Genomic DNA, 57671 nt, shown 5'->3' with positions numbered 1-57671 from the left:
TGGATGACGCAGTAGTGCGCGAGCACCCACTCAATCAGCGGCTGTGTGATTGCTTCCGGCTGATGTTTCTGGATGAAAAACATGCACCCAATGCTTATTTATTACGATCCATTGAGGCCGACCGTGCGTTAAAGTTATACTATTATGCAAGGCCGCAGGAAATGGCGGCGCGAGCATTTGAAGCCTGCATTCAGGATGCCCCGATTAAAAACGCATTTCTGGTTCAGGGTACAAAAAAAACAACGGAAGCTAGACTTGGTATTTATCCTCGTGATACCTTGCGTAATAAGCTCAACGACGCATTGATGGTGTATTTCTACCAACTGGGCATCGCCCTTACGAGCAAATCATGATGCTTCTCGCATCATGAGAGAATAAGACCAGGTTTTTTCAACAAGTGTCACAGCACCACAGTGTTTGTACAGAATGCTGACGTATTTTGTCCCAGACGGTATACTGTAGTGCCCGAACGTAACAGACAAAAGAAGACGAGATGAAAAGAAAAAAGCATACCTCGGCCGAAGACGAGGCCCAGATTGACATGACCCCCATGTTGGACATTGTGTTCATCATGTTGATTTTCTTCATCGTGACGACGTCGTTCGTGAAAGAGAAAGGGTTGGACGCAAACCGTCCGGAAGACAACCAGACTAAAAATGATCAGCCTTCTAAAGCGTTGTCTATTCGTATCGACGCAGACGGCACTATCGTGATGGGTGGTCGTGAAGTTGATATCCGTCGTGTTGTTGCTAACGCACAGACGTATCTTGCTGAGAACAACACCGACACTGCGGCCATTCAGGCTCATGAAGATACCGAACACGGTACCGTGGTAGAGGTTATGAACCAGGTAAAAATAGCTGGTATTGATAAAGTATCGGTACTGGTTAAAAAATCCTGATCATCAGTTAATTATGAAAAGGCTGCCTCCGGGCAGCCTTTTTTGTATGGTTTTATATACCTAAGTATAACTGGCGCAGGTGAACGCAAAATGTTCAAATAGTAATGTTCGGTGTATCTGGATTACCATGTTGAAAAGTCGGTTCCAGATAACGAAGTCACTGGAGCCTTATATGAAACGTACCCTGTCTGCAGTTGCAGTTCTGTCTGCTGCTGCATCATTTGCCTGTAATGTGCAGGCCAGTCCTATTCAGTTAAACGAAGCGTTTGACTACAACGCCTATATACTTGGCGATATGACCGGTAACCAGTCCGATGTTGAGGGCAGACTGGCTGTTGGTGGCTCACTTACCCTGAATCATTACGATATCGGATTGCTTCTCGAACCCGATCTGCAAAGCAGTGTATTGTATAGCGGCGGGTCAATGACGCTCAGTAACTCGCTGATTAACAACGGTCAAACCACAAGTGGCGGTAGCTTGTCTGCGTCCCAGAGTGAATTTTCTGGTGGCGTGAACGCCGCAGGCAGCGTAGCCATAACGGAAGCCAAAGTGGCACAGGGCGACATTCATGCCGACGGCGATGTTGACCTCTACCGGGCCGAAGTAACCAACGGCAATGTTATCTCCGGCGGCAACGTCAGCCTTACTGAGGCAGGTGTTAAAAATGGCGATGTCAGTGCTTCAGGTTCAGTGTCACCGGCAGTTAATGTTGAAAATGGCACCGTCAGTCAGTACGCCAGTGTCACACCCGATATTGCTCCACTCGACTTTGACGCAATTAACCGCGAAGTGTTTGCGCTATCCAGTTACTTAGGCGGCCTGTCGGCGAACGGCACAACCACGGTACGCTGTCATGGCGGAATCAGCTGTTCAGAGGTGGGCGCCAGTGCTTATGACATCACCTTCACCGGCAGTGATTCTCTGAACATCTTCAATGTCGATGCAGACTGGTTGTCTGATCCTGGTAAGTCGGTCACCTTTGATTTCTCAACCACCAGCTACAACATTATTAATGTCTATGGCGATACGGTATCGCTGTTTGAGACCGGGTTTTACAGCACGGTTCTGGGCGGAAAAATCGAGGACAACTGGAACAGTATCCGCAACGAGGAATACACCCGACATGATGGTACGTACACCAACAACGTCCTGTTCAACTTTGTTGATACCACCGACCTGACGCTTGCGGGGATCGGCTTCAAAGGCAGTATTCTTGCCCCCTTCGCGGACACCAACTTTTACAACGGCCATATCGACGGCAACCTTATTGTAGGCAGCCTGTCATCGCCTGATGGTGAGTATACCGGTCAGGTGAACGACTATCGCTTTGGCGATATTAAGGTCAGCGAGCCTGCCAGTGTCCTGTTATTCGGTGTCGTTGGCGCAATCCTGTTTTCTCGTCGTCGTACCCTGCGTTTACAGCGCAAAGCCTGACAGTCGGGGGGAAGACAGGATAAGTTCATCGCTTGTCACGCCTTCCCCGTTGCCCGGCCGCCACATAAATTGCAAGCCCGCCAGAAATTCCCGGTATTCGACAGCAAAGGCCCGGCTGACAAAGCCAGCGACCACCCAGTTGTCGGTTAACCGCCATTGTGAGTCCAGCGTCACCTGACCGTTTAGCCCTTGGCTGCGGCTGCCCTCAACACGTTCACCCGATGCCGTCAGGGGAAAGCGGTTATAGTCATCCTGCGTAATCCAGCCATACCCCAGGCTTACGCTGAGTTTTGCCTGGCCGCGCGCATATTCGGCTGTCAGCAACTCGGAGTACAGGCCGGCAACCAGAAACTTCTGCGGACTGAAATACCCGCCATGTCCGTAGGTAAATGCGCTCAGGTTTGCATCGTACCGGTCATAGCTGATAAACGGCCCGACACGCCAGTAATCCAGCATCCTGCTATTGCCCGCGATGTCTTTGCTGACATCTCCCCGTATTCCTGCGTGGCTGTTTGCCAGCACGCGTTCGCCGGTGAGGTTTTCATAGCGCAGCGTGGTCGACACTGACCAGGTTGGTGCAACGGGCACCGCAATCAGGGCGCGAACCCCATCGGCCATAACCCGTCCCCAGCTTTCTTCATGGCTGTCATTAAAGGTACCGGTCTGACTGAGCAGACTGTCTGTCTTCCTGTCCCTGTACCAGCTGATGGCGGCGGTCAGTTTATCGCTGTACCAGGCGGCGCCGAGCATACCGGTCAGACGTGTGCTCACCGGCTGGTCAAACAGGCCATATTCAATATTGCCGTAGAGCGTGACCCCTTTGTCCTGGAATTCAACCTCAGCGCGCACCGCTTTGTCCTCAAAACCCGAGATGCCGGCGAACGTGTTGTCGACCTGGCCGCCGGCAAACCAGTCATCCGCTGACGGTTTTCCACTGTAAAGCTGAGCATAGTCGAGGGCTACACCCCATCGCCATGCATCGTGCTGGCGCTGAACCCCGATGTATCCCGTCATCTCGTCAAAATTTCCGAGACCCCGCTGTCCACTTCGGGCCCGGCCTCTCAGACCGCCGGTTACCGTCAGCGCATCCTTGGTCTGGGCGGTTACCACGTTCTCATCTCCCAAATGATAAGCCAGCTGAAACTGTTTGCGTGATTGTGCCTGACTGGCGAAACCATGCATCTGCTGGCTGGCGATTGACGGGAAGCGCGCTGCCAGTTCCTGTTGCAGGGGCAGATCACCGGCAGTAATGGCCTGCAGTGCAGCAGCGATATCATCGCGAGAGTGCTGTTGTTCAAGCACCTCACCTAACGCCTCAACCGCCAGCGTCACATTACCAGCCTGATAGGCGGCCCATCCCTGTAACTCTCGCTGAGGTAACGCCAGCGGTCCGAGCGAGGCAAGCTGGCCGGCAAATATCAGGCTCTGACGAAAGTCTTTCTGCTCATAGGTTGCCAGTTGTTGCGTTTGCAACCAGTTCTGACAAATTTCCAGCAGCGGCGGTTGCCCGGTATGTCCGCAGGCGAGCACCCCGGCATGGCGGTAAAAACCGCGCTTTTGCAGGGATAGCGCCTGTCCCTCGACATGTTGCGTGTATTCAAACAGCTGTTGTGAACGACGATAATCGCCTTTGTCAAAATACGCCCAGGCCAGCGTATTGATAGTATCGCTAACGTCTGTCTCAGAATAACGCTCACTCAATGTATCAAGCGCAGTCCACTGACCCGCGCGTGCGAGTTCAACAGCCTGTGCGTTCACTGCACGGCGCTTTGCTTCGTTCAGCGAAACCTCAGGGCTTATCTGCGTTGCTGCATCGAAATGCCGTAACGCTGTCCCGGGCTGGTTTCGTTCCAGCGCCACCCAGCCCATCAGTTCATGATGGCGGGCGTCGCCAAGCGTAAAAGCCAGAGACGATGCGCGCGCAAACTCGGTGTCGGGAAGCTGCTGACGTTGCGCGCTGGTGAGAACCGCGATGTAGCCAAAAACGGCGTCTTTTCCGGGTTTGGCCGGTGCTTGTTCGCGCGGTGCAGGTTCAGCGACGACCGGATTATTCAACGCGTCGAGCGCCGCACGCAGGTCAGGCGCCGGCTGCCATAGCGGGTAACGCGTTGTCAGTCGTTTAAATTCAGCATTTGCGAGCGCTTTCTGGCCTTGCTGGATGTGAAACCAGACCCCCGTGGTATCGGGCCTTTCTGTATCCTCTGCCGGGACCGCCGGCTGAGGTCCGGTATATTCTGTCGCTACCTGCGCTGACACAGTCACAGACAAACCTGCGCCAAGTACAAGCAGTGCCAGCGAGGATATCCCCGACTTATTCATTGCGATGACTCCGAAACGGCAAGCATGGAAAACAGCACCAGACTGGCTGAGTAGTAATCCAGTTTTCTGTTAAGCGGCACAAAGTCAGCCGGTTGCTCCTGCAAAATAGCCGACACAGCATGTTCAATCGCCTGCATACCGACGGTATAGCTGTAGTCAGCGGGCGCACCTGTGGCCAGGTTATAAGTCGCCGGCACCTGCGGCTGTTGCCACCATCTGAGAAACGGCCGCAGCAGGTCGCGATCGGTTTCGCCCGCCCACACCAGATGCAGCGGGATTCGGCATGCATTGAATCCGTATTCCTGCGACAGGGTATTGGTCAGCGTCAGGCTGTTCTCCTGCCACCTTACCCAGTCAGGTGGCAGATCATAATCGGAAAACCTGGCTTCACGAAGCAGCGTCAGCCCGGTGTTGTAAACGTTTTGCCATAATGTAGCGGACCCGGCCTGCTCAAATGCCCGCAGAGCAGGAAAAATCCAGTACGACAGGTTAAGCTGCAGGTTCGCATCACCCTGCACAAACCCGGCGGCGGCTGGCAGAAGCAGTGCAGCCTGCTGATGCTTTACAATCACATGCGATTCCAGCGCCTGAATGATTGCTTTTGCGGCCTGACGGTATGCGGGGACATCCCAACGCCCAGCCGCCTTTAGCAGGGCCCAGGCAATCAGCATATCGCCGTCGCTGGCATTGTTTGGATCGCTGACACATAAGCGATCGCGGGTCTCACAGGGTGTGTACTGCCAGTGAAACAGGTTGTCATCCCGCTGCAGTGTGGACTGTGTCCACTGCCATAACTGACTGAACGTTTGCTGGTCATCTGCAGCCACCGCAAACAGCAACGCATAGCCCTGACCTTCCGAATGAGAGACATCCTGATTGCCGGTATCAACGATCCGGCCATCCTCATAAAACAAGGCAAGATAACGCTGCCAGGCGAGTTCAAATGCAGAGCGCTCCGGCTGAACGGAACAGCTGCTAAGCAGTACGGCCAGACACAGTGCCCAGCCGCGTAACACCCAAACTACCATGATTGTCTGACTTTCTTATTCCGGCGTCGTAAAAGAAGGTAAGCAACGACGCTAACCACTAAGACGATCAGCAGAAAACCGCCAAGCCAGTACCAGGGGTTATTAGACAGCCATGCCCGTACTTCAAGAGCAACACTACCGGCCTGACCGACTTCAAACTTGTCACTGACCTGCATCACCAGTTCGGGCTCTTTTTGTTGACGCCAGACAAAAAAGTCCCCGGTCAGTTGGCCCCATAATTCCAGACTGACCAGATCCTGTATACGCTGCTGCATCACGTCAGCCGACTGTGCGGCTATCATTACAAGCAGTGACGAGCTGTCAGCGGCCTTATTTTCCTCTGCCACCAGCACGCCCAAATCACCCAGCGCATTTTCCTGAACAGTTTCCCCGTTCACTCGCAGTGGCGTATGTGCTTTCTCTGTCATAAACGCCCTGACACGATTATGCAGCATATTTTGCAGCCGGTAAGGCCAGCGTTTGGTTTTTTCTATCGCACTGGGCAGTTTTGACTGGTTAATCGCAGCCAGTGACTCCGGTGACCCAAGCACAATGGCATGCCCCCCTGACAGCGTATCAACACCGGTTGTGACAGTAAGTGACGGCAGTGGCAGCGAAATGCTTTGCGCCATTTTCCCGGCCAGTGTCAGCGCACTGCTGTACATCCCTGGGTCGGTCACAATAATGGACGACGCTTCAGGCTGTGAAAACGGATAGGCAGTCTCGGCAAACAGCGCAAGATCGGGTTGTACCGCGACACCTCCTGCCGGCGGCAATTCAATAGAGGAAGAACTGTAGAGCTGGAACACCATATGCGACCCCGGGATATCGGCACATGGCATGCCCGCGAGCGGTGCACGCATGGTCACATTAAGGTCAATGTTATTCACCCCGCCTTTGAAATACCGGGCCGGCACATTCAGTTGATAATGTCTGAATGACGCGCCGTTTTCCTCATTCAGGTTCAGGCCGTGGATCAGCTCATCGTTAACCGCAATGTTCATGGCCGAGCCTGGTCCGAAGCCCGCACCATAGGCGAAGTCGAGCAACAATGTCACGGTTGCGCTTTCAGGCACATAGAAATCTGCTGGCAGGCGGAGAGAAATACGCTTGCTGAAGGCATTCGCACCCCGGAACTGCTCGCCCGATACGCCCAGTTCGCTGAACGTATACGTCGAATCAGCGGCAGCGATATCGGCCTGCATTAAGGCTGCTGACGTCAGCGATGGCGGGGTGATTATCCTCGCCTGGTTGTCACGGTTTAACGCGTCGTCCATTACCGCAAGCGTGTTCGCAGCCTCTCTCACCTGTTCATGCGACAGTCCTGAAACAATCAGACGATGGGTTGCGCCAACAACCGTTTTATCATCCACGACGATGGCAGGCGTTGCCTCGATGGCCAGAAACGGACCATTGATAGCCTCACGTGTCCGGTCAGTCAAATACGGACTCAACTCGTCCTGAGTACCCACCAGCACGTGAATGCGATCCCGACCAGAAGCACCGTACCAGGCTGTATTCCGAAGTTGCTGTTGTTGTGCGTCAGTCCAGGCGTCATCGGTCAGCACAGCAGCTGACGACGCCGGAGGCAGTGTTTTGTGTTGTAGTGTTAAAGGCTGATACTGGTTACGCAGTGCCAGTGCCTGCGCGACCATCGGCAGGGTTTGTTCTGACAACAGACTGTTTTCCAGACCCACGGTATACAGCGCGACCTGTCGTTGGCCACCTACCCCCGGGCTGAAGAAGCCAGACAACGACGCCAGCGTCGGGGCTTCGTCTGACAATGCTGTGGTCATCGTGAGCGTTGACTTATACAGATCAAGTTCCGACCATAACTCGGGCACCCGACTGTTCACGCACTGGTTAGAATGATGCTGACTCACGGCAAAGGTCAGTGAGTTAAAGCCACTGCGCCATAATGAGGTGGGTATAGTGACATCTGAGATGAGACTAGGATTGTTCGGATCGTACGCAATTTGTGCAATGGTGGCATTATTGAAACGGACATTCAGAATTGAGCGGTCCTCCATCAGGGCAATAGAGTTCGCTGCGAATATTTTCAGTGTCGCCTCCGTCACCCGGTACGTGCTGGCCAGCGGTATTTGTACGGTTCTTTCATCGTAAAGTCCCTGCAGCCGAACCGGGCTCTCCCCGGCATAAAAATCGGTCAGCCTGAAGCGGTGCTGCTCCGTCGCACTCACCCCTGCAAATGGCTGTGCAAGCACAATCATAAACAGTAATGTTATTATTTTTCTACAGGCTTTCATTTGCACTTTTCCTACGTTTAAAAAAGGTATTCCAGAGTTTGTTTATCAGCAGATAGCTATGGGTCAGTGCGGGTTTTACGCCCACGCTGAACAGATGTTTAACGCCAAACCAGTATGAGATGGCCCGGGTACGGCGGCGCTGAAACGATGTCCAGCGACGACTGTCACATAACGTAAACGCAATCACCTCATTTTTCTCTTCGTCATCGGCGGGCGTAAACATCAGTCGGAAGGTCATGTCTCGCTTATTCACATGCATAACTTTCGCGGACAGCTCAACATTACGCTTGAGTGCTTCGGCCCAGCCCACCAGCCTGACTTCATCGGGCACGTCATACAGGGTTTTCAATACCTTGAGCTTTGCCCCCTGAACCGACAGGTCTATCAGTTCTCCATGCCAGAACTGGTCGTCCTCAGCCACCAGCGTCACCGCGTCTGACGCCGGCAGACGAGAGTGCGTGCGGGTTTGGCGTCGCTCTACCATGACATTCATGACGCACAGCATAAGTAACAGGTTAAAAATATTCCAGAGCAGAACAACGACGGTCAGCTCACGGGTCAGTGATTCGGTAACCAGTTTGTAGATACCGGCCCCGGTTGCCACTACCAGTAACCCGGTCAGCCAGTAAAATACCGTCGACATGGGCGATATAAACGTGTGTTCCAGGCTTTTTCCTTTCGGCGTAACCACAAACGACGGCGCACGCGGTGACATGAACACCTTGACCAGCGCATTGAGCGTAAAGGTACACTGCAACAATTCATAAATTTCAGAGACCAGTGGCCAGCGGGTTCGGCCAAACAGCATGGTTGACAACATGTAGGTCGCAATAACGTGTGGCAGCGTATAGGCCAGAATTTCAAGCAGCGAGGCATGGTAAACCTGAAGACCAAATACCAGATACGCGAGCGGCATCAGCAGAAACACGATGCGGGCAAACGGAAACAGCCAGAACATGATTGAGCTCATATAGCCAACACGCTGATACCAGCTAAGACCTGCTGCCTTGTAGGGCTTTTTCAGTAACAGGATTTGGGTCATGCCCTGGGCCCAGCGCATACGCTGGGTAATAAATGCATCAAACGTTTCAGGTGCCAGGCCACTGACCATAGGGCGATCGACGTAAACCGATTCATAACCCAGCTTATGCAGATCCAGTGCGGTTTCGGCATCCTCGGTAATCGAGTCTCCCGAAATCCCCCCGACCTTCTCAAGATGGGCGCGACGCATCAGCGCTGCCGAACCGCAAAAAAACGAGCTGGACCAGTAATCCAGCCCCTTCTGGATGGTGCCGTAAAACATGTCATTTTCTGACGGCATTCGGGTAAATGCGGAAAAGAAGTTACGCTCTACCGGATCCGGGTTTGCCATAAAGTGCGGCGTCTGAACCAGAAAAACATTGTCATTTTTGAGCATCCACGGCACGGTTCGACTCAGAAAGTCAGACGTAGGGACATGGTCAGCATCAAGAATTACCACCAGCTCACCATGGGTGTTCTGGAAAGCACTGTTCACATTACCGGCTTTTGCATGCTCGTTTCTGGCACGTGTATGGTAAACCGCCCCAAGCCGTTCACAGAGTGCCTGAAGGTCTGCACGACGTTGCCTGGCGGCCTCGGCGGCCGCCACATTTGACTGATTGATTTTCTGATCGGTACCACCATCATCCAGCAAATGAACAATCATCTTTTCCGGTGGATAATCCATCAGCCTGGCCGCACGTATCGTGGTCTCAAGGATCTCTTCATCTTCGTTGTAGCTGGGGATCATGATATCGACCGTAGGCAGTGACGCGGGATCGATATTATCCAGGGTCAGCTGAGGTCGGGTCAGCGGGAAGATATTCACTATACAGCCGAGGACATGGGTGAGACCGGCGTACAGTTCAGCAAGAAACAATAGCCAGACGGCAATCATCGACGCCCAGTCGGCTGAGGTCAGCGTATACATGCCTCGCCACAAAAGATAACGGATGCTTAGTGCCAGCCCCAGCATCAGTGCCAGCACACGGAAGAAACTACGGTAGCGGCTCATTGAGCCCGCTTCATTACTGCACAAACTGATAAGAGCAAGAATGAGGATAGCAGCAAACAACTGGCCGAGCGCATCGACAGGCGCGGCAAGGATCAGACCAAGCAACACGCTGCTGCCCAGCAAAAGCCCTGAAAGGCTAAGAAATGAAGATGTTTTTACACCGTGTTCTGATGTATCAGGTTGTTGTCCCAACTTGGTGATCCATGAAGATCACTTTAGCTACATCCCTATAACTGGCCCTGTCTATCAGGGTCACGCCGTCGTCATTTATCTCGAGTTCGTGACTGCTTTCATAAAACAGCCTGGAGATTGCGTCGCGATGAGACTGACTTTCCGCTCTGACAATCGAAAACAGAATAAATCCAAATAATCCGGTCACCAGCAAGACGGCCATAGCTACCAGCGTCGCCTCGCTCAGTGTGGGAGCAACGTAAAGTGAAAAAGCTAACGTTAACGCAGGCACCAATATAGCGATGCTACTTAGCTTGCGCAAGCGATTCGCCCAGAGCAGACGGCTTTCCGCCGACAAATATGCAGCCATGCGCTGCAACCATCTTTCCTGAGAAACACTCGTATCTAAAACGACAAGCGCAGTCTTGCGTCTCTCGACACGTTCCTCAGTGTGTGGATTTGCCAGCAATAATTGTTGTTTGTGGATCTCAGACGACCACATCCCACAACGACTCCCAAAATACGAACTACTCAGGAGTATAAAAAACCGCCACTTCCTTGTAAGTCAGGGCTTTTATACCTACAGATATAACGTTATACCTTTTAACGTTTTCAGACAATTAGTCTTTAGACTGACCCTGCAGGGCGGCTTCCCGCGCAGAGCGGCGACGCTCTGTCAGTAACTTGGTGATAATGCTGAACAGGTTACTGACATTGAACACGGTGCCGAAAATACTGCCAACGGAAATCGCGTACATCAGTCCAAGTACTTCCGCCAGCAAAAACCACTGACGCAGCTTCATCGCGTCACGCAGCATAATAGAGCCGACCGTAAAAATCAGTGAGGATGCGTAGGCAACAATAATCATGGCGTCATGCTGAAGTACGAACCATTCATACAGGAAAAAGCCGATATTAGCGGCAACAAACAGCGCCAGAATGCGCTTGCCACGGAAACGTAACGCCACGATATTGCGGATGCTGGCCAGGATTGTGCCAATCCCTGCAGCCATCGCGCCCAGCATAAAGAAATGAATGCTGACGCTTAACAATGCAAATGCAGAGACCACCAGGTACCGCTCGACACGGTTTTGCCGGTAACCGATGAAATTAAGTACGACCGCAAGTGCGCCAAACGCTTCTGCCAGCATGTCCATAGTAGCGATTACTTCTCCCGCCTGAGTAAAATACCAACCTCTGTTTTACCGCCATCAAATCAGGGTGAGCAGAGGGCTGCGGATCATACTGCGAGTAGCAACGTTTAGCCAGTAACAATCATGATTAAAAGTTCAGGTAAAAGGGCTGACAAAGCTGCCTGAACGCTGCACTGTACTGGCCATCCAAATCGCGGACAAAAAGTGAATGCTCACTTACATCAGATGCGTTATGAGAAAAATGGAAGACCGTTACATACGGTACGCAGTCTGCACGGTGAGACACCGACAGGGATGATGACAATGCCAGCCCGTTCGCACCGGCCGCTTCAATGATATGTTGCCGGCTATCAGTCGGATACAGGCACACCAGTTCGCCGTCACGGGTAAGCGCCTGACGGGCAAACGCAAACAGCGCAGAGGGTGACAGCCCCGCTTGCTGGCGTGCAGTATGACGCGCTGGTGATTGTTGCTCGTACGCCCGGGTGGCTTTCGCACTGTGCGTGAAATACGGCGGATTGGACACAATCAGCGAATATGGCTTTGTATACTGAAAGTCCTGAACAGCGCCGGGTATAATGCTTATCTTTTCCGGCCACGGCGACTGCCTGACATTTTCGGTAGCCTGCCTGGCCGCATCGACGTCAATTTCTACCGCATCAATGTGTGCGGTGAGAGCGCTTCGCTGCGCCAGCATCAACGCGAGCAGGCCGCATCCGGTTCCCACATCCAGCATACGCTGATGGCCATCGGTCTGCACCCAACTGCCAAGGATCAGACTGTCCGTGCCCACTTTCATAGCACAGCGGTCATCATTCACCACAAATTGCTTACAACGAAACATGCCAGGTCAGACAAACCGCTGGAGCGAGATCATTTTTGCCGCCACGTCTTCAGCGCGGACGGGCCGGTATTTACTCAGGGCTCCCACCATCAGCCTCTTGAACAACGGCGCCAGTCGCTGCCCCCATTGCTCAAGCGGACGACGTTCGTCGCGCTCACCCAACAACAGCGACGGTCGTACTGCTGAGGCATAGTCGAGCTGAGGCATACGCATAATGGCATTTTCCAGCTCGCCTTTGACGCGCAGGTAATAGTTACTGCTTTTCGCATCGGCACCCACTGAAGAAATCCAGACAAAGCTATCACAACGCTGGGCACGGGTGAGCTGTGCGGCAACGTGAATGTATTCAAAGTCGACCCGGCGAAATGCGGCCTTTGACCCGGCTTTTTTCATGGTGGTGCCGAGACAGCAATACACATGATTTACACTGAAGTAACCCTGATAGTCCTGCAGCGCGTCGAAGTCTATGACCACCGGAGCCAGCTTATTATGTGGATCCTGAAATAATCCGGCCGGTAAGGGCTTGCGTATCAGCACCGTGACATTACTGTAACGGTGATCATTGAGTAATTGTTGTACCAGACGTCGTCCGACCAGACCGGTTGCGCCAAGTACCAGCGCTGATTTAAGACTGCTCAACTTGTATCATCCTGTGTAATCTCTACAATCAGACCCACGTTATTAACGCAAAGAAAAAATCAATGAAGAAAATCCTGCTACTCGGAGCCCTTATGCTCAATACAGCCAGTCAGGCCGAATCGCTCAATATTGAACGTATTTTCGCTTCTCCGTCATTAGATGGCAATGCGCCACGCTCACTTGCAGTGTCACCTGACGGTGAACGTGTGACCTTTCTGAAGGGGAAAGACACCGATTACGAACAGCTCGACCTGTGGGAATACCACATCGGTAGCGGCGAAACCCGTATGCTGTTTGATTCTGCCAAGCTCACCGACGGCAAAGAGGAATTGTCTGACGAAGAGAAAGCCCGCCGTGAACGCATGCGTCTGTCGGGAACCGGGATTGTCAGCTACCAATGGTCTGACGATGGTAAAGCGTTACTGTTCCCACTTGGCGGTGACGTCTTCTACTACCGTTTAGGCGACAAGAACGCGCAGCAATTACTCAACACGGATGCCTTCGAAACAGATATTAAGCTGTCACCAAAGGGCAATTACATTTCCTTCATTCGCGATCAGAACCTGTTTATCAAGCATATTGCGTCTGGCGAAGAACGGGCTGTCACTACTGAAGGTGGCGGCACGATAAAATTCGGGATGGCGGAGTTTGTTGCCCAGGAAGAAATGGGGCGGATGACCGGTTACTGGTGGTCACCGGACGAGTCCCACATTGCGTTTACCCGTGTGGATGAGGCACCGGTGGAGGTGATCACGCGCAGTGAAATTTATGCTGATGACATCAAAACCATTACCCAGCGCTATCCTAAGGCAGGCACGCCTAATGTCACCGTTAGCCTGGCGGTACAATCGCTGCTGACAAACGAGCGCACCTGGGTAGATCTCGGTGACGACAAGGACATTTATCTGGCCCGTGGCAACTGGATGCCAGACAGCAAGACTTTTACCTACCAGTGGCAAACACGCAATCAACAAACCCTTGAATTGCGCGCCTTTCACGTTCCCACAGAGCAACAGACCGTGTTGCTCAGAGAAGTCAGTCCGACCTGGGTCAACCTGCATGACGACCTCCACTTTCTGAATAAAGCATCACAGTTTATCTGGGCATCAGAACGTGATGGCTTTAAACACCTTTATTTGTTTAACAATGACGGTTCGCTGGTGCAGCAACTGACCAAAGGTAAATGGGTGGTTGATAATCTGGAAGCTGTCGATGAAGATGCCGGCGTCATTTATTTCTCCGGACGAAAAGACACCGCACTGGAAAGTCATCTCTATCGCGTCGCATTGTCCGGCGGGGAAATCACCCGCATTACACAGCGTGATGGTTTCCATGACATCGCGTTCAGTGACGACGCCTCCATTTACATTGATCGCTTCTCAACCGTGAATACGCCTTATCAGGTTAGCCTGCATAATGCCAAAGGCGAGCAGCTGACCTGGCTGGAAGAAAACAAGGTTGACGCCACACACCCACTCTACCCGTATATGGACAGCTGGACACAACCAGAGTTTGGCGAAATTGAAACGGCTGACGGTGCCACACTGATTTACCGGCTTTATAAACCACAGAATCTGAATAAAAAGCATCCGGTTATCGTTTACCTTTACGGTGGCCCTCACGCCCAGGTTGTCACTAACAGCTGGGGTGGAAACCGCGGCCTGCTGATGCAGCACTGGGTTGATCAGGGCTATGTGGTATTCTCGCTGGATAACCGTGGTTCAAATTACCGCGGTAAGGCGTTTGAAGATCCTATTTACAAGCAGATGGGCAGTATAGAGGTGGATGACCAGGTTGCCGGCGTTAAATTCCTGCGTACGCTGCCTTATGTTGACCCTGAGCGCATTGGTGTGCACGGCCATAGCTACGGTGGTTACATGACACTGATGACCATGTTCAAAGCGGGGGATTACTTCAAGGCGGGCGTGTCGGGTGCGCCGGTCACTGACTGGCGTCTGTATGACACCCATTACACCGAGCGTTACATGGGTAACCCGGTCACCGATGATGCCGCCTATACTGCGTCATCGGTGTTCCCGTATGCGAAGGATCTGAAAGGGTCGTTGCTGATTTACCACGGCATGGCCGATGATAACGTGCTGTTTACTCACAGCACTATGCTGTACAAACACCTGCAGGATCTGGCGATTCCTTTTGAAACCATGGACTACCCGGGTAAAAAACACAGCATCCGCGGCAAACAAACCGGGATCCACTTATATAAAACTATCACCAACTTTTTTAAAAGGAACCTAAACCCTTGATTTAAAAAAGTTTACATAGCACAAAGGGCATAACCGACAGGTTATGCCCTTTTTTATTTCCATCATTAAAAATGATATTTTTGACGACGAAATGATTGTTTCTTGCGATTAGCTGCGCTAGGTTAATGTGTACTGAGCACAAATTGCTCATGAATAAGAAGAAAAAAGGAAGAAAAATAACACATAGGGAGTGTGGTATTACAACAAGTACAAATGAAGAGAAGTAGTATGAAAAAAGTATTCACGCCCACCCTAATCGCGGCCGCCCTGGCCATGGGTGCAGGAAACGCACAGGCAGAAGATTCCCGATACATCATTCAGGTAGATAACGCAGGTAAAGGCATCGTGAAAGCGCTGGCAAAACAGTCAGGTGCACAGATTCACGTTGATGCCGACGGCTTTATTGCGGCAACGTTTGCCGGTAAGTCACTGGAGCAGGTGAAAGGTCTGCTGAATAATCCCCATGTAAAACTGGTCGAGGCGGATCAGAAACGTTACCCGATGGCACTGTATAACGACGACGCGGGTAACCCTGAAACCATGCAGATCACCCCGTATGCGGTATACCAGGCACAGGCAGATCAGGTCACGTTCGACCCCAATGCAGGCATGAAAGTCTGTGTTATCGATTCAGGTCTGGATGCGACTAACCCTGACTTTGAATGGTCAAAGATCACGGGGGATAACGATCCGGGCACCGGTAACTGGTTTGATAACGGTGGCCCTCACGGCACGCACGTAGCAGGTACCATTGGCGCAGCTGACAACAGTTATGGCGTTGTGGGCATGGCACCGGGTGTCGATATGCACATTATCAAGGTATTTAACGCCGCGGGCTGGGGCTACTCGTCAGATCTTGCCCAGGCTGCGCAGCTGTGTTCACAGGCCGGCGCCAATATTATCAATATGAGTCTTGGCGGCGGCGGTGCAAACAGCACCGAAGAGAATGCGTTTGACGCGTTTGTCGCCAGCGGCGGTTTTGTCGTAGCGGCAGCCGGTAACGATGGCAACAGCGTGCGCTCTTACCCTGCCGGCTATTCGTCAGTCATGATGATTGGCGCAAACGACGCAGACGACAACATTGCCGATTTCTCTCAGTATCCTTCATGCACCAGCGGTCGTGGCCGCAACGTGACATCAGATGAAACGATCTGTGTGGAAGTGACTGCGGGCGGCGTCGATACACTGTCAACCTATCCGGCAGGTGGTGCCTCATTGGCAACGCTGGCGGCTGACGGTCAGGGTGTGGCGTCTTCTGCCATGGAAAATACCGGCAGTGCCTCAGCAGCTACCTATTTCATGGGACTGGGTGATGCCGTTGACACCGGCGCTGCTGGTAAAATCTGTGTGATCGACCGCGGCAGCGTCTCGTTTTACGACAAGGTGAATAACTGTGAGAACTCCGGCGGTGTTGGCGCGGTTATTATCAATAACGAAGCGGGCATGCTGTATGGCACGCTGGGCACCACCAACGACACGTCTATCCCTGCGGTCGGCGCAGCACTGGAAGACCGTGCCACCCTGCTGAGCGCGGCAACAATCGACATCAGCATTGGTGCCAGCGACTATGGGTACATGAGCGGAACTTCCATGGCAACACCGGCGGTGGCAGGTGTTGCGGCACTGGTTTGGTCTAATCATCCAACCTGTACCGGCAGTGAGATCCGTGAAGCGCTGAAAGCGACGGCACGTGACGCCGGCGCACCAGGAAAAGACGACTTCTTTGGTTACGGTATTGTGCAGGCAGCTGACGCAAGCGCCTACCTGACCACCAACGGGTGTGAAGGTGGCAACGGCGGTGGCGGCGGCACCGATCCAGGCCCGGGTGGTGATCTGTCACTGTCTGCCGTTGGTTACAAAAACAAAGGCACACAAGTGGTTGACCTGACCTGGTCAGGCGCAACCGGTGCGAGTGTTGATGTGTACCGCAACGGCGGCGTTATCACTACCACGGCCAATGATGGCGCCTATACCGATAACCTGAATGTAAAAGGTGGCGGTGTGTACGACTATCAGATCTGTGAAGCCGGCACCACAACCTGTTCAGCAACCGTGACGGTCGTGTTCTAACGTCCTCACGCTGTTAACAGGCTAAAGCGCGGCACTTGCCGCGCTTTTTTATGCGCGGTTCCAATTGACAAGCTTTACGTAAATCGTAAAGGTAGGCATTCCAATTTGTCCGCTAACAGGAACTGTGTTTTACATGCCGAACCAATCTACGCCCAGTCTGCCCACATTTACTGATGTCGCAGAGGCAGCAAGACGTATTGCACCGTTGATTAAAAAGACGCCACTCATTGAGTCTTCCCTCCTGAACCAATGGTTTGGTCACCGTATCGTGTTTAAAGCAGAGTGTTTTCAGACGACCGGCGCATTCAAGTTACGTGGCGCCACCAATGTTCTGGCTCAGCTACATGAACAGGACATGCTGCCTGACCGTGTCGTGGCGAACAGTTCCGGCAACCATGCGCAGGCCGTGGCCTGCGCCGCCAGCCGGTTCTCATTACCGGTGACGATTTACGCAGGCAATACTATCTCGCCGATAAAAGCGGCCGCCACGCGCGCCTATGGTGCTGAACTTAAATTGTTCGCCACCCGTAATGAGGCCGACGACGCAGTTCGGGAAGCGGCCCGGGAGCCAGGCACATTATGGATCCCCCCCTACAATCATCCGGCAATCATCGCCGGGCAGGGAACGGCCGCACTCGAAGCACTCGAAGAGCTTGGCAGCGCAGACGCTGTGTTCGCCCCGTGTGGCGGTGGCGGGCTGCTGAGTGGCACCCTGCTGGCGACCCGTGAGCTTTGCCCTGATGCCAGTGTCATTGGCGCCGAACCGCACGCTGCAAATGACGCAGCCCAATCTCTGCAGCGTGGCGAAATTGTGCGTTTGTCGTCACCACCAAAAACACTGGCAGATGGTGCTGCCACACCCAGCGTAGGCGAGTTTACGTTTCCGTTTTTACAACAACTTGATGACTTCTACGAGGTTGATGAGCAGCAAATTTGTTACTGGACGCAGTGGCTTCATCATCTGACAAAATTGCATATTGAGCCGACCTGCGCGATGACAATGGCTGCGGTGGCGGCCTGGGCGGTCAACACGCCCCCGGGCAAAACGGCACTGGTGATTTTATCTGGCGGTAATATCAGTGCAGCCAGTATGCAGGCGCTGTGGGAACAGGATTATCTGTCGCAGCCTCCAATAATTGCAGAACAGGGGATACAGGAATGACAATCAAAAAATGGCTGACACTGACCGCACTGTGTATTATCAGCGCAGGCACGCTCGCACAAACGCTGGTTCATAATGTCACCGGCTATACCATGGATAACGATGGAAAACTCGTTACGTTCTCTTCACTACTGATCGACGACGGCAGAGTTATTGCGCTGAACCCGGATAAGAATACCACGGCCACGACCACCATAGACGGAAAAGGCCGCATCATGCTGCCGGGCCTGATTGATGCGCACGGCCACTTACTGGGTCTTGGCGCTAACCTGCTTGAAGTGAATCTGCGTGAGGCGCAAAGCGCGCGCGCGGCGGCAGACGAGGTCGCAGCCTACGCGCTGGGCCATCGTGATCAGCCCTGGGTGATTGGCCGCGGCTGGAATCAGGAACTGTGGCCGGATCGCGCCTTCCCTACCGCTGCCACCCTGGATGAAAAGGTGTCTGATCGCCCGGTCTGGCTGACGCGGGTAGACGGCCATGCAGGCTGGGCGAACACCAAGGCACTGGAAATTGCCGGAATCACGGCGGATACTCCCGATCCGACTGGTGGCCAGATCCTGCGTGATGCCGATGGCAACCCTACCGGGGTGTTGATTGACAATGCCACGGCGCTGGTTGAGCGCCATATTCCTCAGGAATCCAGCGCGCAGTTAAAAGCAAGGCTGGATGCCGCCGGTCAGCATCTGCTGGCGAATGGCATTACCGCCATGCATGATGCCGGCATCAGCCATGCCGTTTACGACTTTTATATGGCGCAGACGCTGACAGGTGACATGCCGATCAGGGTATATGCCATGCTGAGCGCCACAGATCCTACGCTGGATGCCATGCTGGATAACGGCATCATTCGCAGTAATGACGATTTTCTGTATATTCGCTCGGTGAAAGCCTATGGCGACGGTGCGCTCGGCAGCCGCGGTGCGGCGCTGCTGGCGCCCTATTCTGACGCTCCCTCACAGCACGGTTTGCTGCTTACCCAGCCAGAAGACATGGACGCGCTGTTTACCAACGTACTCAGTCAGGGCTTCCAGCTTAATTACCATGCGATTGGCGACAAAGCCAACCGGCTGGCACTGGATGCGTTTGAACGAGCATTTAAACACACTGACGGTCAGTCGCTTCGTAATCGTATTGAACATGCGCAGGTCATTGCGCCTGACGACCTGATGCGTTTTTCCTCCCTGAAGGTATTGCCTTCCATGCAGCCGACCCACGCCACCAGCGACATGAACATGGCAGAAGATCGCTTGGGCAGTCGCCGTATCAAAGGTGCCTATGCGTGGAAAACCCTGCTTGAGTCAGGCATTCCCCTGCCGCTGGGCTCTGATTTCCCGGTTGAGCTGGCCAATCCTTTCTATGGCTTGCACGCTGCAGTGACCCGCCAGGACAGAAATAATCAGCCGGTTGAAGGCTGGTATCCTCATGAGGCGCTGACTATTGAACAAGCGTTTAAAGGGTTTACCCTTGATGCCGCTTACGCGGCCCACATGGAAGACTCTCTGGGAGGCCTGACACCAGGCAAGTGGGCAGACTTTATTATGGTTGACCGTGACATCTTTACCATCCCGGCTCAGGACCTCTGGAAAACCAGGGTACTGGCGACGTACGTTGCCGGTAACAAGGTCTTTGAGGCCAGATAACCTATGGTCTCACTGCGTCAGGGCATCGGGCTGATTGCCGCCTCGTTTCTGGTACTTAACGGGCTCATTGGTGCCGGTATATTTGCACTCCCGGCACGAATGGCAGCCCAGGCAGGCGCTTTCAGTCCATGGATTTTTCTTATTTTTGGCGCCCTGATGCTCAGCGTCGTCTGGTGTTTTGGTCAACTGGCGGCACGCTTTGAACAAACCGGCGGTCCGGTTGTTTATGCGCGTGAAAGCTACGGCGACTTTATTGGGTTTCAGACCGGCTGGCTGTACTACCTGGCCCGGGCCACCGCCATTGCGGCTAACATGCATGTCTTGCTGCTGTACGCGGGTTTCCTGCTGCCGGACGTGAATCAGGGAGCCGGCCAGATTGCCGCCATTCTGGTCCTCAGCCTGTTGCTCGTCGGCGTCAACGTCGTGGGTATTCGCCAGGCAGTACGTGCGCTCGATGCTGTCACCGTGATCAAGCTGGTCCCCTTTCTGGTTCTGCTCGGCGTCGGCCTGAGTACCATTGACCTGCCGACCATGCCAGCCAGTATGCCGGAAATGGATCTTATCAGTTCCGGGGCGTTACTGACCCTGTATGCCTTTATTGGCTTTGAAACGGTGGTGGTGACATCGGGTGAAACCAGTCATCCATCCAGAACCATTCCTCGTGCCCTGATGCTGACGGTGATCGCGATTGCGGTATTTTATTTTCTGGTGCAACTGGTTTACTGGCGTGTGCTGGGCAATCAGTCCTCTGACCGTGCGCCGCTGATTGAACTTGCCGATACACTGATGGGGAGCTGGGGTGCCTGGATGATAACCCTGACCGCTGTTTTTTCGGTTGCCGGCAATCTGCTGGCCAACATGATTTCCACGTCGCGGCTTACCTACGCCATGGCGGGGGAACGTAATCTGCCGGGCATTTTCGGGCAACTCAATGAACGTTATGCCACACCGGCATTTTCTATTGTTTTTCTGGGTGTGCTCGCCGCCATCATGGCGCTCACCGGTAGTTTCGTTTATCTGGCCGTTGCCAGCGTGCTGTCACGGCTTGTTGTCTACGCAATTTGTATAGGTGCGCTGATGAGGTTTCAGCGTCAGGATCCCTTCTCATTGATAAGACAGTGGATGATACCGGTGACTGCGCTGCTGGTGTGTGGCTGGGCGCTATTTCAGTCATCACCATCAGAGTGGAAGCTGCTGTTAGCGGAAGGGATAATTGGCACCGTCATATTTTTACTGTGGCGTAGGTATGCTGGCCGGTAACCGGTAGCCGGCCACCGATACGTTGTGGTGGGCAACGCCCACCACCAGGCTATCAGGCTGACGGATAGAGTGTTTTAATCCAACGCTCCTCATTAATGAACGCCCAGCTCCACGACGCCCATTTTGGTTCTAACCCTGTCTCAACGACCTGCTCAACGCTCATGCCTTTCGCCTTCATGGCTTTGACTTCGGCATAGGTGGCTTCGATCATCGCGAGAAAGTCCTGATACGCCGCTTTGTCGCCAAGCGGTCCATGACCGGGAATAATAACCGTATCCTCGTCCACTTTACCCAGCAGCGTTTTCACAGAAGCGATATAGCCGTCCACACTCCCACCTGAACTGAGGTCGATATACGGAAAGCGCTCGTTGAAAAACAGGTCACCGGTATGCAGCACATCCGGCTCCTCGAACCACACCACGCTGTCACCGTCGGTGTGCCCGGTTGGCAGGTGCATCACGTGCAGGGTTTCGTTGTTGAAGTGCAGTTTTATGCCATCCTGATAGGTAACGACCGGCAGACCCGCCTCACTGAAGTTTTCGTCCCCTGCGAGTCGAATACGCACATTTTCATGCGCAAAAATAGTCGCACCTTTGTGCTCATGGAAGAATGCATTTGAGCCTGTGTGATCCCCGTGATAGTGGGTATTGATCACGTAACGTGGTTTATCTGTGCCAAGATCACCTAACGCCGCGGCAATTTTCTCTGCCATGGGCGCATATTGATCATCAATGATGAGGACCCCATCATCACCGGCAGATACGCCAACATTGCCGCCCGCCCCGGTCAGCATATGCACGGCGCCGCGCAGTGCAGTCGATTCAATCTGCACATCTGCAAACCGGTCATCTTCCGCTATTACCGGTACCGACGCTGACAATAATACCGGCAACACCCATCTGGAAATCTGCTTTCGAAACATCGTTTTGACTACCTTCACTGTGAATAACACCAAAAGGTATATGACACCCACGGTCTATCAGATCACTCCGATGACGGTGTTTCTCCAACATACGCGAATCGGGGAACCGCGTGTCCGTCTACGTCGACCATTTCGGTGAACATGGTCAGCGGCCTGACCCACAACGCACGCTCCCCATAGCATGGCCGATAGACAACCAGCCGGCTTTCGTCCTCTGAATGGGTAGCAACCCCAATGACATCGTAATCATTCCCTTTATAGTGCCGGTAGCGCCCCGCTTTGATGTTTTCGCTGCTCATGGTCTTACTTCCTCCAGTGGCAATCGTAATTGTAAATCTGTGGCAGGGGCAGCCAGGCCAATATGCACCCCCACTAACCTTATTCCACGACCGTTTGCTCGCAGCCAGGCTTCTTCCAATAATCTATCAAAGCCTTCCGGGGAGACGGTCACACCGCGGTGCTCAACGGTGGTAAGCTGAAAGTCCGCAAACTTCAGTTTAACGCCCAGTGTTTTTACCGCAATGGTCTTGCCGGTGCGCTTCTCGTGCTGAGTGATGCGGGCGGTTAGCTTTTCAAGTAATACAGGCAGTATGCTCTGACATTCCTCCAGCGTATGGATATCATCACTGAGTGTTCGCTCGACACCGATGGATTTGCGAGTACGACTTACCGACAGTGGCCGGTCATCGACGCCGTGTGCCCGCTCCCACAGCACACTGCCAAACTTTCCGAATTCTTTTTGTATACGTTCAAACGGATAGCGCCTGACATCTTCACAGGTAGCCAGTCCAAGCCGCTGAAGCTTTTGCATGGTTTTCTCACCGACCCCCGGTATTTTCTTGAGGGGCAGCGTTCTCACGAAACTATCCAGCTTATCCGGCGTAATCACGCAAATGCCATCGGGCTTATTCTCGTCGCTGGCGATCTTGGCGACAAATTTACAGGGCGCAACACCGGCAGACGCTGTCAGGCCAAGCTCCTGTTTGATACGTCTGCGAATATCCTGTGCTATCAGTGTGGCACTGCCGCCAAACAGCGTCGTGTTTGTGACATCAAGGTACGCTTCGTCCAGTGAAAGCGGCTCTATCAAATCGGTGTAATCTTCAAAAATCGCCCGTATCTTTCGCGATTCTGCGGCATACAATTCCATTCGTCCCTTAACCAGCTTCAGGTCGGGACACAAGCGCAGGGCATAGGCAGTTGCCATGGCCGAACGCACGCCATATTTGCGGGCTGGATAGTTACAGGTAGAGATAACGCCCCGGCGGTCGGCGCTACCGCCAATGGCAATAGGGATATTCGTGAGCGACGGATCTTCACGCATTTCTACTGCGGCATAAAAGCAATCCATATCAATATGGATAATTTTACGCATTTTGCCCCCTACCACTGTATATCTATACAGAATTATACGGTGTCTGACTGCAACAGACCAGTGTCGGGACGGGCGCGCTGTGTCAGGTTATCAGCGACAATAAAAAAACCGGGCTGGATGCCCGGTTTTCACTGAATCAGAGGATTTGGTTTTCCTGCCATTCTTTAAGCTTTTTCTCTCTGGCCTCTGCTTTTTCCATCCGCGCTTTTTTACGGTCGCACGGCTCAGGGCAATCACAGGCTTTCTCAATACCGAGCGCGCCAAGACCACCGCAGCTTCCCGAGATAGACTTGCGCTGTAATAAATAGCCAATCGCCATGGCGACTACCATCACCAGGAAAAAGGCAAACGCAAGAAGAAATGTAGACATGAGATCACCCCTTAATTGTGAACGTCGACAAGTTTATCAAATTTTGACGACGCATACTCTTCAAATCCATCGTCGGTGCGACGAATAAGAAACACCGCCAGATCTTCTTTCTCAGCCAGTGTTTTGGCCTGCTCCCAGCCCATAACATTAAAGGCAGTTGCCAGGCCATCAGCCGTCATCGATGACGGATGTACCACCGTTACTGACACCAGGTTATGGTTAATCGGTTTGCCCGTTCGCGGATCAATAAGGTGCGAATACCGTACACCATCTTCTTCATAATAATTGCGGTAATCCCCCGAGGTCGCGATTGCATTGGTACCAATTGAGACAATTTTCTGCGCCGCGCGTTCGTTACTGACCGGCTTTTCAATTGCTATCAGCCATGGGTCTCCATCACCCCGCTGACCTTTCACCCGCATCTCGCCACCAATTTCAATCAGATAATTATCAATAGCCAATTGCTCAAACAGTTCAGCGATAGCGTCTACCCCATAGCCCTTAGCAATGGTTGAAAGGTCAACATACAGCATTGGGTGGGCCTTTCTTAATCCATCAGCCGTTACCGCTAACTTATCCAGACCTACATAATCCCGTACTGCAGCGATGGCGTCGTCGCTCGGGATCTTCTCAGGCCGTTTGGTGGGGCCAAACCCCCAGAGATTCACCAGCGGCCCGACGGTTACATCCAGTACGCCGTGGCTCAGTTGCCCTAACCGCAGCGCCTCTTCGACAACCAGTCGCGTTTCTTCTGATACAGCAAAACTGTCGGTATAACGATATTGGTTAAAGCGTGACAGTTCAGAGGTGGTGTCATACGTCGACATCAGTTTGTTGATGTGAGCCAGGCGTTCGTCCACCTTCTGCTGTAATCCGGGAAACTGCTGTTCATCCACCTTCACATATTTGATGTTGTATGTCGTTCCCATGGTTTCGCCATACAGGTGGACAACCGGTAATGGTTTGTCGGCACACCCAGCCAGCACTATCAGCAGCAGTAAAGAAAATAGAATACGCATAAGCGTTGATTTGCTCCGTTGTTTACATAAAAAAGGGGGCTAAAGCCCCCTTTTCATTCAACTTAATGGTTAACCACCGAAGTCGTCCAACATGATGTTGTCGTCTTCAACACCCAGGTCTTTAAGCATGTTAATGACCGCGGCGTTCATCATAGGTGGCCCACACATGTAGAACTCACAGTCCTCAGGTGCAGGGTGATCCTTCAGGTAATTCTCGAGCAGTACCTGGTGAATGAAGCCGGTATAGCCTTCCCAGTTATCTTCCGGTTGTGGATCTGACAGGGCAACATACCAGTTAAAGTTCTCATTCTCGGCAGCCAGTTCGTCAAAATCTTCTACATAGAACATTTCACGCAGTGAACGGGCACCGTACCAGAAACTGATCTTACGCTTGGTCTTAATACGGCGAAGCTGGTCAAAAATGTGTGAACGCATTGGCGCCATACCAGCACCACCACCAACGAACACCATCTCTGCGTCGGTATCTTTTGCAAAGAATTCACCAAACGGACCAGAAATCGTTGCTTTATCCCCTTCCTTAAGGCTCCAGATGTACGAGGACATTTTACCGGCAGGCAGACTCAGGTTATTAGGCGGCGGCGTAGCAATACGCACGTTCAGCATAATAATGCCTTCCTCTTCCGGATAGTTCGCCATTGAGTAAGCACGGATCGTTTCTTCGTCTACCTTTGACTCAATATCAAAGAAGCCGAAACGCTCCCAGTCACCACGGTACTCTTCCGGAATATCAAAGTCTTTGTACTTCACATGGTGTGGCGGCGCCTCAATCTGGATATAACCACCAGCACGGAAAGGCACGCTCTCGCCATTAGGGATTTTCAGCTTCAGTTCTTTGATGAATGTCGCTTTGCTGTCATTGGAAATAACTTCGCAATCCCACTTTTTGATACCGAAGACTTCTTCAGGCAGCTCAATATCCATGTCCTGCTTAACAGCAACCTGACAGGACAGACGGCAGCCTTCACGCGCTTCACGCTTGGTAATGTGGTCCAGTTCCGTTGGTAGGATTTCACCACCACCGGATTTTACGTCAACGCGACACTGACCACATGAACCGCCACCACCACAGGCAGACGATACGAAAATACCCGCGTCGGCCAGCGCGCCAAGCAGTTTACCGCCCGGCGCCGTTTTGATCGCTTTGTCAGGATCGTTATTAATTGTAATGGTTACATCACCACTGGGTACCAGTTTGGACTTGGCAAACATGATGATGAATACCAGCGCCAGTACAATGGCAATGAACATGCCGACGCCAAGAAAAATCTCAATTTGATTCATTTGCTGCTCCCAAGCTTGTTATAGCTGAATACCAGTGAACGACTGGAAGCCCAGCGCCATCAGGCCTGCAATCATGAAGACTGCACCGAGGCCACGAACACCGTCAGGCATATCAGCGTATTTCAGCTTCTCACGAACTGCAGCCAGCAATACAATTGCCAGCGCCCAGCCCAGACCACTACCTACACCGTAAACCAGGCTTTCTGCATAGTTGTATTCACGCTGAACCGCAAACGCAACACCACCGAAGATGGCACAGTTAACGGTAATCAGCGGCAGGAAAATACCCAGCGCGTTATACAGTGCAGGGAAGAACTTATCCAGACTCATTTCCAGGATCTGCACCAGCGCTGCAATAACACCAATGAAAGTCAGGAAGTTCAGGAAGCTCAGGTCTGCATCCGGGAAACCAGCCCATGCTAGCGCGCCCGGCGCAAGAATGTTGACGTAGATGATTTGGTTAACCGGTACTGAAATACCCAGTACAACCACAACCGCTACACCCAGACCCATGGCTGTTTTTACTTTTTTGGACACTGCCAGAAATGTACACATTCCCAGGAACAGTGACAGCGCCATGTTCTCAACGAAGATTGAGCGAACAAATAACGACAAATAATGTTCCACGACGCTTACTCCTTAGGCTCAACTTGCTCAGGACGGATGGTACGGATAAACCAAATCATACCGCCAATTAAGAAGAATGAACTGAACGGCAGGATCAGCAGACCGTTACCCTGATACCAGCCACCATTCTGTACCAGTGGCAGGATTTCGAAACCAAGGATAGTGCCGAACCCAAACAGTTCTTTAATCGTACCAATAACAATCAGGATAAATGAATAACCCAGACCGTTACCGATACCGTCGAGGAAACTCATCAGCGGTGGGCTCTTCATCGCATACGCTTCTGCGCGGCCCATTACGATACAGTTAGTAATAATAAGACCAACAAATACCGACAGCTGTTTCGAAATCTCATACGAGTACGCTTTCAGGATCTGGTCAACGACGATTACCAGTGACGCAATAATGGTCATCTGAATAATAATCCGCACGCTTGACGGGATCTGATTACGAATCAGTGAAATAAATAGGTTAGAGAACGCAACAACGCTGGTCAGCGCCAGTGACATTACCAGGGCTGTTTCCAGCTTGGTGGTAATCGCCAGCGCAGAACAAATACCCAGAACCTGCAGGGCAATAGGGTTGTTGTCCAGAATCGGCCCAAAGAGAGCCTTTTTCATTTCTTTTGTATCTGCCATGAAACTCCCCTTATGAACGCCATGCCTGTTTCTTCAGGAACGGGCCAAAGCCCTGCTCACCTACCCAGTAACGAACGGTGTTTTCTACACCGTTACTGGTCAGGGTCGCACCTGAAAGCGCATCGACAGAGTGTGGATTAGTTGCAGATGCGTTTTTCTTAACACGGATTGCAACATCGCCGTTTTCATACAGCTTTTTACCATCCCACTTCGCCTGCCAGCTTGGGTTTTGCACTTCGCCACCCAGCCCAGGTGTTTCTTTTTGCTGATAGTAAATCAGTTCACGTACTGTCTGACCGTCAGCGTCAACCGCCAGGAAGCCGTACATCAGGTCCCACAGACCGCTGCCATGCACAGGCAGGATCACGCGGCTGACGTCGCCGCTGTCGTCACGTACCAGATAAACACTGGCAACGTTTGGACGACGCTGGAAACCCACGTTACTGTTTTCTACTTTGGTCGACGTTGCTTCGACTTTAGCGGCTTTATACATGTCGTAGTCAGCCGATGGCGCGTCTACAAACTCGCCGGTGTCCAGGTCAACGAAACGCGGTTCAACACGCTCTTCATAAGTAGATTCGACATCTTTTCGGCTCATGCCTGTTTCATACAGACCTGCAGCCGTCAGGATGTTGGTTCTCTCATCCAGTTTTGCATTCGCCTGCTGCAGCGAGCGCAGGCCAACAGCCGCGCCCGATACAACGATAGAACACACCAGACAGACGGCAACAACGATGCCGACGGTTTTCCCTAAAGATTCTTTCTTAGCCGACACGAGCTACCCTCCGCTTAATATTGCTTTGCGCGACAAAATAGTCGAACAGTGGCGCCCACAGGTTGGCAAACAGAATTGCCAGCATAACCCCTTCCGGGAAGGCCGGGTTCAGGACGCGAATCAGAACTGTCATAAACCCGATAAAGATACCGTATGCCCATTTACCCTGGTTGGTAAATGACGCGGATACCGGGTCTGTCGCCATAAAGAACATACCGAATGCCAGACCACCTACAACGAAGTGCCAGTGCGCGGGCATAGCGAACATTGGGTTAGTGTCACTGCCAATCATGTTCAGCAGGGTAGCGAAGAAAGCCACACCGATTGCCACACCGGCAACGATGCGCCAGCTTGCAATCCGCATATACATGATAAACAGACCGCCAATGATGATAGCCAGGGTTGATACTTCACCCGCAGACCCCTGAATGAAACCGTAGAAGCTGTTCATCCACTGGTCCATGTTGTTGTAGTCCAGTGTGCCTGATGCAGCCTGGCTCAGTGACGTTGCACCTGAATAACCGTCCGCAGCCACCCATACGCTGTCACCTGAGATTTGTGCAGGGTAAGCGAAGTACAGGAACGCACGGCCAGACAGTGCAGGGTTCAGGAAGTTACGGCCGGTTCCGCCAAAGACTTCTTTTGCGATAACCACACCGAACGTAATACCCAGAGCAACCTGCCACAGCGGAATAGTTGCTGGCAGCGTCAGGGCAAACAGTACTGAGGTGACAAAGAAACCTTCGTTCACTTCGTGTTTGCGCACAGAGGCAAACAGCACTTCCCAGAAACCGCCTACAACAAAGGTTGTGGCATAAATTGGTAGCCAGAAACAGGCACCATAGAAGAACAGACCCAGCGCACCGGCGCCTTCCAGGTTACCACCCAGGCCCATAAATAATGCGGCCTGCCAGGTGTCAGCAACGCTGCCACCTGCAGCCAGCGCGTCCTGCGCCTGCAGACCAATGTTATACATACCAAAGAACATGGCCGGGAATGTTGCCATCCAGACCATGATCATGATGCGTTTCAGGTCGATGCTGTCACGCACGTGCGTGTTGGCTTTATTGACCTTACCCGGGGTGTAAAAAATGGTCGCCGCTGCTTCATACAGTGCATACCATTTTTCGTACTTACCACCTGGCTCGAAGTTTGGTTCGATTTTCTCTAAATACGCTTTCAAACCCATGACTTAACCCTCTTTCTCGATCGTGGCCAGTGCGCCGCGCAGGATTGGACCGTAGTTGTATTTGCCGGGGCATACGTAAGTACACAACGCCAAATCTTCCTCGTCCAGCTCCAGGCAACCCAGCGCCTGTGCACTGTCGGTGTCACCAGAGATCAAATCACGCAGTAACAGCGTGGGAATGATATCCAGCGGCATAACACGTTCGTAGTTACCAATTGGCACCATAGAGCGCTCAGAGCCATTGGTTGTTGTTGTCATATCGAAACGTTTGCTGCTCAGGTGTCCCAGGTAAGCACGGGTAACCGAATGCTTGTCTGAGCCTGGCGTCAGCCAGCCAAAGAATTTCTTCTCACGGCCTTCTTTCAGAAGCGAAACCTGGGTGTGGAAACGCCCCAGGAAACCATGGACGCCCTGCGCTGTGGTTCCATTCAGCACAGAACCAGAGACCACACGAATGTCGCCATCGGCCATTTCGCCGGCGGTCAGTTCAGCAAGGTCTGCACCGATAACAGTACGTACCAGGCGAGGGTTCTTCGCCGCCGGACCGGCCAGAGAAATAACACGACGGTTATCCAGTTGTCCGGTTGTCAGCAGTGCACCAATCGCCATTACGTCCTGGTAATTGATATGCCAGACGGTCTTCTTATTACCGACTGGATCGAGGTAATGGATATGTGTTCCCGCAAGACCTGCAGGGTGAGGGCCACCAAACTCTTCAACGTCTACAGCCGCATTACCGGTTGCAACAGACGCGCCAGGAGCCTTACACACAAACACTTTACCACCGCTCAGCTGCGTCAGCGCTTTCAGACCATTGACGAAGTCATCTTCACGCTCGGCAATGACCACTGTCGGGTCTGCTGCCAGTGGATTGGTGTCCATTGCAGTAACAAAAATAGAACTGGGAACAGAGTCCAGTGCTGGCGTCTTGCTGAACGGACGCGTACGGAACGCAGTCCACAGCCCGGATGCAACCAGCGTGTTCTGGAGTTGTTCGCGAGGCGCAGTGGCAATGTTATCAGCGCTGATTTTGTCAAACTCAACAGCATCATCACCGTCAACTTTGATCACAACAGACTGAAGGACACGTTTAGCACCCCGGTTTACCTCTACCACTTCACCCGCAGCTGGCGCAGTAAAGTTAACGCCAGGATTCTTTTTGTCTTCAAAAAGAAGCTGACCTTTCTTTACCTTATCGCCGACCTGAACGTGCATGGTAGGGCGCATACCCACATATTCTTCTCCCAGAATGGCAACGCGCGACACAGCAGTTCCTTCAGAGATCTGCTGAGAAGGCGCTCCCTCAATTGGGAGGTCGAGACCTTTCTTGATTTTTATCATATGTAATCGCACTACTCTAATAGAAATACCCTTTTGCATGACCGCAGTTAACCCCTGCTGCCAACATGCAAAAGCGTACTCAGAACAGGTAATAAAACCGTGTTGCTGTACAAACAACTTTTGTTTTTACCACTCTCCGACAACAGACTGTTGTCAGTGTGTAAGATTGCGTTCCCGACCGTAATAATGCGTAACCAGAATTCGGTAGGTTATTGTTATTATTGAAGTTTGAGCATTTCCGACCGCATCAGTTATCACCTGCTGCCGATCCTGCCCCACTTAACTTCGGGATTTTAGCATTAACCTAGGCAGTTATGCCACGTTAATCACAGATAAACCTCAGATTTTCTGAAGCTGTCAATCTGACGTTACGCTTTCAATTAGCCGAGCTTATGTCTTCGCAGAGGGTGTAAAGGGTTGTGAGGGGAGACGTTGACTACAGAGCCCTCTGCCGCAGGGATGCGGCAGCGGAGCGCCCATGGATGGGTTCACCGCGTGTTCTGAGGTCAACGTCTCCCCCCGCGAGCCTTTACCGAAAAGCTTACCAGCTCACCTGAGGATCAACATCTTCGTCGTAATCGACAGTATCAATATCAAAGCCAAACAGTTTCAGGAATTCGTGATGATAGCCAGCGTAATCACTCAGCTCATGGAAGTTGTCCTGGGTCACCTTATCCCATAGCGCTTTGATTTTTGCCTGGGTTGCATCGTTGGTTTCTTTACCGTCCATACGATATCGGTTGGCTTCATCAAGGGTAGGCGTGTCTCCATACAGACATTCTGTAAACAGGCCACGAATTTGTTCGATACAGCCTTCGTGCGTCCCTTCTTCCTTCATCACCCGATAAAGTAATGAGATATACAGCGGCATCACCGGAATCGCAGAACTCGCCTGCGTTACCAGCGCTTTCAGCGAACTGACATTGGCTTCTACATTCAGGTCGGCATGTTTACCAATGATGGCAGCAGCTGCACGGTCAAGGTCTTCTTTGGCTTTACCAATGGTAGCCTGCCCGTAGATTGGCCACGTCAGCTCCTTGCCAATGTAGGTGTATGCTGTTGTTTTACAGCCCTCGGCCAGTACACCTGCTTCAGCCAGCGCGTCCAGCCACAGCTCCCAGTCTTCGCCGCCCATGACTTTGATGGTATTGAGTATCTCGTCATCGTTGGCAGGCTCAAGCGAAACGTCATGCACCAAATCCTTGTCGGTGTCATAGGTTTTCGTTGTGTAGGCCTGGCCCACAGGCTTAAGGGTTGACTTGTACGTCACGCCGCTGACCGGATCGGTACGACGTGGAGAAGCCAGACTGTAAACCACCAAATCAACCTTGCCGAGATCCTGCTTAATGGTGTTGATCACGTCCTGTTTCATTTCATTGGAGAAGGCATCGCCATTTAACGTTTTAGCGTAAACACCCGCTTTTTCCGCTTCCTGATGAAATGCCGCCGTGTTATACCAGCCGGCCGTGCCGGTCTTGCGCTCGCTGGGTTCTTTTTCAAAGCAGACACCCAGAGTGTCAGCACCATAGCCAAATGCCGAGGTGATCCGTGACGCCAGCCCGTAACCGGTAGAACAGCCAATCACCAGTACCTTTTTCGGACCATCGGTGTACGGCCCCTGCTCTTTTATGTAGGCAATCTGCTCTTTCACTGCCTCTGCACACCCTTTGGGATGCGCATTCGTGCAAATAAAGCCTCTGACTTTTGGTTTGATAACCATAGGTTCCTTTCCTTTTAAGAATGTACGCGCCATTGTAAGCATGCCACGGGGGATAACAACTCTGAGCAGCTAAAAATCAAGAGGCAGAAATGACTCGCAGGTCTGGAAGAGAAGGAAGCCTGAGCAACGCTGGGGAGCGGGGAGGCCCCTGAAAGCAGCTCCCCGCTCCGCTTTTACGTCTCTAACTAACCGAGTGCTTTAATTTGGCACTATCTGTTATTGTAATAGGCCTTTTCGGAGAGCGCATGGTACTCAGAGACATCTTTATAGAATGCCTGATAGGCACGGTAGATTCGGGCGAAATCAGCATCTTCCTGAGATTTTCGCTGCATGACCCGTTGTGAGGCCGCTTTAAGTGCCTGAAGCACATCTTCTGGTAACGGTTTGACCTTTACGCCGTGTTCTTTAATCAGGGTTTGCATGGCTTTGTTATTGCGTGCGGTGTATTCATCCAGCATATCCTGATTCACCGCCCGGGTTGCCACTTCAACAACTTTTTGCAGGTCAGCAGGCAGCGACGCGTAAGCATCTTTATTCACAATAAATTCCAGCGCGGTACCGGGCTCATGCCAACCCGAGTGATAATAATAATCGGCGGCACGATACAGGCCGAACGCCAGGTCATTGTACGGGCCTACCCACTCGGTAGCATCAATGGCACCGGTTTGCAGGGCAACGAAGATCTCACCACCAGTAAGGGCAACCGGTACGCCACCGACTTCTTTCAGCACTTCTCCCCCAAGGCCGGGGATGCGCATTTTCAGCCCCTGGAAATCCTCCAGGCTGGTAATTTCCTTTTTAAACCAGCCTGCCATCTGCACACCGGTATTGCCACCGGCAAACGGAATGACATTAAACGGGGCATATAATTCGCGCCACAGTTCCATACCACCACCATAGTGCAACCAGGCATTCATCTCGGTAACATTCATGCCAAAAGGTATGGCTGAGAATATCGGTGCGGCAGGAATTTTGCCTTTCCAATAGTATGCACCGGCATGCCCCATTTGCGCGGTACCCTGCGAAACCGCATCAAACACTTCAAAGCCGGGAACCAGTTCCCCTGCCCCGTATACGGTGACTTTCAGCCGGCCACCGGACATCTCCCCGACATAGTCAGCAAACGTTTCCGGCGCACGTCCCAGACCGGGAAAGTTCTTCGGCCACGCGGTGACCAGCTTCCATTCAAAGGTTTGGGTTGATGTATCCGCGTCACTTTTCTGGTTAGTGGCATTGTCCGAACAGGCAAACAGCACACTTCCCAGCATAACCACAAGCATGAGTTTTATTGTTTTATACATGGGTTAACTCCCTGATTGATAAATGCGGTCTGGCAGCCAGGTGGCCAGTTCGGGCCAGATTGCCAGTGCTATGAGTAAAAGTAGCTGTAATCCGATAAAAGGCACTACGCCGCGGTAAATTGCGCTGGTTTTAACGGTTTCAGGCGCGACACCCCGCAGATAAAACAAGGCAAAACCAAACGGCGGTGTTAAAAATGATGTCTGTAAGTTTACTGCCAGCATAATGCCCAGCCAGACCGGATCGATATTCATCGTCAGCAGCACCGGGGCAACAATCGGCACGACCACAAAGGTAATTTCGATAAAATCGAGAATAAAGCCCAGCACAAACACCAGCAGCATCACCACCAGCATGGCGCTAAACACCCCGCCTGGCAGCGAGTTGAGAAATTCATGTACCAGTTGTTCGCCGCCAAAGCCCCGGAATACCAACGAAAATACTGAGGCACCGATCAGAATAAGAAACACCATCGCCGTCACGGTGGCGGTCTCACGCATTACACTGGTGAGGATAGACAGCGTGAGTTTACGCTGTAACGTTGCCAGAATTAATGCACCCGCGGCGCCAACTCCGGCAGCCTCGGTGGGCGTCGCGTAGCCAGTCAGAATTGAGCCCAGCACAAGCACTATCAGTATCAGTGGCGACACCAGTGCGGCAACCACACCGGTATTGACAGTGGGACTTGCATCCTCTTCTGAAACCGAATGCAGGGGTGTTTCAGACGTTCTTAATGCAAAAAGCACATAAAGTAAGTAAAGGCCAACTAACAACAAACCCGGAATGATCGCGCCAACAAACAAATCACCCACCGACACAGAGTCGGGCGAAAAAATCCCCATCGAAAGCTGCGCTTTCTGGTAGGCGCTGGACAGAACATCACCGAGCAGAACCAGCGCTATCGATGGCGGGATAATCTGACCAAGGGTGCCCGTGGCGCAAATCGTGCCGCTGGCAAACGCTGGCGAATACCCGCGTTTCAGCATTGCCGGCAACGACAGCAGGCCCATTGTTACTACTGTCGCGCCAACAATACCGGTACTGGCGGCCAGCAGCATCCCCACCAGGATCACGGAGACCGCCATCCCCGCTGGCGAGCGTTTCATGACGGATGACATCGATACCAGCAAATTTTCAGCAATTTTGCTTTTTTCCAGCACCATACCCATAAAAATGAACAGCGGTACCGCGATCAGCGTCTGATTGGTTATGATGCCGTACAAACGGCTTGGTAACGCGTTCAGGTAAGACACATCGAACGAGCCGGTCAGCACACCCAGCCCGGCAAAAATCAGCGCGGTTCCGGCCAGCGAAAACGCAACCGGAAACCCGAGCAGCAGAACACCGCAGACACAAAGAAACAGAAGTATTGCCATATATTCCATCAGCTACCCCTGCGCGAGATCGTGACGGCATGACGCACAATATCGCTCACGCCCTGAAGCATCAGCAATACCGCACTTAATGGAATTAACGACTTGAGAAGAAACACCAGAGGCAATCCGCCTGCCTCCATTGATGATTCCAGCAAACGCCAGCTTTCAGCGACATATGTCCAGCTGTAACCCACAATAATGAAACAGGTAGGAAACAGCAACAGCAAGGTTCCCAGCATGCCAACCCAGGCCTGCTGAAGCGGGGAAAAGCGGCGGTAAAACACATCTACGCGTACGTGTCCGTCAGCACGCAGGGTATACGGTATCGCCAGCATAAAGACAGCGGCATGCAGGTACATTACCGATTCCTGCATGGCAATCCAGCCTGTATTAAACCCGTAACGCAGAACAACGATGAGAAAAGTCAGTGCAACCATCATCAGCGTGGCAATGCTGACAATGTGACAAAGTTGGCGGTTAACGCCGTCGACGAAACGACAAAGCGCAGGCAGAGACGGTATGTCCGTCCCGTGCTGCAGAGGAGCTCCCATCCCACACCCCGGTTAACAGGCTATTTACATTTCATCAGGTTAATGATTTTTAAATTAAAATGCTACTGTGAGAAGCGAAGAATAACGGCAGGAAAGCGCTTGCCGGCGACACGTTTGCGTTACCGACAAGCAACCAGAGCCTGTTGACCATTGCTGTATAGTTTCGCAAAGGTCAACAGGCTCTAATACGTAGATCAGCTCAGTACATCAAGCAATTCAATGTCGAACACCAGCGTGCTGTACGGCGGAATCGCACCACCGGCGCCCTGTTCACCGTAAGCAAGGTGATGAGGAATATAGAGGCGCCATTTCGCACCTTCCTTCATATTCTGCAGAGCTTCAGTCCAGCCTTTGATTACGCCGTTAACCGGGAACTCTGCCGGCTGGCCGCGATCATAGGAGCTGTCAAACACGTTGCCGTCAATAAAGGTACCGTGATAATGCGTGCGAACCGTGCTGTCTGCCTGTGGCGTCGCGCCTTCGCCCTCAACAATAATTTCATACTGCAGGCCAGAATCCGTCACAATCACACCGTCGCGTGCTGCGTTTTCTTTAAGAAAGTTCTCACCCGCCTCGATCACCGCTTTCGCCTGCTCTTCCTTTTCGGCCTGCATGCGCGAGTGAATTTCGCCAAACGCGGCACGCAGAGTGTTGTTGTCTACCTGCTGTGATTCGCCACCAAACGCATCGGTCAGGCCTGCCACTACGGCATCAATGCTCATTCCCTCGAAAGGGTTTGATTTAAGCTGTTCACCCATTTGATAGCCAATTCCATAACTGGCCTGTTTTTCTACGGTGTTAAATGTCTCAGACACGTGCACTCCTGAAATTTTATTACACAAACAGCTCACTTTTTAGCCATGCCGTCTGTCGTGATGAAATAAGAAAATGTTACGTCTGGCAGTTTATCACATTGGCAATTTGCTTGCCTGACGCAATTTCCCGAAGGGTGTGAACCATATCCCCGAATATTGGTTATAACCATAAGTAGTTAGACAATAACGCCTCGACACAGTAAGGTGAAGAGCATGAAAGCAGGAGGATGCCATGCAATCACACTATGATGCAGAACTGAAGGATACCGTTCGGTATCTGGGTAAAGTGCTGGGAGAAACGATCAAAAACCAGCTCGGTCAGGAGTGGCTTGACCGTATCGAAACCATCAGAAAAGAGGGGCGTTCGTCTTACCAGGGCGATGCAGATTGCAGCGAAAATCTGAAAGAAACTTTCAAAAAAATGACCGACAGCGATTTACTGACGGTTGGTCGTGCGTTTGCACAGTTCCTCAATCTGGGAAATATCGCCGAGCAGGAATTCAACAGCGCCATGAATGTCGATGCGTCGCTGGATGCCCTGTTTGCTCATCTCGACAAAGCTGAGCTCACTGCCGATGCGGTCAGTGACGCGGTCAGCAAACTGAATATTGATTTGGTACTGACGGCACACCCGACCGAGGTGACCCGTCGTACCCTTATCCACAAACACAAGGAACTGGCGCGCTGCCTGCAGTCGATTCATCAGGAATCGTTGTCAGAAAGCGAACGTCGCCGGCTCGAAACGCGCATGGCAGACCTGATCAGTCAGGCCTGGCATACCGAAGAAATCCGCTCGGTCCGTCCTACGCCGGTTGATGAAGCGCGCTGGGGCTTTTCGGTTATCGAAAATTCCCTGTGGGAGGCGGTTCCTGAGTTCTTGCGCGAGATGGATGAGCGTTTGCAGGAAGATTATAAGGTATCGCTGCCGCTTGACGCTGCACCGGTCAGTTTCAGCTCGTGGATGGGCGGTGACCGCGACGGCAACCCGTTTGTTACGTCCAAAGTAACCCATGAAGTTTTACTGCTTGCGCGCAAGCGTGCGGCGAAACTCTTTGCCATTGATCTTGATCGTCTGCAGGTTGAGCTGTCGATGTACGACTGTAATGACGCGCTGCGCGCGAAGGTCGGCGACGAGGCAAACGAACCCTACCGTGCACTTTTACGCCCGCTGGTGCGCCGCTTTGAGAAGACCCGCGACGGGATCGCCGAGTACCTTGCCGGCGGCCACCCTGATCAGGACGACTGGGTAAGCCATAACGACGAACTGCTCGACGTACTGATGCTCTGCTATGAGTCACTGTGTGACTGCGGCATGAGCGTGGTTGCCAATGGGCTACTGCTCGACACGATTCGCCGCGCGCGATGCTTTGGAATTCATTTGCTGCGTTTGGACGTTCGTCAGGATTCCGAGCGACACGCCCAGGTCTTCAGTGAAATAACCCGTTATCTTGGGCTGGGTGACTACGCGCAGTGGAGTGAGGAAGATAAGCAGGCGTTTTTGCTGCGCGAACTAAGCTCAAAACGACCGCTATTCCCACCCCACTGGGATGCCTCTGGCGATGTTAAGGAAGTACTGGATACGTGCAAAGTGATTGCGCAGAACAGTGAACACGGTTTTGGTATTTATATTATATCCATGGCCAGTGAGCCGTCGGATGTAATGGCAGTCCAACTGCTGCTGAAAGAAGCCGGCGTCAGCTGGCCGATGCCGGTGGCGCCGCTGTTCGAAACACTCGATGATTTGAATAACTCACCTGACGTCATGCGCAAGCTACTGTCTGTCGACTGGTACCGCGGGTATATCAATGGCCAGCAGTATGTGATGATTGGTTATTCAGATTCTGCCAAAGACGCAGGCGCACTGGCTGCTGGCTGGGCGCAATATGAATCGCAGGAGGCCCTGGTAGCACTCGCTGAGGAATTTAACCTGCGTCTGACACTGTTTCATGGTCGTGGTGGAACGATTGGCCGGGGTGGTCTGCCTGCCCATGCCGCCATTCATTCTCAGCCTCCCGGCTCACTCGACGGCGGTTTCCGCGTTACCGAGCAGGGTGAAACCATCCGCTATAAATTTGGTATGCCAAAACTGGCTAAACGCAGCCTGGGTATTTATGCCAGCGCCATCATTGAAGCCATGTTGTTCCCGCCCCCTGCGCCTAAGCAGGAATGGCGTGAGCTGATCACGAAAATGGCTGCACTGGGGCGCGACAATTATCGCGGTACGGTCAGACAGGACGAAGACTTTGTGCCTTATTTCCGGGTGGCAACGCCTGAACAGGAATTGGGTAAACTGCCGCTGGGCAGCCGACCGTCAAAGCGTAAACCCTCGGGCGGCATCGAAAGCCTGCGGGCGATTCCATGGATTTTCGCCTGGGCGCAAACCCGTCTGGTACTGCCGTCATGGCTGGGTGTGATGCGCGCTATTGATAGGGTAAAAGAAGAGAGTGACGAGCAGGTCGTCAATGAGATGTTCTCAGAATGGCCGTTTTACCGTTCTCGTCTGTCCATGCTGGACATGGTGTTCCATAAGGCCGATCCACGTATCAGCGAGGCTTATGATGCACGTCTGGTACCGGATGAGCTTAAGCACTTTGGCGAGGCATTGCGCGATGAGCTGAAGTACAGCATTTCGTCATTGCTCAAACTGACCGGACAGAAGGAGATTATGGAGCAGGACCCTCAGGGTCGTGAGTCGATGGAGATTCGGGCTGCCTACCTGCAACCCCTGCATTACCTGCAGATTGAGTTGCTCGACCGTATCCGTAAGGCCGGGGATGACGCCCATAATTCGGCGCTTGAACAAGCGATGATGGTTACCATTGCCGGCATCGCCATTGGTATGCGAAATACCGGTTAAGCGAAGGCGCAGACAACAAAAAGCCGCTGATTGGTCAGACTAATCAGCGGCTTTTTTCATTTCGGGCATTAATACAAAAACCAGCCCGGGAAGAATTGACGGTAACGTTGGGGCGACAGTCTGGTCGCAGACTCTCCACCGCAGGGATGCGGTGGCGAAGCCCTCAGGGACGGGTTCACGGCGTGTCTGTAACCAGACTGCCGCGCCCGACGAGATTACCGTTGATATTAACCGTTAACGAAGTCGACACCCAGTTTGATGTCACCACGCAGGCCTTCCAGCATATCCTGTTTGGCTTTCTCTTCGAAGTCGCTCAGATCGCCGTATGGCAGGATCTCTTCGACACCGTTTGCACCCAGGCGCACCGGGTGAGCGAAGAACGCGGCATCATCACTGCCGTCAGTCTGTACATAAGTGTACTCAACCACATTTTCACCCTGCATCGCTGCAATCAGAGACAGGCAGAAGCGCGCTGCGGCCTGACCCATAGACAGTGTTGCAGAACCGCCACCGGCTTTCGCTTCTACCACTTCGGTACCTGCGTTCTGGATACGGGTGGTCAGGCTGGCAATTTCATCATCAGAGAACGTAACACCTTCAACCTGTGACAGCAGAGGCAGAATCGTTGTACCTGAGTGTCCACCGATTACCGGAACGTGTACCGCTGACGGATCCAGATCTTTCAGCTCAGCAACGAAGGTCTCTGCACGGATAACATCAAGCGTAGTCACACCGAACAGCTTGTTTTTGTCGTAAACACCTTTCGCTTTCAGTGTTTCTGCAGCAATCGCGACGGTAGTGTTAACCGGGTTGGTGATAATACCGATACAGGCATTCGGACAATGCTCTGCACAGCCCTCAACCAGCGCTTTAACGATGCCGGCATTGGTGTTAAACAGATCAGAACGGTCCATACCCGGCTTACGAGGTACGCCCGCAGGAATCAGCACGATGTCAGCGTCTTTCAGCGCTACGCCAAGATCGTCTTTACCGTGACCGGTTACTTTTACCGCTGTAGGGATGTGGCTAAGATCAACCGCAACGCCCGGAACAACTGGCGCAACGTCATATAACGCCAGGCTTGAACCTGCTGGCATTTGTGTTTTCAACAACAAAGACAGCGCCTGACCAATACCACCGGCAGCACCTAACACGGCTACTTTCATACCATTTCTCCTATGGGATTACTCAACTAATTTCGGGTCGTCACACTAATGCAACGACGGGGAAAACTCAATCATCTGATCGTCGTAGACGACATTATACCCGACAATCTGACAATATTCAGGAACGTGAATGATTATGCATTTAAATTGAAGAAAGTTCACCTGTACGGCACAATATCCCGACATTCATCACAGTAGTAACGGCAACATGGCGAATCAAAAGCAAGAACAACTTATTAAAGCCTTTAAAGAAATTCTCAAACAGGAAAGTGCCGGCTCGCAGGGCGACATCGTGTCTGCATTAAAAAGTCAGGGTTTTGATAATATCAGCCAGTCAAAAGTCTCACGTATGCTAAGCAAATATGGCGCAGTGCGTACCCGTAATGCACGTGGCGACATGGTCTACTGCCTGCCCCCTGAACTTGGCATGCCGACGGCTAAAAGCCCGCTGAAACAACTGGTTCTGGATATTGTACACAACAATGTCATGGTGATTATTCGCACCAGCCCTGGCGCAGCACAACTGATTGCCCGACTGCTTGACTCATTAAGTCAGAAGGACGGCGTACTTGGAACCATCGCGGGCGACGACACTATTTTCATTGCACCCGCCGATGTCAGCCGCATTGAAGAAGTCAGACAGCGCGTTGAGAACTTATTCGAGAGCGTCTGAATTATTTTTTATCTTTTTCTCGCATAAAAAAACCCGCCGAAGCGGGTTTTTTTATTGCAAGGTTGTCAGCTTGCTTAGAAGCTGTATTCAACACCTACACGTACTTCCCACAGCGACGCGTCACCGCGACGTGTTTCTGGGTTAGACGTGTCAAAGTCAGCTGTATTGAATGGAACGCGCTCGGCGATACCCCAGTCGTCGTTCAGGAAGTTTGTGAAGTTGTCGAACACCACAAACGCACTTGCACGATGACCATCCATCAGGCCAGGCAGTTGCTGCGTGATACGCAGGTCAACCTTGTTCCACCACGAACCGTCTTCACCGTTACGCTCGTAACCTGGAGGCAGTACGTTGTTGCTGTCCAGATACGGGTTGAAGTTGTAGATGTCGTTCACGTCAGTGCCGTTGTCATCAGAACGCGGGTATGTGCGGCTGAATGGCTTACCAGACTGAATCATACCGAACGCACCAAAGGTGGTTGGGAATCCATCAAACAGTTCAACAGTGTACGTCAGTGACGCAGTCAGACGGTGCTCAATGTTGTAATCAGACAGAGAGGCAACCTGCTCCTGCGGGTCAAAGAACGCACGGTTCTGGTAGTTAGAGAACGCGACAGAACTGGTCATTGGCTGAATATCTTCAGCATGGTTGTAAGCATAACCTGCAATCAGGCTGATGCCGTTATCCCAGTCTTTAGACACACCGAATGACACAGTGTAAGACATCGCATCTTCGTCAGAGTTAGTCAGCACAAATGATGGCATACGAACACTGTCATAGATTGGATAACCATCTGCGTTCGTGCCAACCTGCTCTAAGTCACCACGCAGAACGATAGCCTGGTCACGTGTCTGAGACACCAACAGATCTGCCTGCACGAAGTAACCTTCTTCGGTTTCATGCGTCATGCCGAATGCAAACTTCAGTTCAGACGGAATGTCGAAGCTTGGATCCAGGTAGTTAATTTCGAAGTTAGCGCCCTGACCAGCGGCAACTGCATCATACAGTTCACCAGGGATACCATAACCGGGTCCTGCCGGTGCACCGTCTTCCACGCCTTTCCATACGATATCGTCGTCAAACAGACTGCGTGAACCGTCGGTGTAACCGAAGTTACGGCCACGCTGACCGAACTGCAGTACATTGTTGTTTGAGAAGTTGTTAGACAACCATACGTTCGGGTTACCGCCAGAGAACAGACCCAGACCACCGTGTAGCTCAGTGCTGTCGTTCAGGTAGTAGTTGAAGCCGATACGTGGCTGGATCAGACCTTCGCCGTCCAGGTTTGCAGAGTTAGAAAAACCATATTCTGCTACAAACTCTGCATTCTCAGTAGGACGATCGCTTGACGTGTACCAGTCATAACGCAGGCCCACTTTCAGTGTCAGATCATCATTGAAGTTGAACTGATCCTGGATGTATGCCGCGTGGGTTTCATAGCCCCAGTCAGCGGCGGCATCTTCAGGGTTACCAGAAGGTGCGTTGTTGTAGTAAATCGCGCCTGGCAGACCGGCTTCAAACGCTTCAATGCTGCCGAAACGAATTTCTGTTTCAGTGTGCTGTACGAATACATTGAACACGTTCAGTGCTTCACGCTCGTAACCGAACGTCAGGTCGTGACCGTTATCTGTTGCGTAGTAACCGCGCAGGATCAGGCCGTCTACGTCGTAGTTCAGGTCGTTTGCCTGACGGCTGTCGTCACCACCGATGTAAACGGTTGTTCTTTCACCCGACACTGGTTCAACCACGTTGATCTGCATTTCACCAAAAGTGATACCACCAACCTGGCCGGTGCTGTTTTCCAGAGAAAGCTGACGGTTGTCCAGCTCAAGGCGAGAAACACGCAGCTCGGTAGAGAACTTATCAGTCCAGTCAGAGTACAGAGACACAACGTGTGAATTCAGCTCAGCACCCACTTCATACAGGTGATTTTCCAGCTCGAATTCGTTCGCGTCACCGTCAGACGTGTTAATGAAATAACCATCGTTGTAGTTATAGGTATAGCTCAGACGATGGTTTTCATTGATGTTCCAGTCGAGTTTAACCAGAAGCTTTTCATCTTCTTCGTCCATGCTGGTAGGAACCGGGCCTGGATCATACTGGTATTTTTCGTTTGCAATGCGCACGATTTCATCCAGGTCTTGCTGACGCAGGAAGACTTCGTTGATTGCTCCTGAACCCAGTGCACCGCGGGTGAACAGGCTCTTACCTTCATACTTTTCGTAAGACACGAAACCAAACAGCGTGTCTTTCAGCAGAGGTACACCCAGTGTGAAGCCGTAACGCTTGTCGCTGTAATCAGGCGCAACAACATCGTCACCTTCCAGAGAGTCGCCCTGCAGGTCATTTGAACCGTAGTCGTAGAAGAAGCCACCGTGGATTTCGTTGGTACCAGACTTAGTTACCGCGTTGATGTTACAGCCAGTGAAACCTGAGTACTGTACGTCGAACGGCGCAATCTCAACAGTAACCTGATCGATAGCGTCATAAGAGAAAGGCATACGAACGGTTGGGTAACCATTTGAACCCAGACCGAAAGAGTCGTTCATTTTAACACCGTCAACAGTCAGGCTGTTGAAACGGTTAGATTTACCCACACACTGTACCGGGTTCGCGTCACCGCTTGTCTCGTCAACGTAAACACGCGGGTCGATACGGATGATATCGGTGATGTTACGGTTGATAGCAGGTGCATTTTCAAGACGCTGCAGGTCGAAAGAAGCAGAAGGCCCCATCTGACCGAACATTGACACACTCATTGCAGACGCAGAAATTTCGATAACTTCAATGTCTGACTCAGCTGCCAGTGCGTAGTTGAAATCCAGTGGCTCACCCAGAGTCAGGTAAACGTCAGACACTTTAGTGTCATCGAATGTATCTGAATCCAGCGTAATTTCATACGGACCACCAACACGCAGACCACTCAGTGAAAACTGACCGCTAGAGTTGGTTGTTACCGTCTTGATCGCACCAGTTGGTACGTGCTTAACAGTAACCACTGTACCAGGAGCAGGGTTACCCTGTGGTCCAGTGATGTTGCCTCGGATGGCAGATGATGTTTCCTGCGCCATAGCAGCAGTGGATAGTCCAACGGACAATGCCACAGCTACCGCAACGCGGCTTAGCTTGGATGAAGTAATCATGTGTGTTTCCCTTAATGTTGTGCGGGGCTTTATTATTAATATTCCCGCCGAATGCAGCATATTATTTATACTACATATGACACTTTTGTGACAAAAAAGGTGTTTCGCCTTTGAATTGTCAAATTCTTTCCTGTCTGTGTTACCGAACCAGCACACCAGAACCAGCAGTCTGCGCCATCGATCCCGGCCAGAAAGCCTCACCGACGCTGACCGTTTCGTCCTGAAACAAAAGACGCTTCGATTAACCGGCGACAAAGTGTGCGTGTTGATTATTGCAACTTCATGACACCGGGTAATAAAAATCCGCGTTTAACACGTTGTTTTTAAAACTCTTTAAAAAACAAAAACTAACCACTTGGTCAGCAATTTTATTTAATTGTCAGGTTCGCACACCTGGTTCATTTATCCCGTCAAGTCTGACGAGTTGGCGCACTAATAAACAGCGTTTAAGCAGATTCAAATTTATTTATACAAAACCAAATAAAAACAACACGTTAACATCAACAGGTAAACTTACCGGTTGATTTAAATAAGTTTAACTGGTGAAATCTGGTTATTAAATAAAGTAATTTTCTTAGTCTGGGATGTTGTGTCACATATTATCCGTCGGTTAACAGGGCTTTTACTGGCACTGGGCATGGCCTTGTGTGCCGGCATTGCAATGCAGGAGTATCTGTCGCCACTCGCCCCTTTGCCTGCCGCTGCCGGAGAAACAGTTCATTGCCGGCAGTCGCTGTCGACTAACAGCGAATCGCTGACAGTGTATATGACCGACGCCACACTTACCTCATCACTCACCGAGGCATTGTGCGATAACCCTGTGGTAAAGCGTCAGTTTGGTGATGTCTCGGTATTTATTGGCCAAAACGACTACGATACCTTTCGCTATATTAACCATGGCATTGCAGATCTGGCGCTAATCAAAGGTAATATCCTGCGAGCCTTTGAAGCAGATGCAATCTATGGCTACGAGCGCATTGCCAGCTACCCTGACTACAGCGCATACCTTATCTCTCTGCGGGAAAAGCCAACGTTAAGTAAAGAATATTTGTTAGGTAAGATTATTGGTCTGTTAGATTACCCGAGCAGTCGGTCAGGACACAGCGTTCCCAAAAAGGTGTTAACGAGACTCGGGCTGACAGATAACAGCGTTAACCTGCAATATTACAATTCCCATCAGGAACTGCGCCGCGCACTGCTGGCCGGCGAGGTTGATATTATTTCTTCGTACTGGGGTGCGGGAGATGATGCCATTCTTTCAAAAAACTACATTACTCCGCTTACTACTGATGTCAGCGGCATGGAATGGTATTTGAAATTGCCATCCCGCAATACCGACCTGACCTGCGCCATCCAGGCAATATTGTCGGATATTGCCGCGCAGCACCCTAATTCGTATTACCAGAATGTCAGTTTCAGCAAGGAGTGCCGGGATGGGCAATAACGATTCCGGTCAGTTTCAGTGGACCACCAATGAGGGTTTTAAGCTGCTCATTCGGCTTGTCATACTATGGCTGCTACTTGAGTTCTCCTCTGTCCTCGGTCAGCTTGCCGGCGGCTGGTATCAGACCCATCGGGCTCTGGACAATATCGAAAAACGTGTCAGTCTGGACCAGGCATTTATTGACGTCGGTAATGCATCACTCAATACGCCGGTTAATCAGCCCGCGGTTACACGCTACCTCGAACAGCTCAACCGCGACATTGAAGCCAGAAATTATCCGGTACGAGTACGCTCAATCCAGGGCGTGGTGAGCGAGGATCCGCTTTATGCTTTCCCGGTAAGAGAAACGATAAGACTGAACACGCCTGAGCAAACCATCACCATTGTGACAGTCGCGCGGCCGCTGTCAGATTTTACCGGTATCACTCTGCCTCCCGTTATCCTCACTGCACTGGCGACGCCGCTGGTCATCATTGCTTTTGTTCGACGCAGAAAACGTGCGACCAGACTGCGGGATATTTCCGAACCGGCTACCCCGAAACTGGTTATTAATCTGAATGACAAAACCATTGGAAACGGCGTGGATGATGTGAAGGTGACACTTCAGAATAAACCTCTGTGTTTCTACACCGCGCTCATTCGTTACTGCATTGAAAACCCGGGCATGCCCCTCCAGCACCACAAAGATGTACCGGAACCCCTGATTACCCTGGCCAACAGAGTGTTTGCCCGGCTTATTGAGCTGGGTCATACCAAACGCAAGCGCCCCGACTTTAACGCAAATCTGGATAAAACACTGAGTGAAGTGCGCGCCGCACTTGATGAGGTGTTTTTCGCATGGAATGACTGTAAAGAGCGTTATTATCCGCCACGTGCGCAAGGTGAGGGCTCGCGATCGAAGCAGCATTCTTATGCGCTGCCTGAGATCTGTGAAGAGGATGTCGAAATTATCGGTAAATAACATCCGCTGTCGCTGATTACATTCCCACCATTTTGCTGCGGGAACACGCTGAAATCGCCTGTTTTAGGATGTTAAGATTGATCCTGAAACGGCAAACGCGTATCTTTGCACCAGGAAAATCAGACGTCATTCACTATGCAATCGCCTTTAATTATTGCGATATCCGGCGCATCAGGGTCCGGCAAGTCGCTTTTTACCCAAAATTTATTTGATGCTTTTTCTTCACAGGGTAAGCCTGTACAGGTTTTGCGTGAAGATCATTATTACCGTGCGCAGGATCACCTGCCTATGGAAGTGCGCGAAAAGAATAATTACGATCACCCTAACGCGTTTGAACACGAGTTGCTCAAGGCCCATCTTCAGGCTCTGAGAAAAGGTGAACCTATCGATTATCCTCAGTACTGCTTTAAAACCCATACGCGGCTGCCAGAAACAGAACGTCTGAACCCGGCACCGGTAATCATTCTTGAAGGTATCATGCTGCTGGCGCGCCCTGAATTGCTACCCAGCTACGATGTGAAAATCTTTATCGATACGCCGCTGGATATCTGCCTGATGCGTCGCATGATGCGGGACGTTAAAGAACGCGGACGGACACTGGACTCTGTTGCCAAGCAGTATGAACAAACTGTCAAGCCGATGTACCACCAGTTCATTGAACCCAGTCGTTTTACTGCGGATGTGGTGGTAACGCAGGGCGGAAAAAACCAAATTGCGTTGGATGTGATCAAGTCACATATACAGCAGGCACTAAATTAAAGGAAAGAAGTTATGGGAAGTCTGATAGGCATTGCGCTGCTGCTGTTTATTGCCTGGGCAATGTCATCATCACGGTCAGGGATCAACTGGCGGACGGTTGGCGGCGCGTTCGCGCTCCAGGCAACGATTGGGGCGCTGATCCTGTATTTTGAGCCCGGCAAACAGGCGTTATTACAACTCACCCGTTTTGTTGCCAATATCATTGACTACAGTCAGCAGGGGATTAACTTTCTGTTTGGTCCTGTCGGTGACAAGTCAATTGGCTTTATCTTCGCCTTCAATGTACTTCCGGTCATTATCTTCTTCTCATCACTGATTGCCGTGCTGTATCACCTCAAGATCATGGGCGTCATTATTCGGCTTATTGGCGGTTTTCTGCAAAAAGTGCTGGGGACGTCGCGGCCTGAGTCTATGTCATCGGCGGCCAATATTTTTGTCGGTCAAACTGAAGCGCCGCTGGTCGTCAGACCGTTTATTCCTCATATGACCAGTTCGGAACTGTTTGCCATCATGGTCGGTGGGCTGGCCTCAATTGCCGGCTCGGTGATGGCGGGCTATGCGGGTATGGGGGTTGAGCTAAAATACCTGCTTGCAGCCAGTTTTATGGCAGCGCCAGGCGGTCTTCTGATGGCGAAAATCATGTTGCCGGAGTCTCAGAAAGCCAATGATGAACTGGAGCAGGTTGACGCTGAAGACACCGGTTATGCCAATGTATTCGACGCAGCAGCCAGTGGTGCCGCGGCGGGTTTGCAACTGGCACTGAATGTCGGCGCGATGCTGCTGGCGTTTATCGCACTGATTGCTATGTTCAACGGACTGGTTGGCTGGACAGGCGGGCTGCTGGGTTACGAGAACGTCACATTCGAGGGTATCCTGGGTTACCTGCTTCAACCGCTGGCCTGGGCAATTGGTGTGCCGTGGGAAGAAGCGGCACTGGCGGGAAGTTTCATTGGTCAGAAAGTCGTGGTTAACGAATTCGTCGCCTACCTGAGCTTCCTGGAGAGCCGTGAAGCCCTGTCTGACGTATCTCAGGCTATCATCACCTTTGCATTGTGTGGTTTTGCTAACTTTTCGTCTATCGCCATTCTTATGGGCGGTATTGGGGCGATGGCGCCTACACGTCGCAAGGAAATTGCCAAACTCGGGCTGAAAGCGGTCTTTGCGGCTACGCTGTCCAATCTCATGAGTGCCTCACTGGCAGGGTTTTATCTTTCGCTCGGATAATTCCTTCCCAAAAAACTAGACTAAATGGTCAGGTTTGTATACATTACCCTCGTTTTTAGGGGCCGGTGATGCCGGCCTCTGTTACTTTTTTTACCAGCCGGTCTATGATTAAGAACCCGCGGTGAACTCAAACAGGATTATGTTATGCAATTAGTTGCTGTAGATTATCAGGCTGACAACGCCGCCGAACTGTTCGTTGAGTCGCTCAGAGAAACAGGCTTCGGTGTACTGAAAAACCACCCTATCAAGCAGTCGATGGTGTCTGACATCTACGCCACCTGGCAGAACTTTTTCGACAGCGAAGAAAAAAACCAGTATCTCTACAACAAAGGCACGCAGGATGGCTTCTTCCCACAGAGCGTGTCTGAGGTTGCCAAAGGTTTTACCAAAAAAGACATTAAGGAATATTTCCACTTTTATCCGTGGGGACAATGTCCTGAATCACTGAGACCACAACTGGCAACTTACTACAATGAAGCCACCAGCCTGGCCAGTGAGCTGCTCAGCTGGGTTGAGGCACACTCGCCGGAAGATGTGGCAAGTCACTACAGCCAGCCACTGTCTGACATGATCAAAGACAGCGATCAGACACTGCTGCGCGTTCTGCATTATCCGCCGCTCAAGGGTGACGAAGAGCCGGATGCCATTCGCGCCGCCGCGCACGAGGACATTAACCTGTTGACCATTCTGCCGGCAGCCAATGAGCCTGGCCTGCAGGTTAAAGCTAAAGACGGCAGCTGGCTGGATGTACCGTGTGATTTCGGCAACCTGATTGTGAACATTGGTGATATGCTGCAGGAAGCATCAGGTGGTTACTTTCCTTCAACCACGCACCGCGTGATCAACCCGGAAAATGCAGACATGACAAAGTCACGTATCTCACTGCCTTTGTTCCTGCACCCCCGACCGGATGTGGTGCTGTCAGAGCGTCACACCGCGAAGAGTTACCTACAGGAACGTCTGAAAGAACTGGGTGTTATCTGACACGTTAAAACATCGAAAATCCCTGCCAGTGCGCAGGGATTTTTTTACAGGCTGGACTGGAGCACCGCAAGTTTGCTGTGGTACCGCTTCTCATCCTGCTGGCTTTGGGCGAACCGCTCAGCCATTTCAAGATAGCGCCTGGCTTTTGATATATCCCCAAGACCGTAATAGGCCTTAACCAGTCCAAACATGATTTCATGGCGCTGACTGTTCAGGCGCATTGCGCGTTGATAGTGCGTCAGCGCTTCGGCATACGCTTCGTTTTCAACCGCTTTCTCACCCAGAATAAAGTGATAAAACGGGTTGTCACGGCGTTTTGACTCAACCTTTGCCATAATCGCATCGGCATCGTCGTGATTGCCCTGATGACGGTACAGTAACGACAGATTTTCCCACGCTGTCAGGTTGTTATCGTCATTAGCCAGGACGTACCGGTAGGTTCGTTCGGCATCATCCAGCGCCCACGCAAAACGGTACAATACACCCAGGTTGGTCCAGGTCTGTGCAAGTTCCGGCGCGGTTATCGCAGCAGCGCGAAAATACGCGTAGGCCTTATCAAAATCTTTATCAATCAGCGCGTCAGCCCCCTTGTTGTTGTAGAACATGGCTACCACTCTGGCCTTATTTATTGCGATACGAGGAAAATACTGCCGGATAGTCTGGGGATCGAAATCCACATCGACAAAGTCATCCTTAAACCGGGTCACATCGTTATACGCCGGACTGACAATACGCAAATTAACATGACCGTTGATCAGGCTAAAACCCTGTTGGCGGGTCCAGTATTCGGGGATATCAACCTCGAAAAACGTTGCCTGATAGCCAGCGTATCTGGCCATCGCGTACGTCATAATAGAGAGTGAAAGGCAATTGGCTGCCCGATTGGCAAACGTGTCGCTGGCAACGGTATTGGCATCGCCCTGATAAATCAGCCCCATATCTGCATGGTCAAAAATCGCATACATCAGGTTGCGTATGTTCACTTCCTCGTCGAGTTCATCTGTGGTTCGTTGCTTAACAAAGGTTTTGGCCTCGTCGCTCAGTGCAAAAATCTCATCTTCTGATTCAACAGACACATCACGATAACCGATGAAGAGACTATCATTGAGAAGCTCTGCGGGGTTATAAACCTGCGAGGGCCCGGTCGTCGCACAGCCAGCTAACCCCGCGCAAACGAAAATAAATAAACTGTGCAGGATGTATTTCATACCGCCGTCTCCAACAACCTGATTGTTAGTTAGAGTATAGAAGAGCGCAAAATGTTCACTAAATAAACACGGCCATACGCACAAATATCGCGCCGGGCGATAACCAGAGGTTACCCGTCAGGTTGACACTACACCGTCTCAGAACACTTGCTGCAGCACTTCGACGATAAGGATATAGCTTCCCAGGCCAAGCAGAATAAGTGCCGCCAGTCGCTGCTGAGCCACCAGCCAGACTTGTTCACCATCCCCCTTCCTGTTCAACAGCGTTGCCAGTTGCCCCGACAGGGACACCACCAGCAGGTCGCAGCACAATGCTATCAGTGCATAGAAAAGCCCGAGCAATATCAGTTGCCCTGCCATGTTACCTGCCTGCGGACTGGCAAACTGAGGCAGAAAAGCAATAAAAAACAACCCTGTTTTCGGGTTTGTCAGCTCCACAATGATACTCTGACGCAACACACTTCTGGCACCGCGCTCCCTGACCGGGGTATCCGCATGCACAGGGGTCACCTTCATACTCTTTAACCCTAGAAAGATCAGATAGCCCGCACCACAGAGCTTTAACAGAATGAATGCGAGCGGGGACAGGAGGATAAGCGACGCCAGTCCAAAGGCCACCAGCAGCGTATACGTCAGGCTGCCAACAGCCATCCCCCCTGCCGCCGCCACGCCAGCTACGCGACCGCCACTTAGCGTACAGGCCATGATATAAAGATTTGAGGGGCCGGGTGACAAGCTCAGTAAGAGCACCGATAAGCCAAACCCGGTAAGCACATCCAGTGACACGACAACAACATCTGCGCAGAACAACAGAGGCTTAGCATAGTCATCCGCCCTGTCAGGTGCAACCCGGCTACGTTACATCACACCGGTTGTGTTAATGCAGCCTGGTGCGCTTGTCGCTCTGGCGCCTGCGGGATGTTAAAGACGGTAAACAGCAGAAAACAACTGTAGGTTGCGCCCAGTAAAAACACCCATGCCGCACTGCTTTTCAGTACCAGGCACACCACCATCAAAAAGGACAATGGAGTAAAAGACAACAAAACCAGTGGATTCAGCATCAACCGTACCCAGATCTGCTCCCCCTGCTCGCGTGAAATGGTCAGTCCACGACAAAAATGTGCAAGGACATACGGCAGGATCTGCGCTACAGCAATAAGCCCTGTCGCAAGCCCGGCGATCATCCACGTCATCGTATCCAGAGAAGCCGGCGGTGGTGATGAGACAGTCGTCGCGCCATCAGCACCCAGCCATTGTGCAACGGCGAACCCAAGCAGGCTTAGCACCATGATCAGCAGCACCGCCGGTACGAGCAACCCCATCTGAAACCGCAATTCCGTCAGAACGCCCCGCCAGCTTCCCCGGCGATACAGTGTGGTAATGACCACAGTAAGCAGTGTCATGGCCGCGGCATAAGCCGCCATTTTTGCCGGAAACACCGCATCCGGAATGACGTCAAGCAAAGACGCGAGCGCAACGATGAGCACCACAACCAAAGGTCTGGCAAACAGCATCGTCACCATTGCCTTATAGGCATCCTGTATATGCGACAGTGTCAGTTGAGTATTGATGTTCATCGAATTCTGGATAGCCCGTATCAAGCAACTACAGGGTTACCATAGTAATAAGGGCAGAATAACTCGCAATGAGGGGGTTAATACCGGCGAATACGGCGTGATACCTAAGGCAGGGAGTCAGCAATTATGAGAGAGGCAGACAGGGAGCGCGTCACTCCCTGAAACAGGTTTAGCAACTTCTTTTACGAAGACGTGAACCAGTAGATGCCTCACATGCATCTGACACCTCAGTGCGGGCGTCTGTGCTTTGTGCAGTATCATTGCTGGATGAAGTGGACTGACAGCCACCAAGTGCAACCAGACCGAATAAAATAAGAGCGGTTAATTTACGCACGCCAATCTCCTTGTCTAAAGGGCGAAAAATAAGGAACGAAGTGCCTTTCACTTTACGAAACGCACAGAGAACAAAACAAAAGCCATCCTTGCTTGCGGGATATTTTTGCGTTGTGAGCGCCGGCCTGGCCAGCAATACTGCCGTCTATTTGAATCTAAACGACTGAAACAGCAGTCTTTCATGAGTAAGACAGAACGTCTATGGCATTTAACGCAAAACAGGTTAAGACGATGTTGGAATTTGTATCACTTTGTAACCGCGCCGTATTTCAGGCACAAAAAAACCGACTTTCGTCGGTCTTAGAGTGGTGCCCAGGGGCGGACTTGAACCGTAGGGCAGTTTCCCTTTGTCTTTCAAAGTCTTATGCAGACTCAACCCTTGTTTTGAGGTGTTAGTCCAGATCCGCCAGTTTACGCCTGTAGATGGTCACATTGTGGTCACAGACCTTTTCGACTAAAAGCGCAATATTCCATTCGATAGACATGCTCTACGGCAATAGAACCACTTATCAATAATTCAGAACAAACCTGCGCAGTACATATAACTTCAGACATAAAGTAGCATTCATCAAGAAAGCGAAGCGATGAACGGAATGACACTGATTGTGCTTAGTGAAACAGTCTATTACGATAAGTCATACGTCAAGGAAAGACCAACAGATAGCAAAATAATCCCATAAGTTACTCCCTGTGAGAGCCAATACTGATTCTCACTTAGCGCATCAGACTGAAACTATCGTTTCTGTTTAATGGGCTTTAGCTTTTTTACATGGCACCTTTTTCGATGTGTACAGAGTTACGACGACAAATAATAGCTGTTGGCTCGTTAAACCTAGGATACGGAAAACAGGTAAAAAGGAATACGGAATGAGTGTAGAAATCGTCGAAGAAAAAATAGTCAAGTTTCTAAAGTCTGCCCACCCTGAAGTTCTTTCCATCGTCGGCAAGTGGGGGATAGGAAAGACATTCGAATGGGAGAGAATTACAAAAAAATATAAGGAGGACTTTGCGTTAGGGTCTTACGCATACGTGTCCCTGTTTGGTTTAAACTCACTCGCCGAAATCAAAGAGGCTGTTTTTTTAAACGCTGTAAATACTTCTAAAATAGGTGAAAAGCCAGATATCAAAGGGTATTCAAAGCGACTTGCAGAACTAGTAAAAGACACGAAGATACCCTATATCACCCGCTATGTTGGTGGTATCGGAGGCCTGATCAGCTCGATTTCTAAATTGTCTTTAGCTGAAACTGTGATTTGTTTTGATGACATTGAGCGCAGAAGTGATGGTGTAGAAATTAAGGATTTCATGGGACTAGTTTCGTTTCTAAAGGAGCAGAAAAAATGCAAAGTTGTTTTGCTACTTAACGAAGATGCCGGCGGGAAAACTTTTAGTGACTATGCCACATATAAAGAGAAAGTAGTCGACACACAGATTCAGTTCTCTCCGACTCCAGAATACTGTTTCGATACCACCTTTCCGTACGAATTTCCTTTTAAACAATTTATCCGAGAACACTGTATTTCACTCCAAGTCGTAAATCGGCGTGTTTTGCTGAGGATGCAAATGCATATTAACGACCACTTAACGATGGTTAGTCATTATGACGAACAAATACAGGAGCAAATTGTACTCGGTATCGTGGTGCTCAGTTGGTGTTATTACTGCCATGGGTCTGATGAAGAAAGAATTCCATCTCTTGACTATGCGCTTGATGACAAAGCGGATTATTTGAAAGCATTGCCTGACTCTGATGATAAAACAGACAAGGAAGTACAATGGGATGCCAAACTCGGCATCTTTGATTATGGGTATCCACGACCACTTCTTTCCATTTTAGGTAAAAGTATTAAGGACGGATTTGCGACACCTGAAAATCTATTGACACTCTGTGACACACTTCAGCAAGCAATTGACGTAGAGAAGAGAAGTCTGGAACTATCCAAAGCCTGGAAACTCTTCCATTCCTCATTTAAGAGTAATGAAAAGGAGGTAGCTGAAGCGTTCGATGCAGGCTTAAGACAAGTAGCCTCTGATGCTTCATTATATCAGTACAGCCAGGGGATTAACGTTTTAAGGATCTTGGATAAGAATGACCTGGCTAATGAACTTATTGACCTGTTTATCGAAGCGAATAAGAGCAACCCTGACAAGTTAAGGTCAATAACCGACGGCGCATTCCAAGTCAAGGATGAAGAAATGATCAAGCGAGTGGAGTTTGCTTTGAAAGAGATTGATCCACCACCGACGGTAGACGAAATATTGGAAAGACGGCGAGGGACGAACTCTTATAATCAAAAGGAAGCAGATATTCTTGCTCAACTGACAGAAGACGAAATATATGACCTGTTCTTATCTTTCGATGGGCCGGAGCATTCGGCCAATATCCAAGTATTCATTTTACTTTCTGGAAGCAACGCAGAACTGAGAGGGAAAATTCAAAACGTATTTCAGAAAATCGCAGATGCCAGCCCTTTGAATAAACACCGTCTTGTAAAGTTCACCAGTTAGAGTGACTTAAAAAATACTTCTAGAATATCTTTATAATATTCAGGTAATAGCAAAGGGCTGAAGATTTGATGTTGGCGTCCAATGCTAAATAAAGTTTCGGATGCTACTGGGTTTAAATCAACTTTCGAACAAGTGTAACCATGAGCTATTAAACTTCAGAAGTGCTACCGAATGGGACGAAGAAAGCCAACATAGCAGTTCTCCTGCTCACCTTTGGCTACAATATTAGGGAATGGATATTACAGCCGCATCAACAATTACATAATGTAAGCGCCTGGAACTCTTTGCTTGGATGTCTGATTATTTGAATAATATTCTGAACGCTTATATCTCTTATGCTAAACCCTTCATGTTCCGTACTGTTTTCGATTTGGTGACCTTTCTTTGATAGAAATGTTCTTATCATGGGACTATCTGGATAGTAGCTTTCTATAAGGTCAATAACCGGTACCTTAGCTTTAATGACACAAGGAGTTCCGATCTCTCTAAGGATTTGACCGGTTTTCGGATTATGTTCATGCAAGTTATAAAGAGCCTCACCACCCCAAGAACGAAAGAGTCGTTTAATCCCATCAGGATCAAGCAACGGCTCGAAGAAACAAAACCACAACTTATTCTTTCGACAAACATCATCAGCCTGATTTCTCTCAATCAGTAACTCCGCAATATCAGCTGTTATTACGCGATCACTTTTAAGGGATAATATTCTTTCTTTAAGCGACTCTGCGTTTTGTAACTGCATCCCCTTTTGTTCGATATGTGTTATTTCTTTCTTGGTTAGTTTTGTGCAGTGATATCCGATTAATGTGTGGTTTCTCAACAAATCCCGAAGCTTTTTTATTGCTGCATCATATTCGTGCGACGAAGTTTTGTTTATGCATCTACATTCCCAGCCCAGGAAATATCTATAATGTGACTCAAAAAAATCAGTCACATCCGTCGGCCATGAAGTTGGGTCATTTATTGTGATAAGAATAGTTTTCCTCCTCTAACTATAGAAGTCCCAGTTACGAAATAAGCAACTACACATTATGCCTTGCTGTAATGCTCTCTGTGGTAGTTAACATAGTCTATGCATATTAGATGTCTTGTGCTAACTCGGAGCTTTCCTGGCTCTCCCATAAGCGACAAGTCTTCATTTAATGACAAAGCTCCGTTATCAAACATAACGTGATGGTTGGGGCATAAACAGAGAAGGTTATCCAATGTATCAGGCCCGTTGTGAGGTTGTCCTAGGGGCTTAATGTGAGCCGCTTCAGCATACAGGCCAGCACTGGTTTTGATTGCTACTCCACACACCTGGCACTCATAGTTATAGATATCCTTAACTTTCTGAGCCAGCGAAGAGTTTCTGACAAGTCGATTAATCAAAGATGGTCTTCTATCGACTTTACCTTCCCCGGCACCTTTATCGTTCTCACCAGTACCTGATAAAGCATCAAGTGCAACCAACCTGTAACGCCATACCACATAGCCGGATTTCCCGATCTCTGACCAATAATCTTCAACCTCATACAAACCTGCATACACGTAACCTTTCTGTGGGCTAAGTTCATGCTTGTGCTCATGTCCCCTGATAACACGTACAGGTAGTCTTAGAAGTTTACTTTTCGCCAGAGCCAGATTGGTTCGGGTGAGCTCCTGATGTGCGACCTGGATACGTTTGTCGGCGTCTTGACCTCCGGCCCCCGTATAAACGATCACATCACCAAGGTCTTCATCATCTTCATATCCGCCAGAAAGGACAATAGAATCAGCTCCTTCATTCTGAGAACCAGAAATACCTGCCTGCAAAGGCGAATGTACCCCAGCTTTAGCCAGTTCTTTGCGGTTCGCGAACCACTCTCCTGGTTCTACCCCTTTAATATGACCAAATGTACGCATACCTTGTTTCACTCCCCTTGAAGGTATCTGTCTACACTTACTACCCAGCTATTAAAAAGAACCAAAACTATACTGAGAGTCAGCTTCTTGTCTTTTGGTTTTGTAATACCGTATTACACCTAAATCAATTATGAAACCAAACAATATGATTACTCGCGAAGAACTCAAAGCCCTGATGACATCCAGTGCACACCTTCCAGAGAATGCATATTTCACTTACTGTAATGATGAAATAATTGAATTCAGATTAGACAAACCATACTCAATCGAGTTGATAGATGGGATATTAATTCACCTACCCGACGTGCAAAGGCAAATGATTTTGTAAACCTCCCCTAAACTAGTGACATACCTTTTTAGAGTTCTTCGGCGTACACTGAGCCAAGAAGGAGAACTCCTGATGAAAAAGTCCCGATACACAGAAACACAGATCGTTAAGATC

47 protein-coding genes (1 of these 47 running past the window's edge) are annotated in these 57671 nt (G+C 51.0%); 16 read left to right on the top strand and 31 right to left on the bottom strand.

Annotation, left to right across the window (positions count from 1 at the left end; genetic code table 11):
- From AB1N33_RS14750 to AB1N33_RS14740, 3 genes are all read left to right on the top strand, one after another.
- Positions 1–353, top strand: partial view of an LPD1 domain-containing protein gene (locus tag AB1N33_RS14750; protein ID WP_411272333.1) — the 3' portion only. 187 nt of this gene lie to the left of the window's left edge; 353 of the gene's 540 nt are visible here — the last part of the coding sequence; its start codon lies beyond the left edge, outside the window; the stop codon is at positions 351–353.
- 140 nt (positions 354–493) lie between these two features.
- Entirely contained in the window at positions 494–901 is a 408-nt protein-coding gene (locus tag AB1N33_RS14745) for an ExbD/TolR family protein (RefSeq protein WP_411272332.1), read from the top strand.
- A 172-nt stretch (positions 902–1073) separates the two neighbouring features.
- Positions 1074–2336, top strand: a complete 1263-nt coding sequence (locus AB1N33_RS14740; RefSeq protein ID WP_411272331.1) for a choice-of-anchor A family protein — start codon at positions 1074–1076, stop codon at positions 2334–2336.
- Here the strand turns inward: AB1N33_RS14740 and AB1N33_RS14735 are convergent.
- The 8 genes from AB1N33_RS14735 to AB1N33_RS14700 all read right to left on the bottom strand — a co-directional run bounded on the left by AB1N33_RS14735 (position 2319) and on the right by AB1N33_RS14700 (position 12793).
- Entirely contained in the window at positions 2319–4655 is a 2337-nt protein-coding gene (locus AB1N33_RS14735) for a cellulose synthase subunit BcsC-related outer membrane protein (protein WP_411272330.1), read from the bottom strand. The two genes, AB1N33_RS14740 and AB1N33_RS14735, sit on opposite strands and share 18 nt — an antisense overlap.
- The gene (locus tag AB1N33_RS14730) at positions 4652–5683 is read right to left on the bottom strand and encodes a family 8 glycosyl hydrolase (RefSeq protein WP_411272329.1); all 1032 of its coding nucleotides are present in this window, start codon (positions 5681–5683) and stop codon (positions 4652–4654) included. Before AB1N33_RS14730 ends, AB1N33_RS14735 begins: the two co-directional genes overlap by 4 nt.
- Positions 5677–7950: a cellulose biosynthesis cyclic di-GMP-binding regulatory protein BcsB gene (locus AB1N33_RS14725; RefSeq protein ID WP_411272328.1), complete on the bottom strand. Its 2274-nt coding sequence runs from the start codon at positions 7948–7950 to the stop codon at positions 5677–5679. Before AB1N33_RS14725 ends, AB1N33_RS14730 begins: the two co-directional genes overlap by 7 nt.
- The gene (gene bcsA, locus AB1N33_RS14720) at positions 7937–10177 is read right to left on the bottom strand and encodes a UDP-forming cellulose synthase catalytic subunit (protein WP_411272327.1); all 2241 of its coding nucleotides are present in this window, start codon (positions 10175–10177) and stop codon (positions 7937–7939) included. The genes AB1N33_RS14725 and bcsA overlap by 14 nt, the downstream gene beginning before the upstream one ends.
- Positions 10161–10658: a hypothetical protein gene (locus AB1N33_RS14715; protein WP_411272326.1), complete on the bottom strand. Its 498-nt coding sequence runs from the start codon at positions 10656–10658 to the stop codon at positions 10161–10163. The genes bcsA and AB1N33_RS14715 overlap by 17 nt, the downstream gene beginning before the upstream one ends.
- Positions 10659–10776: 118 nt before the next feature.
- Positions 10777–11313, bottom strand: a complete 537-nt coding sequence (locus AB1N33_RS14710; protein ID WP_411272325.1) for a YgjV family protein — start codon at positions 11311–11313, stop codon at positions 10777–10779.
- Positions 11314–11437: 124 nt separating this feature from the next.
- Positions 11438–12109, bottom strand: a complete 672-nt coding sequence (locus tag AB1N33_RS14705) for a tRNA1(Val) (adenine(37)-N6)-methyltransferase (RefSeq protein ID WP_411272324.1) — start codon at positions 12107–12109, stop codon at positions 11438–11440.
- Positions 12110–12160: 51 nt separating this feature from the next.
- Positions 12161–12793 (bottom strand): NAD(P)H-binding protein, encoded by a 633-nt coding sequence (locus tag AB1N33_RS14700; RefSeq protein WP_411272323.1) that lies wholly within the window; start codon positions 12791–12793, stop codon positions 12161–12163.
- 62 nt (positions 12794–12855) lie between these two features.
- Between AB1N33_RS14700 and AB1N33_RS14695 the strand changes: the two genes are divergently transcribed.
- The 5 genes from AB1N33_RS14695 to AB1N33_RS14675 all read left to right on the top strand — a co-directional run bounded on the left by AB1N33_RS14695 (position 12856) and on the right by AB1N33_RS14675 (position 21189).
- Complete coding sequence (locus tag AB1N33_RS14695; RefSeq protein WP_411272322.1) at positions 12856–15057, top strand: S9 family peptidase; 2202 nt, start codon at positions 12856–12858, stop codon at positions 15055–15057.
- A gap of 228 nt (positions 15058–15285) precedes the next feature.
- Positions 15286–17127, top strand: a complete 1842-nt coding sequence (locus AB1N33_RS14690; RefSeq protein ID WP_411272321.1) for a S8 family serine peptidase — start codon at positions 15286–15288, stop codon at positions 17125–17127.
- 133 nt (positions 17128–17260) lie between these two features.
- Positions 17261–18289 carry a serine/threonine dehydratase gene (locus tag AB1N33_RS14685; RefSeq protein ID WP_411272320.1) on the top strand — a complete coding sequence of 343 codons (1029 nt, stop codon included), beginning with the start codon at positions 17261–17263 and terminating at the stop codon, positions 18287–18289.
- Positions 18286–19929: an amidohydrolase gene (locus AB1N33_RS14680; protein WP_411272319.1), complete on the top strand. Its 1644-nt coding sequence runs from the start codon at positions 18286–18288 to the stop codon at positions 19927–19929. The genes AB1N33_RS14685 and AB1N33_RS14680 overlap by 4 nt, the downstream gene beginning before the upstream one ends.
- Before the next feature lie 3 nt (positions 19930–19932).
- On the top strand, positions 19933–21189 hold the full coding sequence (locus AB1N33_RS14675) for an APC family permease (RefSeq protein ID WP_411272318.1): 1257 nt from the start codon (positions 19933–19935) through the stop codon (positions 21187–21189).
- Positions 21190–21241: 52 nt separating this feature from the next.
- On the opposite strand, the gene AB1N33_RS14670 is transcribed toward AB1N33_RS14675, so the two are convergent.
- From AB1N33_RS14670 to bamJ, 16 genes are all read right to left on the bottom strand, one after another.
- Entirely contained in the window at positions 21242–22111 is an 870-nt protein-coding gene (locus AB1N33_RS14670) for an MBL fold metallo-hydrolase (RefSeq protein ID WP_411272317.1), read from the bottom strand.
- Between the two features lie 62 nt (positions 22112–22173).
- Positions 22174–22410 carry a DUF1653 domain-containing protein gene (locus AB1N33_RS14665; protein ID WP_411272316.1) on the bottom strand — a complete coding sequence of 79 codons (237 nt, stop codon included), beginning with the start codon at positions 22408–22410 and terminating at the stop codon, positions 22174–22176.
- Entirely contained in the window at positions 22407–23486 is a 1080-nt protein-coding gene (dinB, locus tag AB1N33_RS14660; RefSeq protein ID WP_411272315.1) for a DNA polymerase IV, read from the bottom strand. Before dinB ends, AB1N33_RS14665 begins: the two co-directional genes overlap by 4 nt.
- 136 nt (positions 23487–23622) lie before the next feature.
- A complete protein-coding gene (gene nqrM / locus AB1N33_RS14655) occupies positions 23623–23856 on the bottom strand; it encodes a (Na+)-NQR maturation NqrM (RefSeq protein WP_411272314.1) in 234 nt (77 codons plus the stop codon).
- Between the two features lie 11 nt (positions 23857–23867).
- Positions 23868–24875, bottom strand: a complete 1008-nt coding sequence (locus AB1N33_RS14650) for an FAD:protein FMN transferase (protein ID WP_411272313.1) — start codon at positions 24873–24875, stop codon at positions 23868–23870.
- 69 nt (positions 24876–24944) lie between these two features.
- Positions 24945–26177, bottom strand: coding sequence for an NADH:ubiquinone reductase (Na(+)-transporting) subunit F (gene nqrF / locus AB1N33_RS14645; RefSeq protein WP_411272312.1), 1233 nt, complete (start codon positions 26175–26177; stop codon positions 24945–24947).
- A gap of 18 nt (positions 26178–26195) precedes the next feature.
- Positions 26196–26804: an NADH:ubiquinone reductase (Na(+)-transporting) subunit E gene (gene nqrE, locus AB1N33_RS14640; protein ID WP_411272311.1), complete on the bottom strand. Its 609-nt coding sequence runs from the start codon at positions 26802–26804 to the stop codon at positions 26196–26198.
- Positions 26805–26809: 5 nt separating this feature from the next.
- The gene (locus AB1N33_RS14635) at positions 26810–27442 is read right to left on the bottom strand and encodes an NADH:ubiquinone reductase (Na(+)-transporting) subunit D (protein ID WP_014950795.1); all 633 of its coding nucleotides are present in this window, start codon (positions 27440–27442) and stop codon (positions 26810–26812) included.
- Positions 27443–27452: 10 nt separating this feature from the next.
- Positions 27453–28217 (bottom strand): Na(+)-translocating NADH-quinone reductase subunit C, encoded by a 765-nt coding sequence (locus AB1N33_RS14630; protein ID WP_411272310.1) that lies wholly within the window; start codon positions 28215–28217, stop codon positions 27453–27455.
- Positions 28207–29406 (bottom strand): NADH:ubiquinone reductase (Na(+)-transporting) subunit B, encoded by a 1200-nt coding sequence (locus tag AB1N33_RS14625; RefSeq protein WP_411272309.1) that lies wholly within the window; start codon positions 29404–29406, stop codon positions 28207–28209. The genes AB1N33_RS14630 and AB1N33_RS14625 overlap by 11 nt, the downstream gene beginning before the upstream one ends.
- 3 nt (positions 29407–29409) lie before the next feature.
- Positions 29410–30747: a Na(+)-translocating NADH-quinone reductase subunit A gene (locus AB1N33_RS14620; RefSeq protein ID WP_411272308.1), complete on the bottom strand. Its 1338-nt coding sequence runs from the start codon at positions 30745–30747 to the stop codon at positions 29410–29412.
- 541 nt (positions 30748–31288) lie between these two features.
- A complete protein-coding gene (gene fabV, locus AB1N33_RS14615; protein WP_411272307.1) occupies positions 31289–32467 on the bottom strand; it encodes an enoyl-ACP reductase FabV in 1179 nt (392 codons plus the stop codon).
- 209 nt (positions 32468–32676) lie between these two features.
- On the bottom strand, positions 32677–33768 hold the full coding sequence (locus AB1N33_RS14610) for a TRAP transporter substrate-binding protein (RefSeq protein ID WP_411272306.1): 1092 nt from the start codon (positions 33766–33768) through the stop codon (positions 32677–32679).
- 3 nt (positions 33769–33771) lie between these two features.
- A complete protein-coding gene (locus tag AB1N33_RS14605; protein WP_411272305.1) occupies positions 33772–35151 on the bottom strand; it encodes a TRAP transporter large permease in 1380 nt (459 codons plus the stop codon).
- Positions 35151–35693: a TRAP transporter small permease subunit gene (locus tag AB1N33_RS14600; RefSeq protein WP_411272304.1), complete on the bottom strand. Its 543-nt coding sequence runs from the start codon at positions 35691–35693 to the stop codon at positions 35151–35153. The genes AB1N33_RS14605 and AB1N33_RS14600 overlap by 1 nt, the downstream gene beginning before the upstream one ends.
- Before the next feature lie 194 nt (positions 35694–35887).
- Positions 35888–36508: a BamJ family beta-barrel-assembly machinery protein gene (bamJ, locus tag AB1N33_RS14595; RefSeq protein WP_411272303.1), complete on the bottom strand. Its 621-nt coding sequence runs from the start codon at positions 36506–36508 to the stop codon at positions 35888–35890.
- Between the two features lie 232 nt (positions 36509–36740).
- Between bamJ and ppc the strand changes: the two genes are divergently transcribed.
- Positions 36741–39365: a phosphoenolpyruvate carboxylase gene (gene ppc, locus AB1N33_RS14590; protein ID WP_411272302.1), complete on the top strand. Its 2625-nt coding sequence runs from the start codon at positions 36741–36743 to the stop codon at positions 39363–39365.
- Between the two features lie 227 nt (positions 39366–39592).
- On the opposite strand, the gene mdh is transcribed toward ppc, so the two are convergent.
- Entirely contained in the window at positions 39593–40531 is a 939-nt protein-coding gene (gene mdh / locus AB1N33_RS14585; protein WP_411272301.1) for a malate dehydrogenase, read from the bottom strand.
- A gap of 208 nt (positions 40532–40739) precedes the next feature.
- Between mdh and argR the strand changes: the two genes are divergently transcribed.
- Positions 40740–41204, top strand: coding sequence for a transcriptional regulator ArgR (gene argR, locus AB1N33_RS14580; RefSeq protein WP_411272300.1), 465 nt, complete (start codon positions 40740–40742; stop codon positions 41202–41204).
- 74 nt (positions 41205–41278) lie between these two features.
- On the opposite strand, the gene AB1N33_RS14575 is transcribed toward argR, so the two are convergent.
- Positions 41279–44347: a TonB-dependent receptor gene (locus AB1N33_RS14575; RefSeq protein ID WP_411272299.1), complete on the bottom strand. Its 3069-nt coding sequence runs from the start codon at positions 44345–44347 to the stop codon at positions 41279–41281.
- A 589-nt stretch (positions 44348–44936) separates the two neighbouring features.
- Here AB1N33_RS14575 and AB1N33_RS14570 point away from each other — a divergent pair.
- From AB1N33_RS14570 to AB1N33_RS14550, 5 genes are all read left to right on the top strand, one after another.
- Positions 44937–45791 (top strand): type 2 periplasmic-binding domain-containing protein, encoded by an 855-nt coding sequence (locus tag AB1N33_RS14570; RefSeq protein ID WP_411272298.1) that lies wholly within the window; start codon positions 44937–44939, stop codon positions 45789–45791.
- Positions 45781–46752, top strand: coding sequence for a hypothetical protein (locus AB1N33_RS14565; RefSeq protein WP_411272297.1), 972 nt, complete (start codon positions 45781–45783; stop codon positions 46750–46752). The genes AB1N33_RS14570 and AB1N33_RS14565 overlap by 11 nt, the downstream gene beginning before the upstream one ends.
- Positions 46753–46887: 135 nt before the next feature.
- Positions 46888–47511: a uridine kinase gene (gene udk, locus AB1N33_RS14560; RefSeq protein ID WP_411272296.1), complete on the top strand. Its 624-nt coding sequence runs from the start codon at positions 46888–46890 to the stop codon at positions 47509–47511.
- Positions 47512–47523: 12 nt separating this feature from the next.
- Positions 47524–48735 (top strand): NupC/NupG family nucleoside CNT transporter, encoded by a 1212-nt coding sequence (locus tag AB1N33_RS14555; RefSeq protein WP_411272295.1) that lies wholly within the window; start codon positions 47524–47526, stop codon positions 48733–48735.
- Positions 48736–48879: 144 nt separating this feature from the next.
- Positions 48880–49719, top strand: a complete 840-nt coding sequence (locus AB1N33_RS14550; protein WP_411272294.1) for an isopenicillin N synthase family dioxygenase — start codon at positions 48880–48882, stop codon at positions 49717–49719.
- A gap of 44 nt (positions 49720–49763) precedes the next feature.
- Here AB1N33_RS14550 and AB1N33_RS14545 read toward each other — a convergent pair whose 3' ends face one another.
- The 3 genes from AB1N33_RS14545 to AB1N33_RS14535 all read right to left on the bottom strand — a co-directional run bounded on the left by AB1N33_RS14545 (position 49764) and on the right by AB1N33_RS14535 (position 52504).
- Positions 49764–50927: a tetratricopeptide repeat protein gene (locus tag AB1N33_RS14545; protein ID WP_411272293.1), complete on the bottom strand. Its 1164-nt coding sequence runs from the start codon at positions 50925–50927 to the stop codon at positions 49764–49766.
- Between the two features lie 138 nt (positions 50928–51065).
- Complete coding sequence (locus AB1N33_RS14540) at positions 51066–51737, bottom strand: LysE family translocator (protein WP_411272292.1); 672 nt, start codon at positions 51735–51737, stop codon at positions 51066–51068.
- 53 nt (positions 51738–51790) lie between these two features.
- On the bottom strand, positions 51791–52504 hold the full coding sequence (locus tag AB1N33_RS14535) for a hypothetical protein (RefSeq protein ID WP_411272291.1): 714 nt from the start codon (positions 52502–52504) through the stop codon (positions 51791–51793).
- Positions 52505–53704: 1200 nt separating this feature from the next.
- Between AB1N33_RS14535 and AB1N33_RS14530 the strand changes: the two genes are divergently transcribed.
- A complete protein-coding gene (locus tag AB1N33_RS14530; protein WP_411272290.1) occupies positions 53705–55345 on the top strand; it encodes a hypothetical protein in 1641 nt (546 codons plus the stop codon).
- 250 nt (positions 55346–55595) lie between these two features.
- On the opposite strand, the gene AB1N33_RS14525 is transcribed toward AB1N33_RS14530, so the two are convergent.
- The gene (locus AB1N33_RS14525; protein WP_411272289.1) at positions 55596–56279 is read right to left on the bottom strand and encodes a hypothetical protein; all 684 of its coding nucleotides are present in this window, start codon (positions 56277–56279) and stop codon (positions 55596–55598) included.
- A 95-nt stretch (positions 56280–56374) separates the two neighbouring features.
- The gene (locus tag AB1N33_RS14520; RefSeq protein WP_411272288.1) at positions 56375–57229 is read right to left on the bottom strand and encodes a YDG/SRA domain-containing protein; all 855 of its coding nucleotides are present in this window, start codon (positions 57227–57229) and stop codon (positions 56375–56377) included.
- Positions 57230–57671: the final 442 nt, after the last annotated feature.

This window comes from Alteromonas nitratireducens, from assembly GCF_040812025.1.
GTDB classification, from domain to species: domain Bacteria; phylum Pseudomonadota; class Gammaproteobacteria; order Enterobacterales; family Alteromonadaceae; genus Alteromonas; species Alteromonas nitratireducens.
The sequence above is the reverse complement of the archived record's forward strand: the minus strand, read 5'-3'. Positions and strand labels throughout refer to the sequence as shown.

Excerpts from the sequence above, each read along its gene's own strand:
- AB1N33_RS14690 (WP_411272321.1), top strand. The coding sequence starts at position 15,286 with ATGAAAAAAGTATTCACGCCCACCCTAATCGCGGCCGCCCTGGCCATG.
- AB1N33_RS14550 (WP_411272294.1), top strand. The coding sequence starts at position 48,880 with ATGCAATTAGTTGCTGTAGATTATCAGGCTGACAACGCCGCCGAACTG.
- AB1N33_RS14685 (WP_411272320.1), top strand. The coding sequence starts at position 17,261 with ATGCCGAACCAATCTACGCCCAGTCTGCCCACATTTACTGATGTCGCA.
- AB1N33_RS14730 (WP_411272329.1), bottom strand. The coding sequence starts at position 5,683 with ATGGTAGTTTGGGTGTTACGCGGCTGGGCACTGTGTCTGGCCGTACTG.
- AB1N33_RS14740 (WP_411272331.1), top strand. The coding sequence starts at position 1,074 with ATGAAACGTACCCTGTCTGCAGTTGCAGTTCTGTCTGCTGCTGCATCA.
- AB1N33_RS14530 (WP_411272290.1), top strand. The coding sequence starts at position 53,705 with ATGAGTGTAGAAATCGTCGAAGAAAAAATAGTCAAGTTTCTAAAGTCT.
- AB1N33_RS14535 (WP_411272291.1), bottom strand. The coding sequence starts at position 52,504 with ATGAACATCAATACTCAACTGACACTGTCGCATATACAGGATGCCTAT.
- AB1N33_RS14545 (WP_411272293.1), bottom strand. The coding sequence starts at position 50,927 with ATGAAATACATCCTGCACAGTTTATTTATTTTCGTTTGCGCGGGGTTA.
- AB1N33_RS14665 (WP_411272316.1), bottom strand. The coding sequence starts at position 22,410 with ATGAGCAGCGAAAACATCAAAGCGGGGCGCTACCGGCACTATAAAGGG.
- mdh (WP_411272301.1), bottom strand. The coding sequence starts at position 40,531 with ATGAAAGTAGCCGTGTTAGGTGCTGCCGGTGGTATTGGTCAGGCGCTG.
- AB1N33_RS14675 (WP_411272318.1), top strand. The coding sequence starts at position 19,933 with ATGGTCTCACTGCGTCAGGGCATCGGGCTGATTGCCGCCTCGTTTCTG.
- fabV (WP_411272307.1), bottom strand. The coding sequence starts at position 32,467 with ATGGTTATCAAACCAAAAGTCAGAGGCTTTATTTGCACGAATGCGCAT.
- AB1N33_RS14745 (WP_411272332.1), top strand. The coding sequence starts at position 494 with ATGAAAAGAAAAAAGCATACCTCGGCCGAAGACGAGGCCCAGATTGAC.
- AB1N33_RS14600 (WP_411272304.1), bottom strand. The coding sequence starts at position 35,693 with ATGGGAGCTCCTCTGCAGCACGGGACGGACATACCGTCTCTGCCTGCG.
- AB1N33_RS14625 (WP_411272309.1), bottom strand. The coding sequence starts at position 29,406 with ATGGGTTTGAAAGCGTATTTAGAGAAAATCGAACCAAACTTCGAGCCA.
- AB1N33_RS14555 (WP_411272295.1), top strand. The coding sequence starts at position 47,524 with ATGGGAAGTCTGATAGGCATTGCGCTGCTGCTGTTTATTGCCTGGGCA.
- AB1N33_RS14650 (WP_411272313.1), bottom strand. The coding sequence starts at position 24,875 with ATGCGTATTCTATTTTCTTTACTGCTGCTGATAGTGCTGGCTGGGTGT.
- AB1N33_RS14710 (WP_411272325.1), bottom strand. The coding sequence starts at position 11,313 with ATGGACATGCTGGCAGAAGCGTTTGGCGCACTTGCGGTCGTACTTAAT.
- AB1N33_RS14610 (WP_411272306.1), bottom strand. The coding sequence starts at position 33,768 with ATGTATAAAACAATAAAACTCATGCTTGTGGTTATGCTGGGAAGTGTG.
- AB1N33_RS14605 (WP_411272305.1), bottom strand. The coding sequence starts at position 35,151 with ATGGAATATATGGCAATACTTCTGTTTCTTTGTGTCTGCGGTGTTCTG.
- AB1N33_RS14575 (WP_411272299.1), bottom strand. The coding sequence starts at position 44,347 with ATGATTACTTCATCCAAGCTAAGCCGCGTTGCGGTAGCTGTGGCATTG.
- AB1N33_RS14520 (WP_411272288.1), bottom strand. The coding sequence starts at position 57,229 with ATGCGTACATTTGGTCATATTAAAGGGGTAGAACCAGGAGAGTGGTTC.
- nqrM (WP_411272314.1), bottom strand. The coding sequence starts at position 23,856 with ATGTCTACATTTCTTCTTGCGTTTGCCTTTTTCCTGGTGATGGTAGTC.
- argR (WP_411272300.1), top strand. The coding sequence starts at position 40,740 with ATGGCGAATCAAAAGCAAGAACAACTTATTAAAGCCTTTAAAGAAATT.
- AB1N33_RS14620 (WP_411272308.1), bottom strand. The coding sequence starts at position 30,747 with ATGATAAAAATCAAGAAAGGTCTCGACCTCCCAATTGAGGGAGCGCCT.
- AB1N33_RS14735 (WP_411272330.1), bottom strand. The coding sequence starts at position 4,655 with ATGAATAAGTCGGGGATATCCTCGCTGGCACTGCTTGTACTTGGCGCA.
- AB1N33_RS14695 (WP_411272322.1), top strand. The coding sequence starts at position 12,856 with ATGAAGAAAATCCTGCTACTCGGAGCCCTTATGCTCAATACAGCCAGT.
- AB1N33_RS14670 (WP_411272317.1), bottom strand. The coding sequence starts at position 22,111 with ATGTTTCGAAAGCAGATTTCCAGATGGGTGTTGCCGGTATTATTGTCA.
- nqrF (WP_411272312.1), bottom strand. The coding sequence starts at position 26,177 with ATGAATCAAATTGAGATTTTTCTTGGCGTCGGCATGTTCATTGCCATT.
- ppc (WP_411272302.1), top strand. The coding sequence starts at position 36,741 with ATGCAATCACACTATGATGCAGAACTGAAGGATACCGTTCGGTATCTG.
- AB1N33_RS14705 (WP_411272324.1), bottom strand. The coding sequence starts at position 12,109 with ATGAAAGTGGGCACGGACAGTCTGATCCTTGGCAGTTGGGTGCAGACC.
- AB1N33_RS14725 (WP_411272328.1), bottom strand. The coding sequence starts at position 7,950 with ATGAAAGCCTGTAGAAAAATAATAACATTACTGTTTATGATTGTGCTT.
- AB1N33_RS14565 (WP_411272297.1), top strand. The coding sequence starts at position 45,781 with ATGGGCAATAACGATTCCGGTCAGTTTCAGTGGACCACCAATGAGGGT.
- AB1N33_RS14680 (WP_411272319.1), top strand. The coding sequence starts at position 18,286 with ATGACAATCAAAAAATGGCTGACACTGACCGCACTGTGTATTATCAGC.
- AB1N33_RS14715 (WP_411272326.1), bottom strand. The coding sequence starts at position 10,658 with ATGTGGTCGTCTGAGATCCACAAACAACAATTATTGCTGGCAAATCCA.
- AB1N33_RS14635 (WP_014950795.1), bottom strand. The coding sequence starts at position 27,442 with ATGGCAGATACAAAAGAAATGAAAAAGGCTCTCTTTGGGCCGATTCTG.
- udk (WP_411272296.1), top strand. The coding sequence starts at position 46,888 with ATGCAATCGCCTTTAATTATTGCGATATCCGGCGCATCAGGGTCCGGC.
- dinB (WP_411272315.1), bottom strand. The coding sequence starts at position 23,486 with ATGCGTAAAATTATCCATATTGATATGGATTGCTTTTATGCCGCAGTA.